Origin of the sequence: Ciceribacter sp. L1K22, from assembly GCF_017599385.1 — a bacterium.
Lineage (GTDB): Bacteria > Pseudomonadota > Alphaproteobacteria > Rhizobiales > Rhizobiaceae > Allorhizobium.
The window spans coordinates 1,877,621-1,934,554 of sequence record NZ_JAGFPK010000001.1; the positions used below are offsets into that span (position 1 = coordinate 1,877,621).

Sequence of the window (56,934 nt, forward strand, 5' to 3'; positions counted from 1 at the left end):
CACGGACTTCGTCTCCCAAGTCATCGCCACCTCCCAGAATCAATCCGGAAAGTGTCAGGCATGTCTATGAACACCTGTCAGCTATGTATCAGGGCCGAACATCGAGCCCGAGGATGACGGAGTGTGTGGTGGGCGTTGGTGCCCGAAGAGAGGTTACCGGATTTCAGCATTGCTTGGGGCACCGTCGTACCCCCTTCCGGTCGTCATCCTCGTCCTCGGGTTCAACCCGAGGATGACCCGAGGATCCAAAGCCAAGCCCGCGAGACGCACCAACAGGGGCCAAAGCAAAAGAGGGGTTTGGTGAGGGGTGTGCCACGGGAACTGTGCCCCTCTCCAGGAAAATCTGAAGTTTAGGCGGCTTGCGCTGACCTCAAGCCTTCGATTTCCCGTCCTCCCCCGCAAGAGGGGAGACGGGGCGGCTACCGCCGGTGGCCAGCCTCGTGCTTCGAGGCGCCGTCGGCGCGCCTCGGCATGAGGCTGGAGGGAGGTGTGGCCATCGCAACGTCGCCGCCCCTCATCCGGCTGCCGCCACCTTCTCCCCGCTGCGGGGAGAAGGCAGGTGGAGCGCCGGCCTTGCCACATCCTCCTTCTCTCCGTTTGCAGGGAGACTATCCCGGCAGGGGGGGGCAGCGGCCGACATCCCCCCGGAACTCTTCCCCACCCCCGGTGTTACCCTCCCGAACAATCCCCAACAGCAAAGGAGAACGACAATGGCGATCGAGAAATTCGGATCGGCGAAGTGGAGTGGCGGACTGAAGGACGGCAAGGGGGCGATTTCGACGGAGAGCGGGGCGCTGAAGGAGCATCCTTACGGCTTCAAGACCCGCTTCGAGGGCGTGGCCGGGTCCAATCCGGAGGAGCTGATCGGCGCGGCGCACGCGGCCTGCTTTACGATGGCGCTGTCGAAGGCGTTGGGCGATGCCGGATTTACGGCGGAAAGCCTGGAGACGAAGGCCAAGGTGACGCTGTCGCAGACCGATGGCGGCTTCGAGATCAGCGGCATCGCGCTGTCTTTGACCGGCTCGGTACCTGGCACCGACGAGGCGACGTTCAAGCGGATCGCCGAGGAGGCCAAGGTCGGCTGCCCGGTGTCCAAGGCGCTGAAGGCGGTGCCGATCACGCTGGAAACCACGTTCCGCTAAAGGCTCACCCCTTCGTGATGCGCGATTTCGTCGCGCATCACGCTCAAGGCCCTCCGGGTTAACGAAGTCTTTATTGAATCGTGAAAGTTAGAGGGAACCTGCAGGTGGTGCGGGCTCGCCGGAATGGCGAGGGGCTGGGAGACGACGGCCCGAACCGCCGCGTGGTGTCAAACGAGTCATGCCCGCTTCGGACAAGCGGGTACAGTATGGAGTAAGCTCATGACCCTGAAGCGCGTTTCCCTGGCGCTTGCCGCCGCAATGGCATCCACCTCCGCTTTTGCGGCAGATCTCACCTATTCCGATCCGGCGCCGGCCTATGAAGAGCCGGCCGCGGCATCCTCCGGCGGCTTCGCCGGCGCCTATGCCGGCGTGCATGCCGGCATGTCGGGCGAACAGATCAACCCGTTTTCCGGCGAGAAGGAATTCACCGGCGGTATCCATGGCGGCTACAATGCCGAAATGGGCGGCGCCATCGTCGGCGGCGAACTGGAATACACCCACCTGAGCGACACCGAAGTGGACGTTCCAGGCGGCGAGCTGAAGGAACGCCACCGCATGGCGCTGAAGGCCAAGGCCGGTATGCCCATGGGCGAAACCCTGATTTACGGCACCGCCGGCGCGACCATGACCAGCATTCGCGACACCACGACCGCCGAGGGTCCGGACGGCTGGAAGCCCGGCTACCTGCTCGGCGTCGGCGTCGAGCAGAACCTCAACGCCAACATCTCCGCCAAGGTCGAGTACAACTATGTGCGCACGCCTGATGTGCGCAGCTTCGACGGCGCCTCGACCTCGACCACCAATCTCAGCGACCACACGATCAAGGGCGGCCTGAACTACAAGTTCTGATCGCCCTACGATCGACACTACGGAACCGGCATCGGCGCGCGTCGATGCCGGTTTTTTGATTTTCTCCGGCGCGGTCGGTACCGGCCGGGCGGTCGCAGCCGTTGCATTCGCGGCCGCCGCACCTACATTCGGGCGATGATCACCGATTCCCACAGGAAGGCCGCCTGAATGGCCTGGGCCCTTGCCGCCGCTGTCCTCATCGTCCTGATCCTTGCGCTGCTCAGCCGCCGCGCCGCCGCGATCGTGATTGCCGTGGCGCTGGTCGTCGGCGGTGTGGTCTGGCTGGTGACCGACCGCCAGGACGAGGAGCGGGCGGCCGAGATGAGCGCGGTCACGGCCCGCGCCGACATCAATCCCGGCATCTGCGCCGACCCGGCCCGGCCGGTGCTTGTCGCCTTCACCAATGCCGCCGACCGGCCGGTCCTGAAGCTTTCCTTCGACCTGACGGCGAGGCTGCGGGGTCATTCGACGCTCGCCTACCGCGCCTTCCTGCGCTCCGACCGGATCATCGCACCGGGCGAAACCGTCACCACCTGCCAGGCGACGCTGACCCGCGGATTTACCGGCCCGACGCCCGAAAGCACCGATCTCGCGGACTACGAGTGGATGGCGGCGGTGACGCTGGTGGAGTTTGGCCGCTGAGGCTGCGGCCCTAATTCCACTTCGCCGCCCAGGCGCGGATTTCGGCTTTCGCCTTCTCCGGCCAGGTCTTGACCGGCGGGTTGACGCGGATCTTCTGACCCGACGGCTTCCAGGCCAGATAGACCGTGCGGGAGGGGATATCGGCGATCACGAGCGCCTCCTGGTCCATGCACATATGGCGCGAGCAGGCGGTTCCGACGAAATAATCGCCCTTGAACGCGCCCGATCCGACGCCCATCAGGATATCGTTGACGAGCCTCTGGTCGTCGCCGGCAAGCCGGGCGATCTCGCCCCCGATGTCCGCATAGTCGAACAGGTCGCCGGGATGCGTGGCGGTGCGGTCGCGAAGCTCGGCCCAGCCTTTCGCGGCATCCGGCTGAAAGGCGACGGCGTCGAGAGATTTGAGCCCGCCCTCGGCCGTCCAAGACCATCGCTCGCCGGGTTCGTTGGGCGTCGAGCGGGTCGAAAAGACCAGGCTGTCGCCGTCTTCCTCCATCGACACGCTGACGCAGCTGTCGATCGGGCCGTCGATGCGCGGCGCCGCACCGTCGGGGAAGGAGAGCACGAAGGGCGCGCCATCGCAGGCATTGCCGCCGGCGGATGCCGAGCCCAGCACCACCGGCACGCCGCCGACCAGGCGGACCTCATCGACGAAGAGATAGTAGTCCTTCAGCACCGACCGCCCGTCGATCTCCAGGCTCTCCTCGTCGCCCGCCTTCACGATCGCCACCGCGTGCCCGAACAGCGTCATCTGGAACTCGGTGGCGGCGGCAAGCGGGGCTGCGGCCACGATGGCGGCAAGGGCGAGGGCGGCGAGGGCGGGCAGGCGCGATGTCATCAGGTCAGGTCTCCTCCGGTGTGTCCGGTGCTTTTATGGCGGCGGCGCGGAGGGGTTGGCAAGGGTGGGGGTGGGCTTGCCTCAGGCAACGCCTTTCGACAACGCTCGTGCGGTGCCGGCGGGATCGACGGCGATGACCTTGAGATAGGCCCGCGCCGGGGCGTCGGGTTCGCTGCGGCCCTGTTCCCAGTCGCGCAGCGTGCCGAGCGGGATCCGGTAGCGGACGGAAAATTCCTCCTGCGTGAGGCGGAGCGCCCGGCGGATGACTTTCACCTGCGGCATTCTGCGAGCGGCGCGCAATTGCTCTTTCGTCATCGGCGGATTGTCCGGATCGGCGAGCGCGTTGGCCTCGGCTTCCTCGTCGGTCATGGCGCCGAGGTAGGCCCAGTCGGTTCCGGGGGACTTGGCGTTGTGCATTGTCATGCTCCGGGGTCCGTACGTGTCGCATTCACTCAGTCTTGATCGCAAAATGCTTTAACGGTCAGGCTTTTACAGCAATTCGGGATAAATATTCTTTCAATCCAACTTCCGTTAAAACATATCCAGATTTTCCATCGATATCTTTAAATTCAATTATTCCGAGTATCTCGAATTGAGCAATAATTTCTCTCACATATCGGTAGTCGAATCTGATATTTACGCAGGAAGATATCTCAAGTATGAGCGACTCTAAGTCGTTTTTGCTGTTTATCGGATGAAAAGATCGATATCTATGACCTAGTCTCTTGAGGATGTCCCCAAATTTCACCGAAATCGACATCGGTTTGTAGTCATATCCAGCGTAACGTTGCCCTGAAAAATCAATGGTGAAATCGTCCTCTAAGCCCGCAAGCCCCTCGGTTGGTATTTTGGGTGGGACCGAAGAAGACGTGATTTTCAATCTTTCATTTTCTTCCCGAAGTTTGTTTATCGTGAGGAGTATCTCTTCCGATGCTGCGTTGTCTCCTCGTATCCAGCCAGGTTGAGGGTATCTTTTTATTGCATGTGTAAGTGTGAGAATTACTTCCGATGCTAGCTGGTCACCATTTGTCCAGAATTTGGCGAGTCGTCCCGCGTTGAGCACTTTCTCGCGGAATTCCTGCAGCTTGGCCCTCAACGCAGGATCGTTGTCCAGCCTAGATACCGTTAGCTGAGATATATCCTTTATAACAAAGCTCAAGACTGGTTTTCCTGTCGATACAGCGTAATCGTATTCCTTTTCTGTATAGGAAATTCCATCCGGAGAAACGGACCCATACCGTCCCGCAAGAATTAATATGTAGTAGTCGGATTCATCAATTATAGTTTTTATAAAATCGAAAGTTTCTTCATCTGATGCTGGGAAAAACTCCATGCCGGAGGGAATGCAGTCCATTCCCAGCATTGCCATCATGACTCTTCGACGCTCATCTTCTAGATCAGAGAACGTGGAACTTAAGAATATCTGGTATCGCTTTTTTTGCACGATCTCGCCCAATGAAAAACTGCGGCGAATTCACTCGCCGCAGTTTATCTTAACTGATTTAGCGCGAGCGGAAACGCAAATTTCCACTTTACCCTGTAATGATCAGCTGCACCCGCTGGTCGCCCCGCAGGTATCGCACTTCTCGCAGGTGCCGTTGCGCACCATCGTGAAGTTCTGGCATTCCGAGCACATGTTGCCGGTATAGCCCTGAGCAATGGAGCGCATGCGGCGGTCGGCTTCGACCTTTTTGGCGTCCGACTTGGCGGCGGCGGCGTCGGCTGCGGCCTTGTCGGAGAACAGGTCCGGGCTTTCGGCGGCCTCGGCCAGTTCCTCGGCATATTCCTCGACGAGCGCGGCAGCGCGTTCCTCGTAGTCGCGCTTGAAGGAGACGACTTCGGAGGTGGCGACGGCCATGGCCGGTTCCATCTTTCGCGCGGTATTGCCGGCGATCGCGGTGACCGTGGCGCCGCCCGACGCCTTGGCGGGCGCGGCCGTTGCGGCACCCTTCGGTTCCGCGCCGGAGGCCGCCGTGTTATGGCCGGAGACCAGAACCGGCTTGTAGCCGCGGGTCAGGCCCTTGGACACGGCATCCGCCTTGCCTTCCTTCATGCCCTTGCCGAGCGCCGTATTGCCGAAGTCGGAGGTGTCGACATGGGCAAGGTCGTGGCGGCCGAGATAGGAGATCGCGAGTTCCCGGAAGACGTAATCGAGGATCGATGTCGCGTTCTTGATCGCGTCATTGCCCTGGACCATGCCGGCCGGCTCGAACTTGGTGAAGGTGAAGGCGTCGACATATTCCTCGAGCGGCACGCCATATTGCAGGCCGAGCGACACGGAGATGGCGAAGTTGTTGATCAGCGCGCGCAGCGCCGAGCCTTCCTTGTTCATGTCGAGGAAGATCTCGCCAAGCCGGCCGTCGTCGTATTCGCCGGTGCGCAGGAAGATGGTGTGGCCGCCGATCTTGGCCTTCTGGGTATAACCCTTGCGCCGGGTCGGCAGCTTTTCCTGTTCGCGCACCAGACGCTCGACGATCCGCTCGACGATCTTCTCGGTGACGATCACGGCCTGTGCCGCTGCCGGCGCCTGCAGCAATTCCTCCAGCGCATCGTCGTCCTCGTCGTCCTCGACCAGCGAGGCGTTGAGCGGCTGCGAGAGCTTGGAGCCGTCGCGGTAGAGCGCGTTGGCCTTCAGCGCCAGCTTCCACGAGAGCATGTAGGCCGCGCCGCAATCCTCGACGGTTGCCTCGTTCGGCATGTTGATCGTCTTGGAGATCGCACCCGAGATGAACGGCTGGGCGGCCGCCATCATGCGGATGTGGCTTTCGACCGAGAGGTACCGCTTGCCGATCTTGCCGCACGGATTGGCGCAGTCGAACACCGGCAGGTGCTCGGGCTTCAGGAAGGGTGCGCCTTCGAGTGTCATCGCGCCGCAGACGTGGATGTTGGCGGCCTCGATGTCCTTCTTCGAGAAGCCGAGGTGGTCGAGCAGGTTGAAGCTCATGTCTGACAGTTGCTCGTCGGAGACCTTGAGGGTGTCCTTCAGGAAGTCGGCGCCGAGCGTCCACTGGTTGAACACGAACTTGATGTCGAAGGCGGCCTTCAGCGCGCCGTTGACGGCGGCGATCTTCTCGTCGGTGAAGCCCTTGGCCTTCAGCGTGGTCGGGTTGATGCCGGGCGCCTGGTTGAGGTTGCCGTGGCCGACGGCATAGGCGTCGATCTCGGCGATCTGGGATTCCGAGTAGCCGAGGGTGCGCAGCGCTTCCGGAACGGCCGCGTTGATGATCTTGAAGTAGCCGCCGCCGGCAAGCTTCTTGAACTTGACGAGCGCGAAGTCGGGCTCGATGCCGGTCGTGTCGCAGTCCATCACGAGGCCGATCGTGCCCGTTGGGGCGATGACCGAGACCTGCGCATTGCGGTAGCCGTGCTTCTCGCCGAGCTCCAGCGCCTTGTCCCAGGCCTTGACGGCGTGGTCGACGAGGGCCGGATCGCTGCATTCGGCATGGACGAGCGGCACCGGATTGACCGACAGGCCCTCATAACCATCCGACAGGCCATGGGCGGCGCGGCGGTGGTTGCGGATGACGCGCAGCATGTTGTCGCGGTTCGGCTTGTAGCCCGGGAAGGGGCCGAGCTCGGAGGCGATCTCCGCCGAGGTCGCATAGGAGACGCCGGTCATGATGGCGGTCAGCGCGCCGCAGATGGCGCGGCCCTCGGCCGAGTCGTAAGGGATGCCCGAGGACATCAGGAGGCCGCCGATGTTCGCATAGCCGAGGCCGAGCGTGCGGTATTCATAGGAGAGCTCTGCGATCTGACGCGACGGGAACTGCGCCATCATGACCGAGATTTCGAGCACGACGGTCCACAGACGCACGGCATGTTCGTAGTCGGCGACGTTGATCTTCTTCGTCGCGGCGTCCTTGAACTGCAACAGGTTGAGCGAGGCGAGGTTGCAGGCCGTGTCGTCGAGGAACATGTATTCCGAGCACGGATTCGACGCGCGGATCGGACCGGCGGCCGGCGAGGTGTGCCAGTCGTTCATCGTCGTGTTGAAGTGGATGCCGGGATCGGCCGAGGCCCAGGCTGCGTAGGAAATCTTGTCCCAGAGATCGCGGGCCTTCAGCGTCTTCATCACGCGGCCGTCCTTGCGGGCGGTCAGGTTCCAGTCGCCATCGTTCTCGACGGCGCGCAGGAAGTCGTCCTTCAGCGAGACGGAGTTGTTGGAGTTCTGGCCCGAGACCGTGAGATAGGCTTCCGAATCCCAGTCGGTGTCGTAGGTCTTGAACTCGATGTCCTTGTAACCCTGCTGGGCGAACTGGATGACGCGCTTGACGTAGTTTTCCGGAACCTGGTCCTTCTTGGCGGCGCGGATCTCGCGCTTGAGCGCCGGGTTCTGGTTCGGGTCGAAGCAGGCGCCGTTGTCCGCCTCGCAGTTGACGCAGGCCTTCATGATCGCCTTCAGATGCTTGGCGACGATCTTCGAGCCGGTGACGAGAGCCGCGACCTTCTGCTCTTCCTTGACCTTCCAGTTGATGTATTCCTCGATATCCGGATGGTCAATATCGACCACGACCATCTTGGCCGCACGGCGCGTGGTGCCGCCCGACTTGATGGCGCCCGCCGCGCGGTCGCCGATCTTCAGGAAGGACATGAGGCCGGACGAGCGACCGCCGCCCGACAGCTTTTCGCCTTCGCCGCGCAGATAGGAGAAGTTGGAGCCGGTGCCGGAGCCGTACTTGAAGAGGCGCGCCTCACGCACCCACAGATCCATGATGCCGCCCTCGTTGACGAGGTCGTCCTCGACGGACTGGATGAAGCAGGCATGCGGCTGCGGATGCTCGTAGGCCGACTTCGACTTGACGAGCTTGCCGGTGAAGGGATCGACGTAGAAATGGCCCTGGCCGGGACCGTCGATGCCATAGGCCCAGTGCAGGCCGGTGTTGAACCACTGCGGGCTGTTCGGAGCGACGCGCTGCGTGGCGAGCATGTAGGCAAGCTCGTCCTTGAAGGCGAGGGCGTCTTCTTCCGAGGAGAAGTACTTGCCCTTCCAGCCCCAGTAGGTCCAGGTGCCGGCGAGACGGTCGAACACCTGGCGCGCATCGGTTTCGGAGCCAAAGCGTTCGCCTTCGGGGAGAGCCGCGAGCGCCTTTTCATCGGGGACGGAGCGCCACAGGAAGGACGGAACGTCGTTTTCCTCGACCTTCTTCAGGACGGCGGGAACGCCGGCCTTGCGGAAATACTTCTGCGCCAGAACGTCGGTCGCGACCTGGGAGAACTGGGCGGGCACATCGATATCCGCCAGCCGGAAGACGATCGAGCCGTCCGGGTTCTTGATCTCGCTCACCGCCTTGCGGAATTCGATCTCCGCGTAGGGCGACTGGCCGGTCTTCGTAAAACGACGTTCTATGCGCATCTGGCTCTTGTCCCTTGTGCAAGTTCCGCGCCCGTCAAAGGCGCATTATATCCCCGTCCGGCCTCGTTTGTAAAACGCAAGCCGGGCTCCGAACGCTCTAAATCAGGTGATTCATCCGCGAATGCGTCAACCTGTATCTTGTGGTGATTATGGCTGCAAGCCTACTATATATAGTGTTAACAAATTCTTGCTGCCAGTCCCCGGTGTGTTTCTTTGGCTGAAAACCGCACGCGAAACCGTTCGGAAAAGCGCCACATCATGAGGCCTATCCGCTTGGGACTTCATCGATTTCCTTGAAAAGAACCGGCCTCGTTACTGTCCGATTCTGTCGCCGCCGCAACAGGGCCATTAACTTGAAATGCACTGATTCCGTCAAGGGGTGGACCGTGACGAATTTATGAATACCACATCTAGTGGTGTTTCATTGTGGAAAACGGGGATTGGCGAAAATAGCAGCCGCGCACCCCTTGTCGCCCTGCTGTGCCGGGGGAGTGGGGGTTTCAGGCGTGTCCACCACGACGCGAGACCGCCATTTTCGTGTCCTGATTTGACACACAGGTTTTTCTCATCGGTGAAAAATGCGATTTTTGCTGCACTGCCGTATTTCGCGCTTCTCTTATACCGAAAATAAACGAGCTTCCTGCAACGATGCACCCATCACTGTGCGGAATGATCTCCGTTTCGGGCCGTCAGGGCCGCTTTCCATCAGGGAAAGTCCAGCCGAGAGATATTCAGCCATGAGTTTCGCCAATTTCTCGATCCTCAAGAAGGTGAGCCTGCTCGTCGTGACGATGGGTATCGCTGCCGGTGCCATCGCCGCCGTTGGCGCGAGCGGCCTGACGTCGTTGGGCGGCGCCTTGAAGGATACGGGCGCCCGCGAGGAGGTCGCCCGCGAGGCGATGGACCTGCGCGTCGACATCATCGCCATTTCCCGCATGACCTACCAGCTGGCGCTGGCGCCTGAAAAGGCTGCCGATTTCGCCGCCGAGACCGACAGGCGCGCCAAGGAAATGCTCGACCGCCTGCCGAAGATCGCCGCGACTGCGGGCGCCAACGAGGCCCGTATCCTCGACCAGGTGCGCACCACGCTCGACAGCTATTTCGCCTCGATCCGCTCGATGGTCGCCGTCGCCGGCTCCGAACAGGGCAAGGATCTCGCCGTCATGCGCGAGGAACTCGCCAAGGTGCTCGACGGCCAGAAGGCCGTGACCGCCATCGTCAAGGAATACAGCACCTATTCGAGCAACACGCTGGCCGAATCGCGCGCCTCGGCGCTTTCCGCCTCGACGACGACAATCGTGGTTCTCGGCGCAACCGCGTTGATCTGCATCATCGCCGGCGTGGCCTTGAGCCTCGTCATCGCCCGCAAGGGGATCGTCAACCCGATCCGTGGCCTGACGGCCATCATGTCCGAGATGGCCTCCGGCAAGTTCAAGGGCGAAATCCCGGATACCGAGCGCAAGGACGAGATCGGCGAGATGGCCCGCGCGCTCCAGGTCTTCCGCTCCAACGAGCTGCACATGCGCGAGATGGAAGCCCAGGAAGCCGCACTCACCGCCCAGAGCAAGGACCTGCAGGCCAATATCAGCGGCATCGTCGCCGCGGCCGCAGCCGGCGACTTCTCCAAGCGCATCACCAAGCAGTATGACGACGAGGACCTGAAGCGCTTCGCCGGCAGCGTCAACGAACTGGTGGAAGGCGTCGACCGCGGTGTCACCGAGGTCCGTCGCGTCATCGCTGCTCTGTCCGACGCCGATCTCAGCCAGGAAATGCGCGGCCAGTTCCAGGGCGCGTTTGCCGAACTGCAGGTCAACGTCAACAACACCATGGCGACGCTGCGCCAGACCATGTCGAACATCCTGGCCGGCTCGCACACGATCGCCGGCAACTCCTCGGAGCTTAGCCAGGCGGCCAACCAACTGGCGCGCCGCACCGAGCAGCAGGCGGCCTCGCTCGAGGAAACCGCGGCCGCGCTGGAGGAAATCACCACCACGGTCAAGACCTCGACCGAGCGCGCCCGCGAGGCAAGCTCGATGGTGCTGGAGACCAAGTCGAGCGCCGGCAAGTCGGGCGACATCGTCCGCAACGCCATCGACGCCATGGGCCGCATCGAGCAGTCCTCGCAGAAGATCAGCCAGATCATTTCCGTCATCGACGAAATTGCCTTCCAGACCAACCTCCTGGCGCTGAACGCCGGCGTGGAAGCAGCCCGTGCCGGCGAAGCGGGCAGGGGCTTTGCGGTCGTCGCCCAGGAAGTCCGCGAACTTGCCCAGCGCTCGGCCAATGCCGCGAAGGAAATCAAGACGCTGATCAATACCTCCGCCGACGAGGTGAAGGGTGGCGTTGCGCTGGTTCACTCGACCGGCGAGGCGCTGACCGAGATCGAAAGTCTGGTCAACCGCGTCAACGACCACGTCGCGAGCATCGCGCGTGCCGCGCAGGAACAGTCCGCCGCGCTCGCCGAGATCAACACCTCGGTCAACCACATGGACCAGATGACCCAGCAGAACGCCGCCATGGTGGAAGAAACCACGGCCGCCAGCCAGGTGCTCGCCAGCGAAAGCCAGCAGCTCCAGGGCCAGCTCGCCCGCTTCCGCCTGCAGTCGTCCGGCGGCCGCGTGGAGGCCCAGCGCGCCGCCTGAGGCACGGCAAACATCGGATGGAGAAGGCGTCGCTTTCGGGCGGCGCCTTTTTTGTTTGGGGTGGGTAGGGCGTTGCAGATCAGCGGAAACCCTGAGGAAAAATAAGGTGTTTCGATGTCGCGGCTGAAATAACCAAACTTGGTTTTATTGCCGCAACATCGAAGCTTTATTGTAGCAGAAACTTAAGATACTGTTCCGCAAGATGAGAGCTGCACCTTGCTTGCGGCCGACGCCGACGGTATTTGGGAGGTTCAGGTGACACGTCAGCATTCGGGCCAGTTGGGCGGAGCTATCCTTGTGATAGCATGCTCATTCCTAGTCGCTGCATCCATGTCTCGATACGCAAATGCGCTTCCACGTAATCCCGAACGGCCGTTCGACGAGGCCAACTGCGCGGAGGCACGTGCGCGGTATCAGGAAGCGCTGAGCGGAAGTCCGCTTGTGTCAGCCGAGCGAAATGCAACGCTGGTCGATGAGGCGCGCCGGTCCATGCAGAGATTGTGCGCAGACGGGCATTAAAGGTGTCAGCCACGTCTTAGGCCGGTGGCATATATTGAATGTGATCTTATCGAGGGGAAATGGAATGCCGAACATAACGGAAAGCACGGACGCATCAGCTTCCAGCGGGACAAACTACAGGCTGGGCGTCGGACAGACCGCACAGGGTCGGCTCAGCAGCAACTCGGATCACGACTGGTACCGCGTGACGTTGACCGCTGGTCAAACATATACGTTTGCCGTCGTCGGAACCGGCGGAAACGATCTTCCCGACCCGTTTCTCCGTCTGCGCAATTCATCTGGTTCGGTCGTCAGTTACGATGACGACGGTGGTCCCGGGTCCAACGCTACGATCACCTTTAGGGCCACAAGCTCCGGAACATATTTCATTGATGTCGGAAGCTATAACAATGCGTCGTCGGGGCAGTACGGGCTGTCTTTCACCGCCGGTAGCCTGGCGCATTACGATTACATGATGGGAGCGGGGAACCTGGCTCGGGGCGGCTACAGTTGGTCCTCAACCGCTGGCCGGGGCGTGAATGTCACCTATTCGTTCGATACGTCGAATTCCGACCAGACCGACGCAAGCGGCAATGCGACAGCGTTTATCGCCCTTTCTTCGGCGCAACGCTCCGCAGCACAACAGAGCCTCGCGATGTTTGCCGAAGTGAGCAATATCAGCTTCACCCAAGTGGCTGCCAACACGGGGACCATGCGGTTTTCCGCCTACAATTCCACTGCCGACGGCTCGGGCGCCTATGCTTATTTCCCCGGCAGCACCGCTGCGGGTAATACTGCAGGAGATGTCAACCTCAACAATGACAGTGTGTCGACGAGCAGCCTGCCTCGTGGCAGCTACTCGTTCTTCGCGTTGCTTCACGAGATTGGTCATGCCATGGGTCTTCAGCATCCTGGCGACTATAACGCAGCGCCCGGCGTCAGCATTACATATGGGACGCATGCGCAGTTCATAGAAGACTCGCACCAGTACACGGTGATGAGCTATTTTGACGAGAGCAGTACCACGGACAGCGTCAACAGCTATCCGGATACTCTGCTGATGTTCGACATTCTGGCAATTCAGCAACTCTACGGCGTGGACAGAAACACGCGCAGCGGCGATTCTATTTACGGTTTCAACTCCAATACTGGCTCGGTTTACAACTTCGCCAGCAATTCCACGCCGTTTTTCTGCATATGGGACGGCAAAGGCAACGATACGATCGATGCCTCTCTGTACTCGATGGCCCAGCGCATCAATCTCAACGCGGGTTCGTTTTCCGATATCGGCGGTTTCGACGGCAATGTCTCTATCGCGATCGGCGCTGTGATCGAAAATGCCAAAGGCGGTAAATCCAACGACGTTATTTATGGCAATAGTTCGTCAAATCGTCTTTGGGGCAATGCTGGAAATGATACCCTTAAAGGTAATTCCGGAAATGATCGCCTCTACGGTGGCAGTGGCAATGACAAGCTTTATGGGGGATCTGGTAAGGATACCCTTAGCGGCAGCAGTGGCAAGGATACCTTCTACTTCAATACGGCATTGAACTCGTCGACCAACGTCGACACAATCACCGACTTCTCCGTCGCAGACGACACGATTGCGCTGGAAAATTCCATCTTCACCAAGCTGACAAAAACAGGCACCCTTGCTTCCTCGGCCTTTGTTGCAAACAAGTCCGGTTTGGCGACCGATTCCAAAGACCGAATCATTTACGAAACGGATACCGGGAACCTCTACTACGACAGTAATGGCAATGCCTCAGGGGGGCGCATCCTATTCGCAAAACTCGATGACGGTTTGCACCTGACCCACAGCGACTTCCTGGTCGTGTGACGGGGAAAGGGGGGCGGCCTTGTGCCGCCCCATGTTTATCGCGCCAGCCGGTCGAGCGCCTCGAGGTCGATGCCCAGGGTGATGACGCCGATCGGGCGGCCGGAGGCGTCTGTGATGGGCATGGATGCATGGACCTGGCGGCGCTGGGTCGACTCGTCGAGTTCCAGCTTTTCGACCAGCACGAAATCCTCGTCCTGACCGTACGTTCGCGTGAACTTCGCCTCATCCCCCTGCCACAGATCGGTGGAGACCGTCGACTGGGCGACATTGAGGCCGTGCCGGTCCGTGACGATGATCTCGGTGATCAGGTGGGCGGATCCTTCCTGTCTGTTCTGCAGGATCCGAGACAGCGGCCGGGCGAGCATGGCTTCGATCGTGGGCGAGCCGCCAGCGGCGACATCGTTGCGCCAGGCACGGTCGAGCGCATCGATCTCGGCATCGGTAAGGTCGGCATTCTCGACGTTCTGCGCCGTGATCGCCGCGGCCAGAAGCGGGTCCGACAGCCACGGCCTGACGCTCTCGTGCATGAAGGTCTCGATCTGCACCAGTTGTTCGTGGGAGACGTCGACGCTGTCCTGGGTGCCGAACGAATGCGGCACCATGAGCGCGCCTGCCAGCAGGCACGGCAGGAGGACAGCGAGGCTGACGAGGATCAGCTTCGGTCGGCGCGGGGCTGAGGATAGGCGTCTCGGCATTGGCATCGATCGTACATGGTGATGCTCCGTCCGCTCCGACCCGTCGCGAGACATTCGCAACAGGGCCGGAACCGCCGGAGCCCCAGTTTTTAACCCGGTTGTTTTAGTATTTGATAAACGGGAAAGATACGATCCGCCAGACCGTGACGGGACCTTTTCGGACCTTACGTCAGCCCTTGTGACCCTTGGCGATCGGTTCCTGGTAGGTAAAGCCCATGTCCCAGGGGAAGTAGATCCAGGTGTCCTGCGAGACTTCGGTGACGAAAGTGTCGATGGTGGGCACGCCCTTCGGCTTGGCGTAGACGCAGGCGAAGTGCGCGTTCGGCAGCATGTCGCGGACTTCCTTGGCGGTCTTGCCGGTATCGGTGAGGTCGTCGACCACTAGCACGCCTTTGCCGCCATTCTCCAACAGTTCCGGCGTGATGCCCTTGAGCAGGTTCATTTCGCCCTGATTGAGATAGTCGTGGTACGAGGCGATGCAGACGGTCTCGATCAGCCGGATGTTGAGCTCGCGCGAGATGATCGCGGCCGGCACCAGACCGCCGCGCGTGATGCAGACGATGGCGCGGAACTCTTCCGTGAGGCCGGCGAGACGCCAGGCAAGCGCACGGGCGTCGCGGTGGAACTGGTCCCAGGAAACGGGAAAGGCTTTTTCGGGCAGTGACATCGGGTTGGCTCCGCGGGCAGCGTCTTCGGTTGACCTCTCCGGCATCCGGCCGGCCGGCGACGGCGGTTGCCCCGAAACCGGGACGGGCGGGTCGCTCAAAAAAAATGCCGTGCCCTGAACTGCCGTCATAGGGCACGGCTATTAACGGCAAAGCCGGCGCGCTGGCAAGAGCCGCCGCGCCGGCGTTGAAGGGAAGGGTGCCCGGGTCCGGGCCGGTCCGGAGTGGCCCGGATATGTCGTCCGCGTCAGTGCCCGCCACCTGTCGTGCGGGCACGTCGCGTTTGCGGATCAGAGCGCGTCCATGTTGATGCCGATGGTGATCGCGCCGATCGGCGCGCCGCTCTCGTCGCTGATCGTGACGGAGGCCTGCGACTGCAGCGCCTGGGTGGACTCGTCCTTCTCGACCGCGTCGACGAAGATCGCGTCCTTGCCCGCGCCGAAGCTCTTGTTGAACTTGTCCTCGTCGCCCTGCCAGTAATCGGAAGTGACGTCGCTCTGGCCGACGTTCAGCCCCTTGTTGTCCATGACGAAGAGCTCGGAGATCGTGCCCTCAGATGCCGCCTGCTTTTCCTGCAGCATCTTCGAGAGATCGTTGCCAAGAACCTCGCTGATCATCGGCCGGTCGGAGGTTTCGACCTCGGCTCGCCATTTCTTGTCGAGCGCGTCGATGTCGGCGGCGGAAAGGCCGGCATGCTTTTCGTTCTGAGCCTTGATCGCGGCGATGACGGCCGGATCGGAGAGCCAGGGGACGACGTTTTCCTGGACATAGGCGGTGACGGGGGCGACATGCGCCTCCTCGGCGCTGGCCAGGCCGCCGGTGGCGGCAAACGCACAGAGTGCGATCACGCTGGTGAGAACTTTCTTCATCAATGGGGTCTCCTCATGGGTTTGGTTGGGGCGCGGGACCATAAGATCCTCCGGATCCCGCATGGAGGTCATGTTGGCGAAAGGCCGTCAGGCAACGCGCCGGACAGGCTGGGTTGTTTCCATGTCGAGCTCGAAGCGACCGGCGGCTTCCTGCAGCAGGCGGCTCTGGTTCAGGAGGTCGTGGCAGGCGGCAGAGGTCTCCTCGACCATGGCCGCATTGCGCTGGGTCGCCTGATCCATCTCGTTGATGGCATGGTTGATCTCGCGAAGGCCGGACGACTGTTCGCGATAGGACGAGGCGATCGCGACGATGGTCTCGGCGATATTGCCGATGCGGCCTTCGATCTTGAGCAGGGCCTCGCCGGTTTCGTTGACGAGGTTGACACCGCCTTCGACCTCGGCGCTGGAAGCGGCGACCAGGTGCTTGATCTCCTTCGCCGCGGTGGCCGAGCGCTGGGCGAGTTCCCGCACTTCCTGGGCAACGACGGCAAAACCCTTGCCGGCTTCTCCGGCGCGGGCTGCTTCCACGCCGGCATTCAGCGCGAGCAGGTTGGTCTGGAAGGCGATCTCGTCGATGACACCGATAATCTGGCCGATCTGCGAGGAGGAATTCTGGATGCGGTCCATGGCGCCGATCGCGCGGCGGACCACCTCGGCGGATTCGCCGGCCTCCGATTTCGCCTCGTTGACCATCCGGCCGGCGCGCTCGGCATCCTGCGAGGATGTCTGTACGGTCTTGGTGACCTCGTCGAGCGCGGCGGCGGTTTCCTCAAGCGAGGCGGCCTGCTGCTCGGTGCGCTTGGCCAGTTGCTGTGCCTGGTCGGCGAGCTCGCCCACACCGCTTTCGACGGCCACCGATGCGGCCTTGATCGAGGAGATGGCATCCGAGACGCTCCCGACCATGTTGTTGAAATCGACGCGCAGCTGTTCGAAGTCGGGGCCGAGTTCCTGGAGGCGGGTGGCGAGCTGTCCGCCGGACAGAAGCGACAGAGCTTCGCCGACGCGGTCGATGATGCGCCGCTGGGTCGCCGCGGCTTCCTCACTCATGGCCGCGTTGCGGGCGCGTTCCTGGTCAAGCGTCGCCTGTTGCTGTTCGGCGCGGCTGCGCTGCTCGGCGGTCTCGATCGCGTCGAGCCGGAAGCGCTCCAGCGCCCTTGCGAGGAAGCCGACCTCGTCTCCCTTTTGCTGGAACATGACAGGCGTCTGCATGTCACCCTCCTGCAGTGCCACGATACGGCCGCTGAGAAGGCCGAGCGGACTTCCGACGAGGGCGCGCATGGCAACGAGGAAAGCAACGACGGCCACCGCGATGACGGCCGCCTGGATGGCGAGCGCGATCAGCGCATTGTTACGGGCCGTCGCGAGAACCCGGTCGGCCGACCATGTCGTGACCACGTAACCGGGTATCGCGCCACTCTTGTCGACCGGCAGCGGTGTCACGAAAGAAACCAGGCCGGCCTGCATGGAGGTTAGGTCGCTGGTCTGTTGCGCTGGCGCCGTCTTGGCAAGCGCGGCGATATCCTCGGCGGAGGGCAGGGTGTCCAGCCCCTCGCGCCGCCAGCTGTCGATAACCTTCTGTTCGGCGTTCACGGCGGTGAAGTGCACGAGGTCGAGGGACGGATCGTCACGATAGAGCTTGTAGGTATCGGCGACCGCATCGGCCTTGCCCCACTTCACGCCGCCGGCCGAAAGGTCCGCGAACTGGGTGGAATCCTTGCCCCAGCTCGCTTCCGCGAGGGTGAGCATCGTGCCTTTCTGGCTGATGAAGCTGTAGGTGGAAAGACCGATGACGCCCACGGTGTTGATCGCGACGATCAGCGCGGCGAGCTTGACTGTCAGGGACAGGGAATTCAGCAATCGGAACATATGTCGAGCGACCTCCAGGCGCTACGGGCAGGCGATGCGACGGCGCTCCAAAGCCACTCCTCGAGGCGTCGCGGTCTTTACCGCGCATCCGTCGTCCAGTGCGATTTTTAGTATTAGAACATTAAAAGATTCGTAAATAGGAATGTTGCGATATCTTTGTTGCATCATTCTCGGCCGTGTCACCGTTTCCAGCCTGCCGCAGACATCAAAAAGCCCGCGCCGGAGAGCGCGGGCGATAGAGACGGTAAGGGGGGCGGAGACGCCTTTGCGACCGCGCCTGCTAGCGCGACAGCAGCGTCAGCGCCGTCATCGAATCGAGCACCGTGCGGGTGACGCCGCCGAACAGCATTTCCCACCAGCGCTTGTGGCCGTAGGCGCCCATCACGAGAAGATCGATCGAGCTGTCGGACAGACGGTTCTCGATCGCCGCGGCGGGCGGCAGGCTGTTGTCGGTTTCGGCCCTGACGACCGTGACGTTGACGCCATGGCGCGCCAGTGTCGCGGCAATCTCGGCGCCGGCCATCTCGGACGACTGGGTGCTCGTCTCCGGCGGATCAACGCTGAAGATCTCCACCGTGTCGGCGGCCTTGAGGAAGGGGAGCGCGTCGAAGGTGGCGCGGGCCGCTTCACGCGAGCCGTTCCAGGCGATCATCACCCGCTTGATCGGCTTCGGCTGCTTCAGGATATAGGGCACGAGCAGAACCGGCCGGCCGCTTTCGAACAGGAAGCTCTCGAGTTCCGTCCGGCTCTCGGTGAGCAGGCTGGATTCCCCCTGGGCGGCGATCACCAGGTCGGAGGTGCGGGCGCTGTCGATCAGCGCCGCCGAGCTATAGCCGGCCGACGACAGGAAGCTGCGCCATTCATGCGAGGCGCCGTTGCGGCCAGCGATGTCGCGGAAAAGCTTCTCCACATTCATCGTCTCCGTATGCGCCATATCCTGCAGGGCCTGAACTGTGGTCGGGTCGGGAATCTCCATGGGAGCGACGATCGGCACGGCAGCGATCGTCTCGGCATGCAGGCCGACGATGTGCGACTGGTATTGTTCAGCGAGCGCGATGGAAAACTCCACGACCTGCGCTGCATTTTTCGGCGTGTCGAGTACGGCAAGAATTGTTTTATAGGCCATAATAAATCTCCCTTTGCGGCAAACGCGTCCCGCACGTGATTTTAAACAGGTTGGCGACGACCGGCGCCTTGACTTCGGTCAAATCGATATCCTGTCAGACCTATAATGCCCGGCCGGGCGGCTTGGTTCGGCTCAGACGGGTTCCCCGATCCCCGCTTTGGTCGCTGCGATCTCCGCGATCATCGCCAGGATGTCCTTTTCGGCGGCGTCGATACGTTCGGACTGCCGGGCGCGGATCACGAGTTCCGTGGAGAAGCGGTCGCCGTCGAACTTGGGATAGGAGCCAATGCTGGTCTCCGGATTGTTCTTCTGGATTGCGCCGAGCGCCGTGCCGATATCGCCTTCGCCGAAGGGGCAGGTGACCGAGCGGGAGAGAACCTTGGCGCCACCCGCAAGCGTCGGCACGACGTTCTGCACCATGGCCTGGAACACCTGCGGCACGCCGGCCATCACGTGGACATTGCCGATGATGAAGCCGGGCGCGGTCGACACCGGATTGGCGATATGGCGCGCGCCCTCGGGCATGCGGGCCATGCGCTGGCGGGCTTCGGTGAATTCCATGCCGCGTCGCTCGTACATGGCGGCGAGCAGTGCCATGGCGTCCGGATCGTGGACACAGGGCACGCCGAAAGCGCGCGATACGGCATCCGCCGTGATGTCGTCATGGGTGGGGCCGATGCCGCCCGAGGTGAAGACGTAGTGGTAGCGGTGCCGCAGCGCATCGAGCGCCTCGACGATGGCGTCCTCCTCATCGGAGACGATCCGCACCTCCTTGAGGTCGATGCCGGCCAGCGTGAGCACATCCGCCAGATGGCCGATATTCTTGTCCTTGGTTCGGCCCGACAGAAGTTCGTCGCCGATCGCGAGCATCGCGGCCGTCTTGATGGTGGTTTCGCCCATGATTGTGATCTCCGTATCGACCCCTAAGTAGCGCATCCGCGTGCGAAAGCAATCGCGTCGCCCGCAGCACGAGCTCCCGCCGCCTCTCGGGGAACCGGATAGTCTGCGTGCCGTTGACAGTGTGTCACCGTCACCGGGATTTCTGGAAGAGCCGGGTTTTGCTAGGTGACGTCATCGAATTCCAATCCGCACGGGAGAACTGGCATGACGAAGGTACTGGTCCTTTACTACTCGGCCTATGGCCATATCGAAACCATGGCGAACGCCGTTGCCGAGGGCGCCAAGTCTGCAGGCGCCGACGTCGTGATCAAGCGCGTTCCGGAACTGGTGCCGGAAGAGGTGGCCAAGGCCTCCTACTACAAGATGGACCAGGCCGCCCCGATCGCCGATCCGAACGAACTCGACCAGTACGACGCGATCATCGTCGGCGCCGGTACGCGTTACGGCACGGTCGCCTCGCAGATGCGCAATTTCTGGGATCAGACCGGCGGCCTCTGGGCCCAGGGCAAGCTGGTCGGCAAGATCGGCTCGATGTTCACCTCGACCGCAACCCAGCACGGCGGCCAGGAAACCACGATCATGGGCTTCATCCCCACCTTCCTGCACCACGGCATGGCCGTTGTCGGTCTTCCCTATGCCTTCCAGGGCCAGATGGGTGTCGAGCAGGTCAAGGGCGGCTCGCCCTACGGCGCCTCGACGATCACCGACGGCGACGGCTCGCGTCAGCCCTCCGAGATCGAACTGGAAGCAGCCCGCTACCAGGGCGCCCACGTCGCAAAGCTCGCTTCGAAGCTGTCCGCCTGACACGCCAGTCTCCGGGCGAACAGCAAGGCGCGGGGGAAACCTCGCGCCTTTTTTGGCATTGCTAAAATACTATATGTCAGAATGAGAGTGCGTTAGGTTTTGCTGGCTAGGTTCGCTTTCCGTAAAGGAGGCAATCCCATGTACGATCATGACCGTCGTCGCCACGTCCGCATGCGCGCCCTGAAGGCAGCGAGCCTGATTCTCGACAACAAGCAGTCGACCTTCGACTGCGTCATCCGCAACCTCTCGGAGGCCGGGGCCAGGATCGCGCTGGAAACGACGATAAACCTGCCGGACCGCTTCTTCGTGCAGTTGAGCGACGGCACCCGCCGCCACTGTGAAGTCCGCTGGCGCCTGGCAAAGGAACTCGGGGTCTCGTTCGACGCTCCTGAAGGCCAGGCCGCCTGACAGCCGTTGCAACCGCCCCATACCGTACCGCCACCCTCCCAAGGCGGCTTGACCTCGCGCGGCATCTGGTTGAAACAGATGCCGCGCGGACGTGGCGAAACTGGTAGACGCAAGAGACTTAAAATCTCTCGGCCTTAGGCTATACGGGTTCGATCCCCGTCGTCCGCACCAAGCTAGGTGTGCTTCGTCATGTGCATTGAAACTTTCTGATTCTTATCCACAGCAAGAAAGAACAAAAAGTGAACAAAGTCATTGTTCGCCGAGAATTTCTGTGTCAGAATGTCAAAAAATGACACAGCGGAGATTCGCGATCGTGACGGCTCAGGACGGAAAGGTAGAATTTGCGCGCTTGAGGGAGCAGGCCGGACTGACCCTTGAGGAGGCCGCAAGGGTGACAAAGGTCTCCCTTCGTTCCGCTTACCGCCACGAGAACGGGGAATGTTCCCCGACCCCTCTCGCACTGGATATGTTACGGCTCATGGCTGAAAGTCATCGCCCTCCCGAAAAGACAGTACGCTTCCGCTTCATCGACCTGTTCGCCGGTATAGGTGGCCTTCGAGTAGGTTTCCAGAATATCGGCGGAAAGTGCGTCTTTACCAGCGAGTGGGACAAATATGCGGTCGAGACATACCGCAAGAACTTTCCTTCAGACCCGGATCATGTTTTTGCCGGTGATATCCGCGAGTTTACAAGGTCACCGGAAGCGTTGTCCCGGATACCCTCCCATGATGTACTGTTGGCCGGCTTTCCCTGCCAGCCCTTCTCCATCGCCGGGGTATCCAAGAAAAACGCTCTGGGACGCCCGCACGGTTTCATGGACGCAACCCAGGGAACGCTGTTCTTCGATGTCGCGCAGATTATCCAGCATCATCGTCCCAAGGCTTTCCTGCTGGAAAACGTGAAAAACCTGCGCAGCCATGACGGTGGTAACACATTCCGGACAATCATGAACGTGCTGCAAAACGACCTTGGATACAAGGTCGAGACCCGCATCATCAGCGCTCGCCCTTGGGTGCCCCAGGGAAGGGAACGGATATTTATTGCGGGGTTCCGGGACCACCAAGTGGATTTCTCCTTCGACGATGTTGTGATGCCGGAGGGGGATGGGCCCACACTTGGAAGTGTGCTGCAGGCCGAGGTTGACGACAAGTATACGCTGACGCCCAAGCTCTGGAACTACCTGCAGGATTACAAGAAGAAGCACGAGTCGAAGGGTAACGGGTTCGGCTTCGGTCTCTGTGGTCCGCACGACGTCGCCCGCACACTTTCTGCCCGTTATTACAAGGACGGTTCGGAGATTCTGGTATACCAAGGCGAGGGAAAGCGTCCACGCCGCCTTACGCCCAAGGAATGCGCGCGCCTTATGGGGTTCGAGCGGGGCAACCGCGTATGGGAAATTCCGGTATCGGACACGCAGGCGTACAAGCAGTTCGGCAATGCGGTCGTCGTACCTGTTGTCGAAGCAGTAGCGGAAGCCATGAGTCCGTGGCTGCCGGGAGCCGAACAATCTGCCGAGGTAGTTACCTTCCCGTCTGATGCAGTGGAAGGTCCGAAGGTCGCCCATGGCTGACATTGTCTCCGGCGAGGTTCGCAGCAGGATGATGTCCGGCATCCGGGGCAAGGATACGAGGCCTGAAATGCTTATCCGGCGGGCCTTGCACGCGGGCGGCTTTCGTTACCGGCTTCACGAAAAGCGGTTGTCGGGCAAGCCTGATCTGGTCTTCCCTAGACTGCGCGCCGTCTTGTTCGTTCATGGCTGCTTCTGGCACGGTCACGATTGCCACCTGTTTCGTTTACCTTCGACGAGGACTGACTTCTGGCGGGACAAGATCGCCGGAAATGTTGAACGCGACCGGCGCTCTACAGAGGCGCTTCGTGACACAGGGTGGCGGGTCGGCACGGTGTGGGAGTGCGCCCTGAAGGGCAAAACCCGTCTGCCGCTGGCAAGCATTGTTGACAGCCTTGCGCTCTGGCTGCGATCAGATCAGGTTTTCCTCGATATCCGGGGAGCAGCCGTGTGATCTCCAAGGGGTTCCTGTCAGACTATTTCGAGGGCGTGGCCGTTAAGCGGCTCAGCGTTGTCGAGACAACGCCATCCGTCTCCAACCAGCACGAGTTCAACGCATCGAAGTCACTGCGCCGTCTGTTCGGCGACGATGACCGGAAAGGGATTCCAACGCGTTTCGTCTGGCTCGGTGGCGAACAGGAGGGCGTTACTGCCGAGAGCAGCATCACCTGGTACGACGCCCGCCGCAGGCATCCTACCCGCACCGAGTACCGCCTGTATTACCCCGCCAACGAGGTTACCGCCCTTATGGAGGCTGGCGACAGCTTTTTCCTTGCGCTGCGCAGGGACGGAACCGCTATGGCTATAATCACGCCGGCCGGAACCACCGTACAAAGCCAGCTCCAGTGGCTTTTCGGCCTCGAAGGCGAGCCGGAACTTGAATTTGCAGCGCGGGAGATAACCCGTGATGTGGATGCCGAGCTGGACTTCACTGTCCGCTATATTCTCGACGAACTTGGCATCGAGCCTGAGGAACCGGAGGCTGACAGGCTTGATGACCTGATAGAGCGGTTCGGCATGCGGTTTCCGACCACGCGGGAATTCTCGGAACTGGCGCGAACGTCACTGACGGAGGTCTCTGTTCATGATGATGCGGATGCGGTGCTTCTTGCCTGGCAGGAGCGTGAAGAGGCCATGTTCCGCAGGCTTGAGAGGCGTATCGTATCCGAGCGGCTGCAAAGCGGCTTTCTTGCGGAAGGAGGCGCCGATATTGACGGATTTCTGGCATTCTCCCTCAGCGTCCAGAATCGCAGAAAGGCTAGGGCGGGGCAGTCTCTGGAGAACCATCTTGAGGCTCTCTTCACCGGTCATGGAATTCGCTATGCGAGGGGCGCAGTGACAGAAAGCCGCAACCGGCCGGATTTCCTGTTTCCCGGCAGTGCTCAGTATCACGATCCCTCTTTTCCTTCCGATCGCCTCACCATGCTTGGTGCAAAGTCGACGCTGAAGGATCGCTGGCGGCAGGTCCTTGCGGAAGCAATGCGTATAAAGCAGAAACACCTGCTGACTCTGGAGCCGGCGATTTCCGGCAATCAGACAGACCAGATGCGCTCAGCAAACCTGCAGCTGGTTCTGCCCCGGCGCCTTCACGAAAGCTACCGTGACAACCAGCGCGACTGGTTGATGACGGTTTCGGATTTCATCGGCTTAGTTAAGGAACGCCAATAACCAGAAGCTGAAATCCCTCTCTTCACTCCTTGGCGATCGAGAACTTCTGTTCGAAGCTCGTCGAGCGTTTGCCGACGGTGTCGTTGACGGTGTAGCGGACCTTGTAGTCGCCGGCTGGGGCGCCTGTGACGTCGAGGGTGAGGTGGGTGTAGATTTCCTGGTTGCGGAAACGGCCGGTGAAGGAGAAGCTGCCGAACTTCTTCTGGGCGGCGAGCGTGTCGCCCTTGTAGTCGATCAGTTCGAGATCGACGTTGAAGGCCGAGGTGTAGCGCTTGTCCGGCAGCGTTTCCCAGGTGAGGCCGATCAGTTCCAGATAGGTGATCAGCGGCTCGCCCGGCTTGAAGACGGTGTCGGGCCGCGGCGTGTAGGAGCCGTAGGCGGCCGGCTTGTCGGTGGCGAATTCGGCAAGGCTGACGGTGAGCGGAAGTGTGGCGGCGAAGTCGCCGAAGGCTTCCTGCATTTTTGCATGCGCCGCTCGCGCGTCGCCGCCGGCTGCGAGAGCTTCGGCCTGCATCGCCGCATCCATGAGCGGCCCGGCTGCCGCTGTCTGCACCCCGAGACAGAGGCCGAGCACAGCGGTGGGCAGCAGGCGGTGCAGGCGGTGGAAGCTTATGGCGAGCACGGGCGATTCTCCTCTTTGGCCGCAGTGTTCGGGCAACCGCGACGGCCGTCAAGGGAGAGCCGTCACGTCCGCCAGAAGGTGGGCAGCAAAAGTACCAGGACCGAGAGAACCTCGAGGCGTCCGAGCAGCATCATCAGCGACAGGATGTAGAGCGAGCCCTCGTTCATCGTCGCGAAATTGCCCGACGGGCCGATCAGGTCGCTGACGCCGGGGCCGACATTGGACAGTGCGGTGAGTACCGCCGAGGTCGATGTCGCGAAATCGTGGCCGAAGGTCGACAGCGCCATCGAGCCCACGAACCAGATGAAGATGTAGGAGGTGAAGAACAGGAAGACGGTTCGCTGCACCTCGACGTCGACTGTCTGCGTGCCGTAGCGCACCGAATAGATGGCGGAGGGATAGATCAGCCGCTTGAGCCCGTTGTGGATGATGCCGAACATGATCACGAAGCGGTAGGCCTTGATGCCGCCCGCCGTCGAGCCGGAACAGCCGCCGGCGAAGGTGGCGAAGAAGGCGGCTGTGACGGCGAACGGCCCCCAGCCGAGATAGTCGTCGCTGGAAAACCCTGTCGTCGAGAGGATCGAGGCGAAGTTGAAGACGCCGTGCGTCAGCGCCCTGTGGAACGGCACGTCATTGGCGAGATGGTTGTAGATCGAGGCCGAGACGGCAAAAAACAGGAGATAGCCGAGAAAGACGACGATCTGCGGATCGCGCAGCGCATCGAGGCGGCCGCGCACGATGAACACGATCAGGATCGAGAACGGCAGGCTGCAGACCGTCATGAAGAAAGACGAAACCCACAGGATAGCATCGCTGCGGAAATAGGCGAACGATGCGTCGTGGGTGGAGAAGCCGGCCGTCGCGATGGTCGTGAAGGCATGGTTGATGGCGTCGAACCGGGTCATGCCGGCGAAATCATAGGCGATGGCGCAGGCAATCGTGATGCCGACATAGACCCCGATGAAGGCGCGGGTGAAGGTGGCAAGCCGCGCGAACGGCTTGTCGCCGGTGTCGGAGGATTCCATCTTGAAGAACGACATGCCGCCGACCCGGAGGAACGGCAGGACGAACAGGCCGAGCGCGACGATACCGATACCGCCAAGCCAGCAGAGCAGCGAGCGCCACATCAGGAGACCGGGCGGCATATGGTCGAGGCCGGAGAGCACGGTCGAGCCGGTTGTCGTGATACCCGAGACCGATTCGAACAGTGCCTGCGCGAAACTGAGCTGCGGCCCGGAAAACATCATCGGGATGGCGCCGACGACGGAGAAGGTGGCCCAGAGCACGTTGACGAGCAGGAAGCCCATGCGCTTGGTGAAAACCGGCGGCGGGCCGCGCGTCGCCATGGCCGCCGTCAGCGACAGCGCCCCGACCATGAAGGCGCAGGCCGCGAACACCTTCCAGTCGCTGTGGCCGTAATAGAGATCGACCATCGCCGGAATCAGCATGGCGGTCGAGAGATAAAGGCCGCAGAGGGCGGCGATGTAGATGGCGGAGCGGAGCTGCGTGGCGTTCAAAGGAAGGGGCGTCCCGATCGAGGTTCCGCGGAAAAGCGCTTGGTCTCCGCCTCATGACTATGCCATAGCGGGAGCCAAGATAAAATTCAACGGATTGACAGACCATGCGCGACAAGGTCGATGAGGCGGTCGGGGCCCTGCGCGGCCTGTTTCCCGAGACGCCCCTGCAACTCAACGAATATCTGAGCGGCCGCTACGGCGCCTCGATCTATCTGAAGCGCGAGGACCTGACGCCGGTGCGCTCCTACAAGCTGCGCGGCGCCTTCAACTTCTTCCGCAAGGTGATCGCCGCCGGCGGCTCCGACAAGACCTTCGTCTGCGCCTCGGCCGGCAATCACGCCCAGGGCTTTGCCTTCGTCTGCCGCCATTTCGGGGTGCCGGGCGTGGTGTTCATGCCGGTGACGACGCCGCAGCAGAAGATCGACAAGACCCGCACCTTCGGCGGCGAATTCATCACCATCCGCCTGTTCGGCGACATCTTCGACCAGTGCTATGCCGCTGCCCGCGAACATGTCGAGACGATCGGCGGCTACATGGTGCCGCCCTTCGACCACGAGGACATCGTCGAGGGACAGGCGACGGTCGCGGCTGAAATCGAGGCGCAATTGCCTGATGATGTCACGCCCGATCTTGTGGTGATGCCCGTCGGCGGCGGTGGGTTGTCGGCGGGGATGACGCGTTACTTCTCCGAATCGCTGCCGTCGGAAACCTTCGTCTTCGCAGAGCCGTCAGGCGCCCCCAGCCTGAAGCGGAGCCTGGAGGCGGGCGAGATCGTGACGCTGCCCAAGGTCGACAATTTCGTCGACGGCGCGGCGGTCGCCCGGATCGGCGATCTGAACTTCTCGCTTTTGAAGCGGTTTCCTGCCGATCAGGTCATGCTCCTGCCAGAAAACGCGATCTGCGTGACGATCACCGAGATGCTCAATGTCGAAGGCGTGGTGCTGGAGCCGGCCGGCGCGCTGTCGATCGCGGCTTTGGAGGCGATGGGCCGCGAGAGGCTGGAGGGCAAGACGGTGGTCGCCGTCGTCTCGGGTGGCAACTTCGACTTCGAACGTCTCCCGGACGTCAAGGAACGGGCGATGCGCCACGCGGGGCTGAAGAAATACTTCATCCTGCGCCTGCCGCAGCGTCCCGGCGCGCTGCGCGACTTCCTCAACCTGCTCGGTCCCGACGACGATATCGCCCGCTTCGAATACCTGAAGAAGACCGCCCGCAATTTTGGCTCGATCCTGATCGGCATCGAGACGCGCGAGCGGGGAAACTTCACCGATTTGCTCGGCCGCTTCGATGCCGCCGGCCTTGGCTACGAGGACATCACCGAAAACGAAATCCTCGCCAACCTGATCATCTGACGGCGTCCGGTCCGAGGCCCGCGTCCGCCATCCACTGGCGGGCGTTCTCGATCCTGTTGGTCCAGACATAGCCGGGGAAATGCTTTGGCACCCGCGCCCAGTCCTCCGGCGTGTCGATCCCGGCCGAGCCCGGATCGCCGGCGCCGTAGGGGCCAAGCAGGATGACCTCAGATCCTGCGGCCGCCATGCGGGCGTGGAAGCGCTCCGGCCAACCCCAGAGGAGCGGTGCGAAGTTGATCGGCACCGGCACCAGCCGGCCGCGACAGGCGTCCGGCACGTGACCGCTCCAGCCGAGCGCCAGATAGCCGAGCAGGCAGTCCTTGGCCGATGTCCTTGTATAGCCGGGAACGCCCGGCATGGCCGATGTCACCGCGTCGGTCGGCTCGTCGCCGCCGTAGACTCCGAACACGGTCTGTCGCGCGGCGGTATCGGCATTCAGCATGGCGACCAGAGCCGTTCCTTCCTCCGTCCGGCGGCTCTTGAAATTGATCAGGAATTTTTTGTCCGGAAAAGCCGCGAACACCTGCCCGAGGTCCGGCATCATGCCGACACCCTTGCCGCGGAGCGGGAAGGTCTTGCCGCCGTCGGCGGAATAGCCATGGCCGATGTCGGCGCGCGCGAGTTCGGAGAACGGCGTCTCTTCCGTGACGCCCGAAAGGTCGGTGCGGCAGTCGAGCGTCCAGTCGTGGAAGACCGCGAACTTTTCGTCGGGCGTCAGATGCACGTCGAGTTCGACCACGTCGGCTCCGGCCTCGAAAGCCGCTGCCATGGAGGGCAGGGTGTTTTCCAGGTAGGCGTGCGTCGGCGGATAGATGCGTTCGGCGGTGCAGGTGTCGTTGTCGAGGTCGGAGCGATCGAAGATCTGGTGCACGCCGCGATACGCGATCAGGCGGGGTTGGTAATAGTCGGGGAAGCTGCTGAACAGGCTTGTATTGCCGATCCAGAGCGCCAGGATGCCGATGGCCGCCACAAGCATGATACGTCGAATCATCAAATCTCCCTCGGTGGTTGGCTTACGCTTGTCGGCGAATCCGGCCTTTCCGTGTCCAGACGAAACGGGCTTTAGCCGCGTCGCGTCCTGTGGTAGTCGGGGATATGGCTTCGTTTCTCTCGCGCATCTTTTCCGCCTTCGGCGGCTCCAAGTCCGAAACACCCTCCGCCGGTCCCTCGGCGGAGCCGCAGGTCTATGAAGGCTTCACCATCGTCGCCACCCCGATGAAGGAAGGTGGCCAGTACCGGCTCGCCGGCCGCATCGAGAAGACGGTGGACGGCGAGGTTCTGCAGCGGACGTTCATCCGCGCCGACGTGTTCTCGAATACCGATGATGCGTTCGACTGCACCTTCCGCAAGGCGCGGCAGATCATCGATCAGAACGGTGCGTCGCTGTTCGCCGACGGCGAGAAAAGCCGCCCGGTCTGAAGACGCCTGCTGCACTGCCGCATCGGTACGCACTCCGCACCGCCCGACCGAAGACGCGCCGCGGAACAACGGAGACGCGAGGCGAAAGCTAAGTTCTCGCGATCACTCAATTTTAAATGATTTCCGCTTAGCTGGCCGGAATTGCTTTTCCGGGATGTTGCAGTGCGATTTCATTCAAGGCCTTTTTTCAGGGTAACCGCCCTGGCCGGCTGCCTTTGTTTCTCTGTCCTGGCGGGGGCGCCTGCCCACGCCGCCGGGGATGTCGCCGCCTCCGCCCGCAATCTCGACCTCGCATGGCTGATGACCGCCGCCGGCCTCGTGATGCTCATGCAGGTGGGTTTTCTGTTGCTCGAGGCGGGCATGGTTCGCTCGAAGAACTCCATCAACGTGGCGCAGAAGAACCTCCTGGATTTTGTGTTCGGCGTGGTCGCCTTCGCCGCCATAGGCTTCATGCTGGCCTTCGGCACCTCGGGCTGGCTACCGGTCGGGATCGACCGGGATTTCTTCTTCCTTCGCGCACTCGACACCTGGGAAGCCGGTTTTTTCGTCTTCCAGGTGATGTTCTGCGGCACGGCGGCAACCATCGTGTCGGGGGCGGTCGCCGAACGGATGAAACTGTCGACCTATGTCCTCGGATCGCTGGTCCTTTCCGGCTTTATCTATCCGGTCTTCGTGCACTGGGTCTGGGGCGCGGCGCTGGGAGCCAATGACGGTGCCTTCCTCGGCAATCTCGGCTTTGTCGATTTCGCCGGCTCGACCGTCGTGCATGCGACCGGGGGTTGGATTTCGCTCGCCGCCTGCATGGTGATCGGAGCCCGCCGCGGCCGTTTCGGCGAGGACGGGCGGCCGCGCCGCATGGCCGGTCACAGCCCCGTGCTGTCGACCACCGGCGGTCTCTTGCTCTTCATCGGCTGGATCGGCTTCAATGGCGGCTCGACAACGGTTGCCTCGCCCGATATCGCGCCGATCATCCTCAACACGGTGCTTGCCGGCGGTATCGGCACCTGCGTCGGCTATGTCATGGGCTATTATCAGGATCGCCTCGTGCTGCCGGAAAAGTCGCTCAGCGGCATGCTGGGCGGCCTCGTGGCGGTGACGGCGGGCTGCCACATCCTGACGCCCGGCGGCGCCTTGCTGATCGGCGCGCTGGGTGGCGCGGTCGCCATCTGGGGCATCAATTTCATCGAACGGGTAATGCGCATCGACGATGCTGTCGGCGCGATCGGCGTCCACGCCTTTGCCGGCGTCGTCGGCACGCTCGGTCTCGCCCTGCTTGCCCCTGTCGATCTCTTGCCGGCCGGCGGTCGTCTGTCGCAACTCTACATCCAGGCCTTCGGCGCCGGGTTGAATTTCTACTGGGCCTTCGGCCTCGGCTATGCCTTCTTCTGGCTTCTCAACCGGTTCTCCACGGTTCGCGTGTCCGAAGCCGCCGAGGATGTCGGCCTCAACGTCGCCGAACATGGCACGCGGCTTGGTGTCGGCCATGTCGAGGACGCGCTGTCCGGCCTCGTCGACGGCACCGCCGACCTCAACCATCGCCTGCCTGTGGAGGCCGGTGACGAGGCGGAGAAGCTGACCGCGCTCTTCAACCGGTTGATGGACAATATCCAGGAAACAGAGCGCAGCCGCGAAGAGGTCAAGAGCCTGCGCCGCGATCACGAGGAGGCCGAGCGCGTCGCGACGCTCGCCAACGCGACCTTTGAGGCGATCGTCATGCACGAGAACGGCATCATCGTCGACGGCAACCAGAAGCTTGCCGAACTGCTCGGTAGGCCGCTCGACGACCTGGTCGGCACGTCGATCCTCGACTTCCTGCCGGGGCAGGACCGCCAGATGGTGGAGCGGGCGTTGTCGACCGAAAGCGAAACCAATCACGAGATCACGGTGGTCACCGCCACGGGAGAGCGTGTTCCGGTGGAGGCGAGGGGTCGCAACATCACCTTTCGGGGACGCAAGATGCGGATCGGCGCGCTGGTCGACCTGCGTGAACGGAAAGAGGCCGAGCGTCGTATCCGGCATCTCGCCCAGCACGATCCACTGACCGGGCTCGCCAACCGGGCGCTGTTTACCGAGAAGCTGCAGGAAAGCGTTGCCCGCGCCACTAGCGGCTGGGGCTGTGCCGTCGTCCTGATCGATCTCGACCGCTTCAAGGATATCAACGACATCTATGGCCATCCGGCCGGGGATGCGGTGATCCGCGAATGTGCCGTCCGGCTCTGTGCCGCCCTCGGCAGTCACGATCTCGCCGCGCGGCTTGGCGGCGACGAGTTCGCGGTGATCCTCGCCAACGCCTCATTCGAGGCGCAGCTCGACGATTTCGGGCGACGGCTGATCACGGCCTTTCGCGAGCCGATCGACATCGGCAACGGCAACATGATCCGCTGTGGCGCGAGCATCGGCGCTGCGCTCTGCCCGGAACATGCCGGAAACGTCGAGGACATGATCGGCCGGGCCGACATGGCGCTTTACCATGCCAAGAATTCCGGCCGGAACACCTGGCGGATCTTCCGCCCCGGCATGACCGAACTGGTGGAAAAGCGCCGGGCGCTCGAGGGCGACCTCGACCGGGCGCTGGAGGAGGGCGAGTTTTCGCTGCATCTTCAGCCGCGCGTCGATGCCCGTTGCGGCGAGATCGACGGATACGAGGCCTTGCTGCGCTGGTGCCGCCCAGACGGCGGTTGGGTCAGTCCCGTGGATTTCATTCCGGTCGCCGAGGCCTCCGGCAAGATTATCGCCATCGGCGAATGGGTGATCGCCGAGGCCTGCCGCGTGGTGCTTACCTTGCCGCCTGAGACGCGGCTGTCGCTGAATGTCAGCCCGATACAGTTCCGGCACGCCGAGTTTTTACATCACCTAACGGAAACAGTTGACCGTTACGGCATCCAGCCGAGCCGCTTCGAACTGGAGATCACCGAAAGCGTGCTCATCGATGACGACCGCCGCGCCCTGCAGATCCTGAAGGACCTGAAGCGCGCCGGGTTCAACATCGCGCTGGACGATTTCGGTACAGGCTATTCCTCGCTCAGCTATCTGAACCGCTATCCATTCGATGCGATCAAGATCGACCGCAGCTTCGTCGCCAATCTCGGTATCGAGGCGAGCGCCGAAGCGATCGTTCGCACGATCATCGATCTCGGCGGTGGTCTCGGCATGAAGGTCGTGGCGGAGGGCGTCGAGACGATGGAGCAGGCGCTCTTCCTCGCCCGCCACGGCTGCGACGAGTTGCAGGGCTTCCTGCTCGGCCGGCCCGTGCCATCGGCAGAAGCGCCCCATAAGATCGAGCGGGCGGTCGCAACGGCGCTGCGATCGGCCTCTGTCACGGCTGCGCCCCCAGCAGCCGCCATGTCCGGCAGCTAGTCTGCCTCTTGTATTATACGCATGTATAAGGTGCATGCTCTTCAAGGCGCCGGGGCGATTCGCCGGGCGTGAACAGGCAGGACGAATGCGAGATGAGTGAGTTTTTGAACCTGGGGCTGCTGCTGGTCGAGGCGGTCGTCTATTTCTCGCTGATGACCGTGCTTCTGCATTTCCGCCACCGGATCGGCCTCGGCGTGTTCCTGACGGCGCTCGGTGTCATGCATTTCGTCGAGACCTATCTCGCCGCCGTCTTTTATGTCTCACTGCCGTTCGGGGTGGTGTCGCCGGGGTCCTCGGTCTTCTTCGCCGGCAAGGTGATGCTGATCCTGATGCTCTACATCAAGGAGGATGCCGCCGCTGTTCGCCAGCCGATCTACGGCCTGTTCCTCGGCAACCTCGTGACCCTGCTCGTGGCGCAGATCGTGCTGCTGCACGATCCGGTCATCCTCTCGCCCGACCAGATCGTTGACATGCCGTTTCTCCGCAACATGGGACTGCTGATGCTCTGGGGAACGGCGCTGCTCTATATCGATTCCATCGGCATCATCCTGCTTTACGAGCGGCTGGGCCGCTGGGCACCCCGCTGGATGGTGTTGCGCTTCGCCGTCGCCGGCATCGCCATCCTCACCTTCGACCAGATCGGATTCTATGCGCTGCTGCATTATCTTTACGACGCGCCCGGCGAGGTGTTCTGGGGTGGTTGGAAGGCAAAAATGCTGGCGGGCTTCTTCTATGCGCTGCTGTTCGGCCTCTATCAGGCGGCCTTTCGCGACCATGGCGTGGTCTTCTCGCGCCGTCCGATCGGCGATGTCTTCAACGATCTGACCTTTCGCGAGCGCTACGAGGATCTCCTGGCTCGCACCGGTCGCGACACGCTGACCGGCGTCTACGACCGCGGGCGGATGGAGATCGAGGTGCCGCGGCTCATCCGCGATGGTCTGCGCGAAGGGACCCAGGCGAGCGTTGCGATTGTCGACGTCGATCACTTCAAGTCCGTCAACGACCGGTTCGGCCACCAGAGCGGCGATGCGGTTCTAAAGGATATCGCCGCCCGGCTGGCGGCGTCGCTCAGGCCGGACGACCATCTGTTCCGCTATGGCGGCGAGGAATTCGTGATCCTGATGACCCGCACGGATCATGCCGAGGCGTTGGCCGTTGTGGAGCGGCTCAGGCAGGAAATGGCCACCGGTGTCGCCAACGAGGCGGGCGAACCGATGACCATCAGCATAGGCCTCGCGACGGCACCGGACGACGGCCACAGCTTCAATGCGCTGCTGAGCACCGCCGACCAGCGGCTCTACGAGGCCAAGAGCGCGGGACGCAACCGGGCGGTGGGGCGGTCGTCCCGCGACATCTGACGAAGCCTGCCTCAGGCAGCGCGGGCAAGATCCCGGGCGCGGGCGAGCGCGCCATTGACGGCATTCTCGGCCGCGTCTGGGCCGAAGGCGACGCCCTCGATCCGGATGGTCTCCACATCGGTGATGCCGATGAAGTGCAGCACCGAACGCAGATAGGGCTCGGCGAAGTCGAGCGAGGCCGCCGGGCCGGACGAATAGACGCCGCCGGATGCCAGCACGATATAGGCCTTCTTGCCCTTCACGAGGCCTTCAGGACCGTTTTCCGTATAGCGGAAGGTGCGCCCGGCGCGGGCCGCATGGTCGATCCAGGACTTGAGGATCGACGAAATGCCGAAGTTCACGAAACCGCTGGAGAGGATCAGCGTATCGGCGGCGAGCAGTTCGTCGACGACCGCGTCGGAGATCGCGATCGCCTCGCTCTGCTCGGCGGTGCGCTGTTCGGCCGGAAGCCGGATGGCGGAGGAGAAATCCGCGCCGATATGCGGCAGCGGGTTCTGCGCGAGGTCGCGCTCGACAATGGCGGCGCCGGTCGCGGCCTTGAGATTTTCGGCAAGTTCCACCGCGATCTTGCTGGAGATGGAATCGTCACCGCGGGTGCTGCCGCGAACGAGAAGAATGGAGGACATGGGACACCTATCGATGAATTGCATGGAGCGGATCGTCTGGGAGGACGTCTCTGCTCCAGAAATAGGACTGGCAATTCATCGATGAAACTGGGATAATATCGATCACATCAATCCAGAAAATGGATGGAATGCCATGCTTCCCAATCCCACGCTCGATCAGTTGCAGGTGTTCGTCGCCGTCGCCGAGGCCGGAAGCTTTTCCGCCGCCGCCCGGCGCCTGAACCGCGCCCAGTCGGTCGTCTCCTACACGATCGCAAACCTCGAGGCGCAACTGCAACTCGCCCTTTTCGACCGCAGCGCCCGCAACCCGGTGCTGACGGCGGCCGGCCGCGGCATTCTTGAGGATGCGCGGCGGATGATGGCAGACCTCGACACCCTGCGCGCCCGTGCCTCCTCTCTGACCCAGGGGCTGGAGGCGGAGGTGCATCTTGGTGTCAGCGTGCTGGTGCCGGAGCATGTGACCGTCGACGTTCTGCGCCGGTTTCAGGAGACCTTCCCCAATGTCGCATTGCGGCTGACGACGGGGTCGCCGTTCAGGGTCATCGACATGGTGCACAAGGGCCAACTGAGCCTCGGCATCGGCGGCCAGAGCCCGCGCGATCTGGAGGACGTCGCAAGCGAACGGATCGGCCTGTCCTTCATGGCCGCGATGGCCGCCCCGGACCATGCCCTGGCGAAAGCGGGCCGCCGCCTGCTTCTGGCGGATGTGCGCGAGGAAACGCAGATCGTCGTCGCCGACGACACCGGCGTCACCGGGAACAACGATTTCAACGTGTTTTCGCGTCGCGCCTGGCGGGTGAGCGACATGGGCACCAAGCGGCAGCTCTTGATCGCCGGTCTCGGCTGGGGCGGCATGCCGTTGTCGGTCGTCGCACATGACATCACCGAAGGCCGGCTGGTCCAGCTCGACGTCGAGCCCTACGAGCCGATTGACATGCCGGTCGAGGCGCAATGGCCGAGGGCATTGCCGCCCGGACCGGCGGGACGCTGGCTGCTGGAGCAGTACCGGCAGTCGCTGTCGCACTGCCCGACATCGCTCGGCACCGCGTTGCAGAAAATGGCTCCGGCCGACACCGCGCCGCAAGACGCGGCAGCGGTGTTGCTGGCAGGCGAGTAGGCGGCCTTCAGAGGATCAGGCGGAACTTCGCGAAGCCGTCCGCGCCGTTGCCGGCGTCCTCGATCTTGACGCTTTTCACCTCGCCCGCATATTGCCGCGCCTTCGGGCCGGTTTCGAACACGACCGTCGTGCCGGGCATCGGCGCGAACGACCAGTTGCCGTCGGCGGTCGGGTTGATCGTGTCCTGCGCGATGATGTAGCGCACGATCACGTCGCGGTTGGTGTCGGGCGCCACGAAGATCACCTTGTCGGACGCGATCTCCGGAAACTTGCCGCCGCCACCCGCACGGTAGTTGTTGGTCGCCACGACGAATTGCTGTTCCGGATTGATCGGCTGACCGGCGAAGGTCAGGTTGACGATCCGATGGGACTCCGCGTTGACCACGCGGCCATCCTTGTCGAACCGGGCCGGCTTCGACAGGTCGATCTGGTAGGTGACGCCGTCGATCACGTCGAAATTGTAGGACGGGAAGTCCGGATTGAGGAGCGGCGCATCCTTGGCGCCCGGTTCGATCTGGTTGAACATTCCGGCCGACATTTCGAGCCAGTTCCGCACCTGCTCGCCGGTGATCAGCACGGCCTGAACCGTGTTCGGGTAGAGGTAAAGGTCGGCGACGTTCTTGATCGCCACGTCTCCGGCGGCGACATCGGTATAGTAGTCAGGACCGCCGCGTCCGCCGGCCTTGAACGGGGCCGCGGCCGACAGGACCGGGAAATCCTTGTACTCTCCGTCCTTCAGCATGTCGCGGATGTACCAGGTCTGGGCGTTCGACACGATCTGTACCGACGGATCGTCGGCGACCAGCGCGAAATAGGAATAGAGCGGTGCCGCCGTCTTGCCGACCGGGGTGCGCACATAGTCGAGTGTCGCCCGGTGCTCGTCCGCGACCGCGGCGACAACGTCCTCCTTGTCGCCGACATCGGCGACCACCTTGCGGTTCTCGTCGCGATGATAGATCGGACGGGCCTCGCAGGTGAAGTCGATGATCTTCCAGCTGTCGCCGTTCTTCTCGACGAGCAGGTCGATCAGTCCGAGATGCGAACCCCAGAAACCCGCCATGACGGCGGGCTTGCCGAGCAGCGTTCCCTTGACGGTGTCGACGCCCTCGATGTCGGCGAAGTCCTTGGTGCCGGGGAAGACGAGATGCTGGTGACCGGTGAAGACGGCATCGATGCCTTCGACGCCAGCGAGGTAGAGCGAAGCGTTTTCCATCCGGTCGGACTGGCCCTTGCCCTCGATGCCGGAGTGGGAGAGGGCGATGATGATGTCGGCGCCGTCCTGCTTCATGACCGGAACCCAGGCCTTGGCCGTCTCGACGATGTCGCGGGTCTGCGCCTTGCCCTCAAGCTTCTCCGCGTCCCAGACCATGATCTGCGGCGGAACGAAGCCGATGACGCCGACCTTGATGTCATGCATCTGGTCAGCGCCGTCGCGGATCGTCTTGTTGACGATCACATAGGGCGGGAAATGCAGTTCGTCCTTGGTCGGATCGCCGTTCAGTTCGCCCTTCGTCAGGTTAGCGCAAACGATCGGGAAATTGGCCCCCCGCAGCGTGTTGAACATGAAGTCGAGCCCGTAGTTGAACTCGTGATTGCCGACGGTGCCGCAGTCGTAGCCGAGCACGTTCATCGCCTTCATGATCGGGTGGAGGTCGCCTTCCTTCATGCCCTTCTGATAGGCCATGTAGTCGCCCATCGGATTGCCTTGGAGAAGGTCGCCGTTGTCGACGAGCATCGTATTGGTGGCCTCGGCGCGGATCGCCGCGATGATCGAAGCCGTCCGGGCAAGGCCCATCGTGTCGCTCGGCTTGTCGGCGTAATAGTCGTAGGGCATCACGTTCACGTGGATGTCCGTCGTCTCCATGAGCCTGAGATGCGCCTGGTTGGCCGCCGCGCGGACGGAAAACGGATGCAGGACGATGAGCGCCGAAGTCGCCGCAAGCCCGCCGATGAAGCTCCTGCGGGAGATCGGGGTGATGAGAGGGGTCATGAGCGCGCTCCTTCGTTGGCGAGTCCGCCGCGGACTTTAGAGTCCATTTCGCAGGAGTGCATTTGGAAAATGACGGCTGTATGAACACGGCGACGTAAAATCCTGCATTGCTGCGCGGATTTTTGCTGTCATCGCCAGCAAGCGGTCATTTTACCACGTGCAGGACCACCGGCTTGTGGAAATGCTTGAAATACGAGGCGATCTGCGCCGCCGTATTGCTGCTCTCCTCCACCTGCAGGCCCATCTTGCCAGCCCGGTACCAACGAACGGTGGCTTCGATCAGCCCCAGTTCGTGGGTCCTGATCTTGACGACCGCGCCTGATCGGGCGTCGAGCCAGCCGAACACCTCGATCGCCATGCCGAGCCTCGAGATGTCGATGACCCGGACGTCGGCCGTTTGATGCAGGAAGGTGAGGGTGCCGCGAAAGCTGCAACGGATGCGGTCAGCACGGCGGCCATCCATGTATTTTTTAGCATGCATTTGATTTCGCCTTTTTAATACAAACTTAAATGTACGCCATGGTTGCGCCCGGAAAATTGACGGAAGATGGCGATAATCAGTAAAATTGCATGCAACTGACTAAAAAGGGGTTTTCATGCGCTATTTTTAGAAGAAAAAAGTGCGGAAGAGCCTGAGAAATAAGGGGTGTGGGCTAATTGGTGTTATGCACAACAAAGTTGTGTCGCATGCGTCGGGTTGTATTTGAGGTGGGGCTAAAACAGAAAAAGGGCGGCCAAGGCCGCCCTGATCACGTCGATTGAAATGAGGATGGCTCAGCGGCTGAGCACCGGGCGAACCTCTCGATGGAAATTGCGGAAATAGGCCGTCATCTTTGCCAGCGTATTGCTGTTCTCGCGCAGTTGGACGCCGAGCCTGCCATTGCGGCACCAGCGCACCGTGCCTTCGATCAGCCCGAAGCGGTCGTTGTTGATCTGCACCGTGCTTCCGTGCGCTGCGTGGAGCCTGCCGTAGAATTCGAGCGACAGGCCGGCCCGCGAAATGTCGAGAACCCTGGCATCGACTTCCTGGTTCAGGTGGCGGACGGTGCTGTCGATCCTCACCCGGCTGCGCGGCGTCTTGCGTCCGTCGATCTTCAACATGGGCTGCATGAATGGTCTCCCCGTGGTTTTACCCTCGGGAACGGTAACAGATGTGTCTTTCATCCCGTTGAATCCGATCGGTAGAATTGTCGAGATCGGCCAGGACGCCGGACATCTGTCGTAGGCCTGGACCATGGAATGCGCTCAGCGCTCCCGCCAAGCCTTCGGAGCCGCCACGTTCCTGCTGGTGGCAAGGTCCAGTTCCAGTCTGGTTTTCTCAACACCCGCGATCGCGCCGACGGTGAAGGCACCCCATGCCCTCAACACGAGTTTCGCTTCTCCGTTGACCACCGGTATCCGGTAATAATCGGGGCTGAATGTGTCGTGCAGGAAGAACTCAACGGAACCCTTCAAGAGGTCAGGATCGCTGGTCGCTCGCACGGTGATGGTGACTGTCTGCCACTCGGGGTCGAATTCGGATTGTTTGACCTCGGCTCCGATAACCAGCCCCTCGTTCTTCTCCAGACCACCGAAGCGACCTTTCTGGGGATCGTTGTTCACGGTCGCAGGGGGCAGTTCCTCATCCACGCGCCGCACGCCGACTTGCGCCTCTCCTGAACCGCTTTCCAGCGCTTTGCGGATTTGCGCCAACTCCTCGAAGATTTGCCGCAGCTTCTGCTCCAACTGGTTGTCGAGCTCGATCGCAACAACTTTAGTGCTGTCGATCTTTTCGCTGTTCTCGTCGATTTTCTGGGCGAGATTGGCGGTGAAGCCGTCCTTTCCGACACTCAGACTGGCGATCTTCGGCGCGATGAGCGCGACGATGGCAATCGACAGAAAGGTTGCGATCTTCAAATGATCCGCGCCACCCCAGCCGATCGCTTCGGCGATCGCGAGTATGGCGCACATCAGCGCGATCAGCATGCCACCATGCTCGAGGGCGGTTTTCGTTCTCAAATTCTGTAGCATGTGATGGTCCTCCTCATCCTTTCTGTCAGTAAAGGAGTGAGTAAGGAAAAATGCAATCTGAAATAGATTTCCGCCAAGGATACCTAAAGCCCCACATTCGGTCGGTCGATGACTTCCCGCAGCGCGAAGCTGGAATTGATCTTGACCACATGGGGAAGCGCCGAGAGCCAGTCGCGGTGGATGCGCTCATAGTCCTCCAGATCCTTGGCGGCGACGCGCAGGATGTAGTCGTATTCCCCCGACATCAGGTAGCAGACCAGAACATTGGGGCAGCGCTTTACCGCCGCCTCGAACTCCGTGAGCGTCTTGGCGAACTGGCCGGAGAGCGAGATGTGCACGATCACCATCATCTTGTAGTCGAGCGCCTTGTGCGACAGGCGGGCATGGTAGCCGCTGATGATGCCTTCCTTTTCGAGGATGTCGTGCCGCCGCGAGCACGCCGAGGCGCTGAGGCCCACCTTCTCCGCGAGTTCCGCATTGGTCATGCGGGCGTTTTGCTGAAGCGCCTTCAGAATGGCAAGATCGATGGTGTCGAGCTGCATGGTTCGAAGAATTCCCCTTGTTTTATCATTTAACGCAATTTTCTTCGAAAAGCAGCCGCTTGGCAATTCCAATACGCAAGGACATTCGGCGGATTTTCTGTTTGCATTTCCTCCTCGGAAAAATTCGGCGAAAGCCGCCAGACAAGAGAGGAACGCTCAATGCGTGTCGGGTGCCCGAAGGAAATCAAGAACCATGAATATCGTGTCGGCCTGACGCCCGGTGCGGTCCGTGAATATGTGGCCCATGGCCACGAGGTCCTGATCGAAACCGGAGCCGGGGCAGGCATTGGCGCCGATGACGGCGCCTACAGGGCGGCCGGCGCGAAGATCGCCGCCACCGCCAAGGACGTCTTCGAAAAGTCCGACATGATCGTCAAGGTCAAGGAGCCGCAGCCCTCCGAATGGGCGCAACTGCGCGACGGCCAGATCCTCTATACCTATCTTCACCTCGCTCCGGATCCGGAACAGACCAAGGGCCTGATTGCCTCCGGCGTGACCGCGGTGGCCTATGAGACCGTGACCGACGACCGCGGCGGCCTGCCGCTGCTGGCCCCGATGTCGGAAGTCGCTGGACGTCTGGCCATTCAGGCGGGCGCGACCGCGCTCCAGAAGGCCCATGGCGGCCGCGGCATTCTGCTCGGCGGCGTTCCGGGCGTGCTGCCGGCCAAGGTCACCGTCATCGGCGGTGGCGTCGTCGGTCTCCACGCCGCCAAGATGGCTGCCGGCCTCGGCGCCGATGTGACCATTCTCGATCGGTCGCTGCCGCGCCTGCGCCAGCTCGACGACATCTTCCACGGCCGCGTTCACACCGTGTATTCCACGATCGACGCTCTCGAACAGGAAGTCTTCTCGGCTGATCTCGTCATCGGAGCGGTGCTCATCCCCGGCGCCGCCGCGCCGAAGCTCGTCACCCGCGAAATGCTCTCGGGCATGAAGAAGGGTGCCGTCATCGTCGACGTCGCCATCGACCAGGGCGGCTGCTTCGAGACCTCGCACGCCACCACGCATTCCGAGCCGACCTACGAGGTCGACGGCATCGTGCACTACTGCGTCGCCAACATGCCCGGCGCCGTTCCGGTGACCTCGGCCCATGCGCTCAACAATGCGACGCTGGTCCATGGCCTGGCACTTGCCGATCGCGGCCTGCGCGCCATCGCCGAGGACCGTCATCTGCGCAACGGTCTCAATGTCCACAAGGGCCGCGTTACCAACAAGCCGGTCGCCGAGGCCCTGGGCTACGAGGCCTTCGCGCCTGAGTCCGTGCTGAACGTCGCCTGAGCGGCGATAAGACCGAAGAGGTTCCGCCCGTCGTGTGAGTGCGTAGGGGTGGAAAACGAGAGAGGGCCGGTCGCCCATCCGACCGGCCCTCTTCTTTTGTCGCGTCGCATCATATGCCGGCCGGAGCTCTCTCGATCCGGCACTGATAGCAGTTGTTGCGGGCCGAGCGGACGTGGACGTAGGCGATGTCGTCCCGCGCCATGAGTTCCGTCGCCCGCTGCGTGATGCGCTCGGTCGGCGTCACTGCACCGGTGCCGTAGACGATACGGTCGTCGCGGTCGTAGCCGCGCACGATATAGTCGGAGCTCTCCAGCATGGGCGGCAGGATTTCGCTTGCCTCGTAGCGGTGGCAGTCACCTGCATGCAGGAAGATCGGACCCGTTTCGGCATAGGGTTGCGGGGCGGGGAAAGGCCGATGCGCGAGGACCAGATAGTCCTCGCCGGCCGCCACGAAACCCAGGCAATGGCGGCAGGGGATGCCGTCGCCATCGGAGACGCGGCGTTCGGGCAGCATGCCATAGGCATCGGGTCCGCCCGCGCGATAGACGGCGACCGTTTCGGTCGGCAGGGCCTGGAAGAGAATGTCGGACATGGAAACCTCCTGTTGATGCGGCGACCATGGCGGCACAGGTCGCCACCATCCACCCGATTCTTGCCCACGGAACGGGAATTCATGCCAAATTTCGTCGAGGAGGAGCGCTTGTGGACCCCGCGGCCTTGCCCTACAGAATCGGCATTTGGCCTGCCTTTTTCGGGGGAAAGAGATGAATAGGACCCTTCTGCTTCTCGCCACGCTTGCGAGCCTCATCGGCGCACCGAGAATGGCGACCGCCCAGGAGATCAATCTGGATGATTTCAACGAGGCGGAGACTCAGGAGGCGATCGATTTCGTCGTCGGCAACGCCATGTTCGTCCTCATCCACGAAGCCGGACACATGCTGATCTCGGAACTCGGCCTGCCGGTTCTTGGACGCGAGGAAGACGCCGTCGATGCGCTGTCCTCGATCCTGATGCTGGAACTGCGAGACGAGAATTTCGACCGGATGATCACCGATTCCGCCGATGGCTGGTTCTTGTCCAGCGATCGCGCCGAGGAGGCCGGAGAGGAACTGGCCTTCTGGGACAGCCATGGACTCGATCGCCAGCGCGCCTACCAGATGATCTGCATGATGGTTGGGCATGACGCCGAGGGGTTCAAGGAATTCGCCGATTCCATGGATTTTCCCGATGATCGCCGCGAGGAATGCACCTACGAATATGCCGCCGCCGCGACCAGCTGGCTCGGTCTTCTCTCGCCACACATGACCGAGGGCACCGACGGCGCCAAGTTCAAGGTCAGCTACGAGACGCCAAAGGACGAGAGCCTTGTTCTCTATGCGGAACTGCTGAAGCAGTCAGGCGTGCTCGAAATGCTTCAGTCAATGATCGGCGACAGCTTCAAGCTCAACGACGGCATCCGCGTCACCGGCAAGGCCTGCGGCCAGCCGAACGCCTTCTGGCATCCGGCCGAGCGCGAGATCACCTACTGCTACGAACTTGCCCAGTACCATATGGGCCTGATCGCCCAGTGGCTTGTGGATCAGCGCGAGCAATAAGCTCAGAGCCCTGGCGTGTCGCGGCGGATCGCCGTCAGAAGCTCGGCGTCCGTCATCGGATCGATGATCGCGTCATAGGTCTCGACCGGAGAAAAACCGTAGCGCTGGTAGAGTTGCAGCGCGCGGGGGTGATCGAGCGAATTGGTCGTCACCGTCAGCTTCGTCGGATTGTCCTGCCAGGCCGCATAGAGCGCCTGCAGGAGGAACCATTTTCCGAGCCCAAGACCGAGTGCGTGTTCCATCAGGCCGAAATAGGAGAGCTCGACCGACTCGTCGTCCTGCTTGGCGAACTCGTAGAAGCCGGCCGGCGCGCCGTTGACGTAGAGCACCGAGATCGAGACCTTGGGGTCGTGGATCACCGCCTTCAGTTCGTCGTCGGTCATCCTCAGCCGCTCGAACCAGTGCCACCGGGCGCCGACCTGCCGCTGCAGGTAGCGATAGAAGGGAAGCGGAATATCCACCGCCCGCATGATCGCGGTCTGGATGTTGACGGGCACCGGCAGGCTGGCCTTCGGCGGCGCCGTCATCTCGAGCCGGGTGACTTTCGCGGTCAGCGGCCCGGAGGCGGTTTGCGCCAATGTCTCGGCGGGTCCGGTGGCGACCGGCGTTTCCTTCTTGCCGCCCCATTCCGACCAGGAGCCGTCATAGAGCGAATTATCGGTGTGGCCGAGGCTTTCCAGCGCCAGCGTGATGACGGCGGCGGTAACGCCAGAGCCGCAGCTCGTGACAACGGGTTTCGTCAGGTCGATGCCGGCTTTCGTGAAGATCGAGCGGAGCTCGGCAAGGTCCTTCAGATGGCCATCTTCGGAGAGCGAGACCGCAGGAACGCTGCGCGCGCCCGGCATGTGGCCGGACCGCATGCCTTCGCGCGGCTCCGGTACCTCGCCGGTGAAGCGTCCTTCCGGACGGGCATCGGCAATCTGCTGATCGCCAGCATCGACGATCTGGGTCATTTCGCCGAAGGAGGTGACGCGGCGGCGGTCGAACCGCGGCGTGAACACCGCAGGCGCCGGTTCCGGCAGGTCCGTCTCCAGCGGACGCCCTTCAGCCTTCCAGCCGTCAAGGCCGCCGTCGAGCAGGTAGACATTGCGCGCGCCCATGACCCGCAACATCCACCAGACGCGCGGCGCCGAAAAGAACCCGGGCCCGTCATAGACGACGATCGTGTCGGTCGCGGAAATGCCGAGCTTGCCGATCTCGGCGGCGAAGAAGTCGGGCGAGGGCAGGGAATGGGGCAGGCCGGTGGTGGTGTCGGCGATCACGTCCTGGTCGAAAAACACGGCGCCCGGAATGTGGCCGGCGGCATAGTCGAGCGCGCCGTTTCGGTGTTGCGCCGGCAGGTACCACGAGGCATCGACGATCCGGAATTCCGGGGCGCCCAGCTGTTTCTCCACCCAGTCGGCGGATACGACGAAACGGCTCTTTTCCCCGGACATGCTCTTCTCCCGTCAATGCTTCAGGCCAAAACCTCCGGACTGCCGAAACGGATGCGGAAGCGGCGGTTTTCCTTGCCCTTTTTCTCGATCTTCGCGATGTGAATCGCGCCGACCTCCTGGGTCTCGGAAACATGTGTGCCACCGCAAGGCTGACTGTCAACGGCGGAGTTCTCGCCGATGCAGACAAGACTGACCCGGCCGAGACCGACCGGGGGACGCACGTTCTTCGACTTGACGATGCCGGGATTGGCGGCAAGCTCCTCGTCCGTGATCCACTGCAGGTAGATCGGATGATTTTCGCCGACGAGCCGCATGAGGTCAGCGGTCACCTGCTCCTTGTCGATCGTCTCCGACATGTCGAAATCGACCCGGCTTTCCTCCTCGCCGACGGCAGCACCGGTAATCGGGAAGGGGCAGACGACGGAGAGCAGGTGGCAGGCGGTGTGCATGCGCATCAGCCGGTAGCGGCGCGGCCAGTCGACATGCAGCACCAGCTTTTCGCCGACAGAGGGCAATGCTTCGCCCTCCAGCGGCCGGTGCAGGATGATCGACTTGTTCTCGCCGTGGCGTGTCTCGCCGAGCGCGATCCGGCTGCCGTCGGCGCGCTCGAAAAAGCCGGTATCGCCGGGCTGTCCGCCGGACGCCGCGTAAAAGCAGGTCTGGTCGAGTTCCACCGAGCCATCCTCGTGGACCGCCGTTACCACGCCCTCCGCCGTCGCAAGATAAAAATCGTCACGGAAAAGCGCGAGCGTGGGTGCGGTCATCTATGGTCTCAGGCGGTTTCGAACGGAATGTTGAAATCGCTGCGCGACGTCAGCCAGCCCGGGACCGGAAGGCTCTTCGACTTCAGGAAGTCGGGATTGAAGAGCTTCGACTGGTAGCGGTTGCCGTAGTCGCACAGGATCGTCACGATCGTATGGCCCGGTCCGAGGTCGCGCGCAAGGCGAATGGCGCCGGCGATGTTGATGCCCGACGAGCCGCCGAGGCAGAGACCCTCGGTCTCGATCAGGTCGAAAACGATGGGCAGAGCTTCGGCATCCGGGATCTGGTAGGCGTAGTCGGGCGTGAAGCCCTCGAGGTTGGCGGTGATGCGGCCCTGGCCGATGCCTTCGGTGATCGACGACCCCGAGGATTTGAGCTCGCCGTTCTTGTAATATTCGTAAAGCGCGGCGCCATCGGGATCGGCAATGCCGATCTTGACCTCCGGCTTGAGACGGCGAAGCCCCATGCCGACGCCGGCGAGCGTTCCGCCCGAACCGACCGCGCAGATGAAGCCGTCGACGGCGCCGCCGGTCTGCTCGAAGATTTCCTTCGACGTCGTCTCGATATGGGCGTCGCGGTTGACGGTGTTGTCGAACTGGTTGGCCCAGATCGCGCCGTTCGGCTCTGTCTTGGCGAGCTGCGCCGCCAGGCGGCCGGAGAGCTTCACATAATTATTCGGGTTCTTGTAGGGAACGGCCGGCACCTCGACCAGCTCGGCCCCGAGCAGCTTCAGCGCATCCTTCTTTTCCTGGCTCTGGGTTTCCGGAATCACGATCACGGTTCGGTAGCCGAGCGCCCGGGCGACCAGCGTCAGGCCGATGCCGGTATTGCCGGCGGTGCCTTCCACGATCACGCCGCCGGGACGAAGCAGGCCCTTGCGCTCCGCGTCGCGGATGATGAACAGCGCCGCGCGGTCCTTCACGGACTGGCCGGGGTTCAGGAACTCGGCCTTGCCGAGGATGGTGCAGCCGGTCGCCTGCGAGGCGCCCTTGAGCCGGATCAGCGGCGTGTTGCCGATCGCCTCGATGACCGAAGGATGAAATGCCATGGGACTTGAGCCTTGTCTTTTCGGAAAAGAGTAGGGACCGACTTTTGGTCCCGCAAGCCGCCATTGGCAAGGAATCGGTTTTCGCTCAACGGCTTGGCGGCGAAAAAACATGCTGTCGGTCAAGAATGGCCGGTTGTGCCGTCGGCGCGTGTCAGCCGGCCTTCGGCAGCGCGTTATAGGCCGCCATCGCAGCGTCGCGAGCCTTGCCGTGGTCGACGATCGGCTTCGGATAGGTCTTGCCGAGGGTGACGCCAGCCTCCTTCAGCACGAGCAGCGGCGCCTCGAACGGCTTGTGGATGAACTTGTCGGGCATGGCCTTCAGTTCCGGCACGAAGCGACGGACATAGGTGCCGTCGGGATCGAACTTCTCGCCCTGCAGGATCGGGTTGAAGATGCGGAAGAAGGGCGCGGCGTCGGCGCCAGATCCTGCCACCCATTGCCAGCTCGCCGCGTTGGAGGCCGGATCGGCATCCGCCAGCGTGTCGCGGAACCAGGCCTCGCCGCGGCGCCAGTCGATTCTGAGATCCTTGATCAGGAAGGAGGCGACGATCATGCGGACGCGATTGTGCATCGTCCCGTGGCGCCACAGTTCCCTCATGCCGGCATCGACGATCGGATAGCCGGTCAGGCCCTTTGTCCAGGCCTCGAAAGCGGTCTCATCGTCGGTCCAGCCGAACTGGTCGAAGCGCTCGTTCCAGTTTTTTGTCGCGAGCTCCGGGAAATGGAACAGCAGGTGATAGGAGAAATCCCTCCAGGCGAGCTCCTTGCGGAACTTGACGACGCTGTCGGTGATCCCGGACTTGAGCCCCCGCGTGGCATGCCAGATGCGGGCAGGGGAGATTTCGCCCATCGCCAGATGCGGCGACAGCATGGACGTGACGTCCCTACCCGGAAAGTCGCGTCCGTCCTTGTAGGCGGCGAGTTTCTCGTCGATGAAATCGGCAAGCCGCCGCTGTGCCGCCGCTTCGCCGGGTTCCCAGACCTCGGTGAAAGTCGAAGCCCAATCCGGTTTGGTGGGAAGAAGCCGCCAGTCGTCGAGCGTTTCCCCGTCGGGCCAGGACGTCGGCGCCGCGATTCTTCCCGGGGCGGCAACCGGCTCGGCCGGCTCGCCCTGCTGCTCGAGCGCCCGCCAAAACGGCGAATACACGCGGTAGGGACCGCCGGCCCCTGTCTTCAGCTTCGACGGTTCGTGCATCAGCTGGCCGGAAAAGCTCTCGGCTTCAAAGCCGTTCTCGCGCAGCCACGCCTTCAGGGCCTTGTCGATGCCACTGCCGACCGGATCGTAGCGCCGGTTCCAGTAGACGCCGTCGGCGTCCGTTTCGGTCAAAAGCGTCTTGATCACATCGAGCGAATGACCGGATCGCAGGACAAGGCGGCTTCCGGCCTTGTCGAGGGCTTTCGAGAGCGCCGTCAGCGAATGATGCAGCCACCACGCCTGCGCCGCGCCGAGCGGACCGGCGCCGGACTCCGGCTCGCGGATATAGACCGGCACCACGGGCCGGCCACTCTCCACAGCGCTTGCCAGCGCCAGGTTGTCGTCGAGCCTCAGGTCTTTGCGGAACAGGAGGATGACGGGCTTAACCATGGGCGGGACTCTTCATTGGCGGATGATATGGTGTTTACGTTTGACGCGGCAAACCAGATCACCCTCCGCCGGCGCATTCACGTTCGAACCACAGTCGACGCCGGTTTTCCCCTGAAACTTCACGAACTTGGTTAATGCCTTGCGGCATCGGGCGTTCGGCGTGGATTTATCCGACGGGTTTACGCGATCGTTAAAATGCGACCGGTTTCCTTAACGGATTGGAGAACCGGCGGGCCGAGATTGATCGTGCAACGTGAGGATTTGGTTATGACAACCAGGTTGAAGGCACTCGTCGTTGCGGTGATCTATTCATGTTTCGTCTGGTGGGCGGTCGTCCAGCTGGCGGACTGGATCATGGTACCGGGTGCCGGTTCCGATGGCGCGCCAGCGTCGCCATCGACGGAGCGGAATGACTCCGCTCCCGGACAATGACATCGCGGGTTGCGCCCGGACAGGCGCGTCGGTTTTTGCCGCGCCTGTCCGGTTGCCCGCTTCGAAGGAGGGCTGCCGAGATCATAATCGCGGTAAGAGCCGTTCTCTCATCTCGTCGATGATGTCGAGCGCATCCTCGATCTCCACGAGCTTGCCCGTCTTCGGGTTTACATAGACGGAAAGCTCGATACAGGCGACGTGGAAGAGCTCTTCGACCGTGCGCCGTTCCGTACGCCGGCGAACCGGATTGCGGTCATCCGTCAGACCCCAGCCGGCATAGAACGGCTGGCCGAAGGTCACGACCCGCTTGCCGCGCATCAGGGCTTCGAAACCCGATGTCGAGGACAGGGTGTAGACAGCGGAACAGCCGTCCAGGAGGTCCACGATCGGTATGTCCTCCGCGATCACTTCGAGATTTCGCAGCCGCGATCGGCCGGCGACCGTCCGTGTCTCCAAGGCCCCTTCGAAAGGTTGCGTCACGTAGACCTGGCGCTCCGGATTTTCAGCACAGGCGACCTTCACCATCTGCTCTCCGTCGCGCGGCGCCGCCGCCGCGAACTCGATCAGAACGTCCCTTGCCGGTTGACCGATAACAACCACATGCCCGGGCTTGGCGTTGAATGGGGTTGCATCACCCGGCATCCGCTTGTTGTAGCGGGTGAAGCGGCCGGAGACGATCCTGTCGATGAGACGTCTTGCCCGCGCTGTCTGCCGTTCGGTCAGAGCGTAATGCGGATCGTTCAGCATGCGTTCCAGCCGTGAGGCTTGCCGAGAATCGAAGGCAAAACCGAGATCGTCGATCTGAAATCCCAGAGCGCGTCGCTCATCGAGTGTCGCCCGTTTGTCCGTGGCGGGCGCGAAGGAGGCAAAGGCCGCCACGTCGATGAAGAAAAGCGGTTTGTCGTAGAGATATGCGGTCTCGATGCAATCCCAGAACGCGCCCTGATGCAGGCGCTGCGAGAAGACCGCGACGGCATCGCAGGAGGGCGAGGGCCAATAGCCCACATAGGGCGTTCTCATCGCGGTCTTGATGTTCTCCGCAAAGCCGCCGTCCACGTCCCGACGTGCGGCATTACTCATCACACGCGCCTTGTCGGGGAGTGCCTCGAAAGCCTCCCTGGCATTGAACCGGACCGGGGCGCCGTTGGCGCGGTCGGTGAGTATCTGCTTTAGGGTGATCGCGAGGTGATGCGTCCGCGGCTTCGGTTTGGCCGTGGATGGCGTTCGCGTCTGGGCCGCCGGCGCATCGGCACACTGTCCACCCGATCGACGGCGGTCGACAAGCCGCAGGAGGTGGCGCATCAGCCCGTGAAGTCGCACCATCCCGACGGTCGGCGAAGGCATCTCAGCCTTATCTAGCTGTCCACACGACGGGTCAGGCGTGGCCGGTGGACGCTCGACTTCATCCTGGTATCCGGTGAGACCGAGATAGTCGTACCAGAGCAGTGCCATCGGATGCTTCAGCGACAGCCACGGTTTCCCGGTGAAGGTATAGTGGATGATCGCTGGCCCGGCCACAGCGGCGGCTACGTCATCAGCATCCATGCTGTTGAAGACGCCCAGCGAAGCCTTTCTCCATTTCGGATCGAACAGTGAACCGTGCACGTTCCATGTCACCGGCAGGTAGGTGATGCGGTCGTGGAAGAGTTCGCCGATGATCTGCTGGTCACCGAGCGTGATGCGGTATCTGTTGACGGCGAGATAATCCCGGATCAGCCGCGACACGTCCAGACGGCGCATCATCTCGATGTCCGCGAGCATGACGCCGGCATTGATGTGGAGGCCGCTTGAGGGAATGCCGAACCGCTGCTTGAGGTCCAGCGACAGCGAATCCTCGACGCCCCCGAACAGGCTGCCTTTGAGGGGCATGTCGAACAGGATGTCGATCGAGCGCCGGACAATCAGGTCGCTGTCGAGATAAAGCGCTTTGGCGACGTCGGCCGGGAGAAGTTCGTGCATGAAAAGACGGTAGAAGGTCGCGAGCGTCAGGCCCTCCGTGCTCCTGATGTCGCTGAAGATCTGCGCGTCGACGACACGCGGCTCCAGCCGGTAGGAGGTGATTGACCCGAGAGCCTCGAAACGCTGGCGATCGACCGCCGACATCTGCTCGTTGAGTAGAAGGAAGACCCGCAGCGGCTGCGACCCGGCATAATGCCGCAGCACGGAGGCAAGCGTCGCCGCCGTATAGGGCAGGAAGGCGGTATCCGCCGCCAGCACGATGTTGATGATTTGAGACGAGAATTCGGCGACCTGGCCGAGACCGGTTCCGGTCGGTTGCGGGCTGTCCATCGTGACCTGTGGCGGAAAGCTGCTGGGCTTCCGCAAATGGCGGGTAGCATGGGAGAGTTCAATCGCGGCAACCGGCGCCCACAATCAATGGCACTCTCGCATAATCTATAGGGCCCAAAGGCGCTACCGCCGCCCCGCCCGCTTCACGGCCGGATAGCGCTTGCGCCACCACACCGCGAGCCGCCGCCGCCAGCGGCGCACCGTGGCGAGGTCCTGCGACAGGACCAGCAGGCCGACGGGGATCATCCAGAAGCCGAGGATCGGCAGGAATCCGAGAAAGCCGCCGATGATCAACAGCACGCCGATGACGATCCGACCGATGCGGGAGCGGGGGAAAGGCATCTCGAAGCGACCGAGCACAAGCCGGCCGGTGTCGCTGTCGATGCGGTAATTTCTCTGATTGGCCATGCTTTTGTCTCGGCGATGTCGTGAGCCAGCATGTGGGACTGCAGCAGCCTCCCGGCAAGCCGGTCGCATTTTTTTTGAAAAATCGCTTGGCAAATCGGAAAAGCGTTTGTATTACCCCGCTCACACCGCGCCAAGCGGTATTCCCTGGTAGCTCAGCGGTAGAGCATTCGACTGTTAATCGACAGGTCGCCGGTTCGAATCCGGCCCGGGGAGCCAGATTTGAAGCTAAGCGCCTGCTTTCGTTGATTAATCCGAAAGCAGGCGCGGCTTTCCCCGCAAATCTTCCCCACTTTTGAAGCGTCGTTTCGTTCGGATAAGTTTTTTGTCGTCCCGCCGGCAAGTCTTCCATGGGCTCCGCATGCCGATTGGCCGGCGGGACGATTCGCCATAAGGCGAAAGAGTGGGAGCGCGCCGCGAGTGTGGGTGCGGGGTGTGTCGCGCTCGCCGTGGTGAAACTGGAGGCCCGCCCCGGACTCGAACCGGGAACCTGAAGGCTAGAAATCCTCTGCGCTATCCGGTTGCGCCAGCGGGCCGATTTGATCAGTCGGCGACGGGCGCCACTGCCATTTCCTCGACTTCGCGGACTGCCGCCAACGCCTCGTGTGCCATGAAGTGTGCGTCGTCGAACACCGCCTCAATCGCTTCGGAGTAAGTACGGCTGGAAACCAGCGCCTTATCGAAAAGATCCAGTGCTATTTCCAGGCGACGGCGCGCGGTGTGGGTGTGATCTGCGATCGTTTCGTTTACCATGATGTGGCTCCTCTGTTGCATCTGACCAAGTACGTTTGTACTGTGTCCAAAGAATGTCGCTTTTTTGTTACAGTGTCAACGTCCATTTGTACGGAGTACCAAAAATGGTGCCGGTTCAGTTAAAGATGGCTAGGGCCGCACTCGGCCTTGGTGTTCGCGAACTCGCGGAATTGTCAGGAATTACAGCGAACACGATATCTCGGATCGAGAACGGGAACGACGCCAAGGTCTCGACGATCGAGGCGCTGCGGAAATGTCTTGAAACAGCCGGCGTCATTTTCATCGACGGGGATGGGTACGGCCCCGGCGTCAGGCTCCGGGAAACCAAGCCAGGCGCTTGACCACTTTAGTCCCTCGTCGTAGTTTTTATGTGCGGATTAACCAGCCGCAATGTCACCACAAGAGGAGACTGCCCATCTCATTGCCGAGCGCGTGAGGTGAAACTCTTGTTTGGTGAGAAAATTGAAGATCGATCTTCCCCCGTCCGCCCATTGTGAAACTATGGGCGCCTTGGTTTGTGAATTCAAAGCATCAGTTGAATTTGCGTCGAGATCAAAGTCGACGAAGCGGGAGTATTTACGCTACCTCGACCTCATCCTCGATGCGTTCGGTGACTGGACGTTCGCGCGTTTGCAGGATCCAACCAACCGCGCCGAGTTCAAGGCGTGGCGCGACACCATGTCGTCAACGCCGCGCAAGGCCGACTACGCGTGGACGACGCTTGCGCGCGTGCTGTCGTTCGCCAAGGACCGCGGACGCATCACCGTCAACGTGTGTGAGCGCGGCGGCAGGCTTTATCGCCCAGATCGTAGCGAGTTGGTCTGGAAAGATCAGGATTTGCGCTCTTTCCACTTGGTCGCTAGCCCAAAGCTCCGACTGGCAATGCAGCTTGCATTCTGGACGGGCCAGAGGCAGGGAGATTTATTGAAGATCCGATGGAGTGATTACGACGGGCGTGTGCTGCGTTTTCGCCAGAAGAAGACAGGGGCGCGCGTAGTGGTCCCGGCGTCGGCAAAGCTGAAACAGGTCCTAGACTCTGAACCGCGTGTAGCCACGACGATCCTGACTGGTGTTCGCGGCAACACGTGGACAAGCGACGGCTTTCGCACCGAATGGCGCAAGGCGTGCAAGAAGGCCGGCATAGAGGGTCTGACGTTCCACGACCTGCGAGGCACGGCTGTCACGCGTCTGGCGCTGTCAGGTTGCAGTACGTCGCAGATCGCGGCAATCACGGGGCATAGCCTCAAGGACGTGGAGTCGATCCTAGATGCGCATTACCTTGGCGGCAAGATCGAACTCGCGAAGCAGGCGGTCGCGAGATTTGAGGCGACAACCGGCTGGCCAGAGACATGAGCTGGCAAAAACAATTGAGTTCTCACTCGACAACCTCTCCGCGTTTTGATTGAGTAACACTACCAGACAAGGGGATGGGGCATGACTAAACGAGTAGCATCAGCCGCGGCGATCGTCGCGGTGTTGACGGGTTGCCAGGGGGTCCAGCATTCGACGCCAAGTGGCCGGCCGGAGGTTACAATTGCGGCGCCCGCGAAAGAGGTGAAGACAGCCTTCGTTGGCACGCTCACGAACTTTGGTTACGAATTAAAGAGAGACTCCGATTTTCAGGTGGTCGTTGAGCGCCAGATCGACAACATGATGGCCAATGTACTCCTATCGAGCAACTATGACCCTACGGTCGAGGCCCGGATAACGGCGACGTTTCTGGAGCTTGGGCAAGCCACCCGCGTTACGACGGATATGGGGGTCGTTCGGAACGGCGGCTCCGCATTCGAGGCCGTCACAAACGTGAACAACTCCGGCGATTCTCTTGGTGTTCAGTCGTTGCTGATGGACATCAAATCAGGCTTCGAGTCGGGGAAGAGTACAAGCGAGGTTATTGCTTTCGCTTCCCAGAGAAGCATTGGCCAAAGGGCTGCTGAGCAACTTCCAAAGAAGTAACCCTGGCTCCGGATTGAGCAGCAGGTTGCCATCCAGCCGCCACCCCGCCATGATGCCGCGGGACGGGAGGATCCAATGTGCAATCTGTACAACATCTCGACAACTCACGAGATGATGCGGCAACTGGCGCGGGCCGTGATCGACTTGACGAACCGTGCCAACCCTTCTGAAGACATCTATCCGGACCGTATGGCGCCGATAGTTCGTAACTCGCCGGATGGCCGCGAGCTCGTTTACACCCGATGGGGAATGCCGAGCTCGAAAAAAGCGCTATTTGATGCCGCGACCAAGCGGGCCGACAAGCTCCGGGCGAAAGGCAAGGACGTCGATTTCGACGCGCTCCTGAAGATGGAGCCGGACGGCGGAACCACAAACATCCGCAATACCTCTAGCCAGCACTGGCGCCGTTGGTTCGGCATAGAGAACCGTTGCGTCGTTCCGTTTACGCGGTTCGCCGAGCCGGATCCTGCCAGCAAGCGGGAAGGGGGCCGCACGCCGAATGCGTGGTTTGCGATCGACGAGGGTCAGCCGCTGGCATTCTTTGCCGGTCTTTGGGTGCCGCAGTGGGAGAGTGTGCGGAAGGTCAAGGAGGGACTGATCAAGGCCGACCTTTACGCCTTCCTAACCTGCGAGCCGAACGCAGTCGTCAAGCCGATCCACCCGAAGGCCATGCCCGTGATTCTCACCAGCGAGGAGGAGATCGAGACCTGGCTCACGGCGCCGTGGCCGGAAGCGCAGCGGCTGCAACGGCCACTGCCCGATTACAGGCTCATCTTGTTGCCGGCCGAGGTTGAATGAGACGCAGCACGATTTTTTGGCTAACGCTCGCGTTGATGGCGCTTATGGCGGCGACGGCGATAAGCGGGATGATCATGTCTGTGGTTGGCATTTGGCGATGGTTTGTCACGTGACTGAAAGGGCTCGCTACTCCTCTGACCTCCCACACCAAGGACCATTTCCCGGCGGCGTAGCGATCCATGGCGCCGGCTTGCCGGTGAGCTTCTGCACAGCATCCAGCGTCGCGTGGTTTGCCACACTGATCGCTTGGTAGTGATCACAGCCAGGCGCAACATGCCGCATGTTGCCAGTGAGCGCGGAACAGAACGACCCCGCCGCCGCGACAATCTCGTCGACAGCAGCGGTGTTGAGCTTGGCGGGACGTTTCCGGCGGACCATGATAGTGACTCCTGAATGGGACCATATTCCTATAGGAATATTGTCCGCGCCGAGAGTCAAGAGGGCGTAATGTTGCTTGTCCCTTCTTGGTCGAGCCATATGGATGTTGACGTCGAAGCTGTGGCGGTGAACCACTTGTTAAGGTCTTCGGCCCACACCTCAAGCCCTTCCATCTTCCCGAAGAGATTGATCGGGTGCGAAGCGTCCGCAAGCATGGCCGACGTGATATCCGAACGGGTTCGGCCCACGCCGTAAAGGTTGTTCGCCGGCCAATAGGCCCGCATGTTCCCATCGCGAAGATTAAACCAGGACTCGCCATCGAAGGGAACGCCGCTGCGGTTCGTGCCGAGTGGAAGCGTGTTGATATTGCTGTTGAAGCCGCCTGCCTGGTCGAAATAAATTTGCGCAGAACATGCAAGCCCGCCTTCATCCCAGGCAAGCGTTCCACCGTCCAGGTCAGGACCGGCTATCGCCACCGCACCGCGCGACGTTTCCAAGTCTTCAGACGCGCCATATTTGAACGGGCGCCTTTCCGCATAAGTGCCGCCGGAGATAACCAGATCACGCGCGGCACCGACATGTAGGGCGATCGGCCCGACTGGCGACAACACGCAACGATCAAGATTGATCGCTCGCATAGGCGTTCCGCTGATTTCCACCGATGCCTTGAAACTGTCTTGCCAGCCGGCGAGCTCGTCGGCGTCGTTCTGCAAACCCATATGGTGAGCGAGGTCGACTATGTAGCAATCTTGAAAACGGGTATGCGATGATCCGCCCTGGTTAGGAATCGTGACAAGTTTCGACTTGTCGATATCGATGCTTGTCGTAGAGGACAGGCCATTGAAGCGCAGGAACTTGCCGTTGCGCCCGTTTGGAGTGGTGCTCTCCGTGTAGAGCGTGCTGGTGTAGGTGTATTCGGTCGGACCTGTGAATGTGTCGGTCTCTGTCAGCCAGATTGAACCGCCGGCAGGGTCGAACCGATGCGACGGAAACCACCGGATATAGACTTGCGTCGAGGTCTTATCGACAACCGGAAGGCAATCACCGGAGCGAATGAGAAGGCCGCTTTGAATGTCGCAGTTTGTCCACAAGCCCTGCTCATTCGTTGGCGTCGCCGTCGCGAAACCATCGGCCGGAGGCAGGAAGTTGAAAACGCCGCGCTCTCTCCAGTATCCGACAACGCGCAGCTCGTTTGCACGGGCCTCCCATCCGTTGGTGTAGTAAAGACCGAAATCGTTATCGGCCGGCTCGCGTGCGGTCGTGTAATCGACGTAGCCGCCAAGCCCGTAGGTTTCCCCGTCACCAGGGCAGGAATTGATGATCTTGATGTTATCGAGGTGCCAGCGCTGCCAACCATCCTCGACACGAGCAAAAAACCTCAGATTGCGCAATGTCGCCGGAGTCGTCCCGCTTGCGTCCTTGTTGGTCCCATCGAACAATTCGAACGTCGTAAACGGAGAGGCCGCAACCGGGTTTTCGTCGCTGGCGTCAATATCCCGCGTATATCCTACCGTTTCGCCGTTAGAGACGAAATCGACCTGGATGATGATCGGATCATCACCCATCGCAATGAAGACCGCGCCGCTTTGGGAAAGTACCAGTTCGTCAAACTCGCTGTTGGTCGCGCCGTTCCGCGTGTTCGGCGTCGTCCCCAAGCCTTCGAACTTCACGCCGCGCCGGATAAGCCAGCTTTGCGCGAAGTAGAAACCGGGCCGGAAAGTGACGTGCGGGAAATAGACCTGCGCAAAGGCACTCAGATCCTCAAGCGCGTCAGTGACATCGACAACAGCTGCCGACGTGGATGGCACGACGCCAAACCAGTTTGCACGAAGCGGCCCGTCAAACTGGCGAACCCACGCACCTGAACTGGTCGCGGTATCATCCGCTTTTAGATAAACGCCGCCTTGGACGTCAGCGGTCACCTCAGCCGAATAATC

At 61.8% G+C, this 56,934-nt stretch carries 51 protein-coding genes and 3 tRNA genes (1 of these 54 running past the window's edge); 24 read left to right on the forward strand and 30 right to left on the reverse strand.

Annotation, left to right across the window (positions count from 1 at the left end; all coding sequences use genetic code 11):
* The first annotated feature begins 710 nt into the window (after window positions 1-710).
* The 3 genes from J5J09_RS09445 (at window position 711) to J5J09_RS09455 (ending at window position 2,633) form a co-directional block, all read left to right on the forward strand.
* A complete protein-coding gene (locus J5J09_RS09445; RefSeq protein WP_208549514.1) occupies window positions 711-1,142 on the forward strand; it encodes an OsmC family protein in 432 nt (143 codons plus the stop codon).
* 219 nt (window positions 1,143-1,361) lie between these two features.
* Entirely contained in the window at window positions 1,362-1,991 is a 630-nt protein-coding gene (locus tag J5J09_RS09450; protein ID WP_208549518.1) for an outer membrane beta-barrel protein, read from the forward strand.
* 168 nt (window positions 1,992-2,159) lie between these two features.
* The gene (locus J5J09_RS09455; RefSeq protein WP_208549520.1) at window positions 2,160-2,633 is read left to right on the forward strand and encodes a hypothetical protein; all 474 of its coding nucleotides are present in this window, start codon (window positions 2,160-2,162) and stop codon (window positions 2,631-2,633) included.
* 10 nt (window positions 2,634-2,643) lie between these two features.
* Here the strand turns inward: J5J09_RS09455 and J5J09_RS09460 are convergent, their stop codons facing one another.
* The 4 genes from J5J09_RS09460 to J5J09_RS09475 form a co-directional block, all read right to left on the reverse strand.
* Complete coding sequence (locus J5J09_RS09460; protein WP_208549522.1) at window positions 2,644-3,471, reverse strand: hypothetical protein; 828 nt, start codon at window positions 3,469-3,471, stop codon at window positions 2,644-2,646.
* Between the two features lie 81 nt (window positions 3,472-3,552).
* On the reverse strand, window positions 3,553-3,840 hold the full coding sequence (locus tag J5J09_RS09465; protein WP_208553441.1) for a transcriptional regulator: 288 nt from the start codon (window positions 3,838-3,840) through the stop codon (window positions 3,553-3,555).
* Between the two features lie 112 nt (window positions 3,841-3,952).
* Window positions 3,953-4,915 (reverse strand): DUF4062 domain-containing protein, encoded by a 963-nt coding sequence (locus tag J5J09_RS09470; protein WP_348646480.1) that lies wholly within the window; start codon window positions 4,913-4,915, stop codon window positions 3,953-3,955.
* A gap of 102 nt (window positions 4,916-5,017) precedes the next feature.
* Window positions 5,018-8,824: a vitamin B12-dependent ribonucleotide reductase gene (locus J5J09_RS09475; RefSeq protein WP_208549529.1), complete on the reverse strand. Its 3,807-nt coding sequence runs from the start codon at window positions 8,822-8,824 to the stop codon at window positions 5,018-5,020.
* Window positions 8,825-9,561: 737 nt separating this feature from the next.
* Between J5J09_RS09475 and J5J09_RS09480 the strand changes: the two genes are divergently transcribed.
* Together J5J09_RS09480 and J5J09_RS09485 are read left to right on the forward strand one after the other, a co-directional pair.
* On the forward strand, window positions 9,562-11,466 hold the full coding sequence (locus tag J5J09_RS09480) for a methyl-accepting chemotaxis protein (protein WP_208549530.1): 1,905 nt from the start codon (window positions 9,562-9,564) through the stop codon (window positions 11,464-11,466).
* A 583-nt stretch (window positions 11,467-12,049) separates the two neighbouring features.
* Entirely contained in the window at window positions 12,050-13,804 is a 1,755-nt protein-coding gene (locus tag J5J09_RS09485) for a M10 family metallopeptidase C-terminal domain-containing protein (protein ID WP_208549531.1), read from the forward strand.
* Between the two features lie 35 nt (window positions 13,805-13,839).
* Here the strand turns inward: J5J09_RS09485 and J5J09_RS09490 are convergent, their stop codons facing one another.
* The 6 genes from J5J09_RS09490 to J5J09_RS09515 form a co-directional block, all read right to left on the reverse strand.
* On the reverse strand, window positions 13,840-14,499 hold the full coding sequence (locus J5J09_RS09490) for a PDC sensor domain-containing protein (protein WP_208549532.1): 660 nt from the start codon (window positions 14,497-14,499) through the stop codon (window positions 13,840-13,842).
* Between the two features lie 169 nt (window positions 14,500-14,668).
* Window positions 14,669-15,166, reverse strand: coding sequence for a xanthine phosphoribosyltransferase (gpt, locus tag J5J09_RS09495; protein WP_208549533.1), 498 nt, complete (start codon window positions 15,164-15,166; stop codon window positions 14,669-14,671).
* 288 nt (window positions 15,167-15,454) lie between these two features.
* Entirely contained in the window at window positions 15,455-16,033 is a 579-nt protein-coding gene (locus J5J09_RS09500; RefSeq protein ID WP_208549534.1) for a hypothetical protein, read from the reverse strand.
* Window positions 16,034-16,120: 87 nt separating this feature from the next.
* Window positions 16,121-17,899, reverse strand: coding sequence for a methyl-accepting chemotaxis protein (locus J5J09_RS09505; RefSeq protein WP_208549536.1), 1,779 nt, complete (start codon window positions 17,897-17,899; stop codon window positions 16,121-16,123).
* Between the two features lie 280 nt (window positions 17,900-18,179).
* The gene (locus J5J09_RS09510; protein ID WP_208549537.1) at window positions 18,180-19,025 is read right to left on the reverse strand and encodes a universal stress protein; all 846 of its coding nucleotides are present in this window, start codon (window positions 19,023-19,025) and stop codon (window positions 18,180-18,182) included.
* A gap of 132 nt (window positions 19,026-19,157) precedes the next feature.
* A complete protein-coding gene (locus J5J09_RS09515; RefSeq protein ID WP_208549538.1) occupies window positions 19,158-19,925 on the reverse strand; it encodes a competence/damage-inducible protein A in 768 nt (255 codons plus the stop codon).
* 204 nt (window positions 19,926-20,129) lie between these two features.
* On the opposite strand from J5J09_RS09515, the gene wrbA reads away from it, so the two are divergent.
* From wrbA to J5J09_RS23010, 6 genes are all read left to right on the forward strand, one after another.
* Window positions 20,130-20,729 (forward strand): NAD(P)H:quinone oxidoreductase type IV, encoded by a 600-nt coding sequence (wrbA, locus tag J5J09_RS09520; RefSeq protein WP_208549540.1) that lies wholly within the window; start codon window positions 20,130-20,132, stop codon window positions 20,727-20,729.
* A gap of 138 nt (window positions 20,730-20,867) precedes the next feature.
* Entirely contained in the window at window positions 20,868-21,137 is a 270-nt protein-coding gene (locus tag J5J09_RS09525) for a PilZ domain-containing protein (RefSeq protein WP_208549541.1), read from the forward strand.
* Window positions 21,138-21,222: 85 nt separating this feature from the next.
* Window positions 21,223-21,308: transfer RNA gene (locus J5J09_RS09530), tRNA-Leu, on the forward strand.
* 142 nt (window positions 21,309-21,450) lie between these two features.
* Window positions 21,451-22,707, forward strand: a complete 1,257-nt coding sequence (gene dcm, locus J5J09_RS09535) for a DNA (cytosine-5-)-methyltransferase (protein WP_348646432.1) — start codon at window positions 21,451-21,453, stop codon at window positions 22,705-22,707.
* Complete coding sequence (locus J5J09_RS09540; RefSeq protein WP_208549543.1) at window positions 22,700-23,158, forward strand: very short patch repair endonuclease; 459 nt, start codon at window positions 22,700-22,702, stop codon at window positions 23,156-23,158. Before dcm ends, J5J09_RS09540 begins: the two co-directional genes overlap by 8 nt.
* On the forward strand, window positions 23,155-24,372 hold the full coding sequence (locus J5J09_RS23010) for a type II restriction endonuclease (RefSeq protein ID WP_208549546.1): 1,218 nt from the start codon (window positions 23,155-23,157) through the stop codon (window positions 24,370-24,372). The genes J5J09_RS09540 and J5J09_RS23010 overlap by 4 nt, the downstream gene beginning before the upstream one ends.
* Before the next feature lie 22 nt (window positions 24,373-24,394).
* Here J5J09_RS23010 and J5J09_RS09550 read toward each other — a convergent pair whose 3' ends face one another.
* Together J5J09_RS09550 and J5J09_RS09555 are read right to left on the reverse strand one after the other, a co-directional pair.
* Window positions 24,395-24,994: a hypothetical protein gene (locus tag J5J09_RS09550; RefSeq protein WP_208549547.1), complete on the reverse strand. Its 600-nt coding sequence runs from the start codon at window positions 24,992-24,994 to the stop codon at window positions 24,395-24,397.
* Between the two features lie 62 nt (window positions 24,995-25,056).
* The gene (locus J5J09_RS09555) at window positions 25,057-26,511 is read right to left on the reverse strand and encodes a TrkH family potassium uptake protein (RefSeq protein WP_208549548.1); all 1,455 of its coding nucleotides are present in this window, start codon (window positions 26,509-26,511) and stop codon (window positions 25,057-25,059) included.
* 104 nt (window positions 26,512-26,615) lie between these two features.
* Between J5J09_RS09555 and ilvA the strand changes: the two genes are divergently transcribed.
* Window positions 26,616-27,863 (forward strand): threonine ammonia-lyase, encoded by a 1,248-nt coding sequence (gene ilvA, locus J5J09_RS09560; protein WP_208549549.1) that lies wholly within the window; start codon window positions 26,616-26,618, stop codon window positions 27,861-27,863.
* Here the strand turns inward: ilvA and J5J09_RS09565 are convergent.
* Window positions 27,856-28,854, reverse strand: a complete 999-nt coding sequence (locus J5J09_RS09565) for a glycerophosphodiester phosphodiesterase family protein (protein WP_210387950.1) — start codon at window positions 28,852-28,854, stop codon at window positions 27,856-27,858. The genes ilvA and J5J09_RS09565 overlap by 8 nt on opposite strands.
* Before the next feature lie 104 nt (window positions 28,855-28,958).
* Here J5J09_RS09565 and J5J09_RS09570 point away from each other — a divergent pair, with 104 nt between their 5' ends.
* From J5J09_RS09570 to J5J09_RS09580, 3 genes are all read left to right on the forward strand, one after another.
* Entirely contained in the window at window positions 28,959-29,282 is a 324-nt protein-coding gene (locus J5J09_RS09570; RefSeq protein ID WP_208549551.1) for an HlyU family transcriptional regulator, read from the forward strand.
* 162 nt (window positions 29,283-29,444) lie between these two features.
* Window positions 29,445-32,639, forward strand: a complete 3,195-nt coding sequence (gene amt / locus J5J09_RS09575) for an ammonium transporter (RefSeq protein ID WP_348646433.1) — start codon at window positions 29,445-29,447, stop codon at window positions 32,637-32,639.
* Window positions 32,640-32,731: 92 nt separating this feature from the next.
* Window positions 32,732-33,997, forward strand: coding sequence for a GGDEF domain-containing protein (locus tag J5J09_RS09580; protein WP_208549556.1), 1,266 nt, complete (start codon window positions 32,732-32,734; stop codon window positions 33,995-33,997).
* An 11-nt stretch (window positions 33,998-34,008) separates the two neighbouring features.
* Here the strand turns inward: J5J09_RS09580 and J5J09_RS09585 are convergent, their stop codons facing one another.
* Entirely contained in the window at window positions 34,009-34,623 is a 615-nt protein-coding gene (locus J5J09_RS09585) for an FMN-dependent NADH-azoreductase (RefSeq protein WP_208549558.1), read from the reverse strand.
* A 133-nt stretch (window positions 34,624-34,756) separates the two neighbouring features.
* Between J5J09_RS09585 and J5J09_RS09590 the strand changes: the two genes are divergently transcribed.
* Window positions 34,757-35,740, forward strand: coding sequence for a LysR family transcriptional regulator (locus J5J09_RS09590; RefSeq protein WP_208549559.1), 984 nt, complete (start codon window positions 34,757-34,759; stop codon window positions 35,738-35,740).
* A gap of 7 nt (window positions 35,741-35,747) precedes the next feature.
* On the opposite strand, the gene J5J09_RS09595 is transcribed toward J5J09_RS09590, so the two are convergent.
* From J5J09_RS09595 to J5J09_RS09615, 5 genes are all read right to left on the reverse strand, one after another.
* Window positions 35,748-37,730: a bifunctional 2',3'-cyclic-nucleotide 2'-phosphodiesterase/3'-nucleotidase gene (locus J5J09_RS09595; RefSeq protein WP_208549562.1), complete on the reverse strand. Its 1,983-nt coding sequence runs from the start codon at window positions 37,728-37,730 to the stop codon at window positions 35,748-35,750.
* A 145-nt stretch (window positions 37,731-37,875) separates the two neighbouring features.
* A complete protein-coding gene (locus J5J09_RS09600) occupies window positions 37,876-38,211 on the reverse strand; it encodes a PilZ domain-containing protein (protein ID WP_208549565.1) in 336 nt (111 codons plus the stop codon).
* 293 nt (window positions 38,212-38,504) lie between these two features.
* Window positions 38,505-38,840: a PilZ domain-containing protein gene (locus J5J09_RS09605; protein ID WP_208549566.1), complete on the reverse strand. Its 336-nt coding sequence runs from the start codon at window positions 38,838-38,840 to the stop codon at window positions 38,505-38,507.
* Window positions 38,841-38,975: 135 nt separating this feature from the next.
* Complete coding sequence (locus J5J09_RS09610) at window positions 38,976-39,695, reverse strand: pYEATS domain-containing protein (protein WP_208549567.1); 720 nt, start codon at window positions 39,693-39,695, stop codon at window positions 38,976-38,978.
* A gap of 128 nt (window positions 39,696-39,823) precedes the next feature.
* Entirely contained in the window at window positions 39,824-40,282 is a 459-nt protein-coding gene (locus J5J09_RS09615; protein ID WP_208549569.1) for an Lrp/AsnC family transcriptional regulator, read from the reverse strand.
* A 159-nt stretch (window positions 40,283-40,441) separates the two neighbouring features.
* Between J5J09_RS09615 and ald the strand changes: the two genes are divergently transcribed.
* Window positions 40,442-41,560 (forward strand): alanine dehydrogenase, encoded by a 1,119-nt coding sequence (ald, locus tag J5J09_RS09620; RefSeq protein ID WP_208549571.1) that lies wholly within the window; start codon window positions 40,442-40,444, stop codon window positions 41,558-41,560.
* A 109-nt stretch (window positions 41,561-41,669) separates the two neighbouring features.
* On the opposite strand, the gene J5J09_RS09625 is transcribed toward ald, so the two are convergent.
* Complete coding sequence (locus J5J09_RS09625) at window positions 41,670-42,152, reverse strand: DUF1203 domain-containing protein (RefSeq protein WP_208549573.1); 483 nt, start codon at window positions 42,150-42,152, stop codon at window positions 41,670-41,672.
* A 172-nt stretch (window positions 42,153-42,324) separates the two neighbouring features.
* Between J5J09_RS09625 and J5J09_RS09630 the strand changes: the two genes are divergently transcribed.
* Window positions 42,325-43,155, forward strand: coding sequence for a DUF4344 domain-containing metallopeptidase (locus J5J09_RS09630; RefSeq protein WP_208549575.1), 831 nt, complete (start codon window positions 42,325-42,327; stop codon window positions 43,153-43,155).
* Window positions 43,156-43,157: 2 nt separating this feature from the next.
* On the opposite strand, the gene sseA is transcribed toward J5J09_RS09630, so the two are convergent.
* The 4 genes from sseA to J5J09_RS09650 all read right to left on the reverse strand — a co-directional run bounded on the left by sseA (window position 43,158) and on the right by J5J09_RS09650 (window position 47,986).
* Window positions 43,158-44,591 (reverse strand): 3-mercaptopyruvate sulfurtransferase, encoded by a 1,434-nt coding sequence (gene sseA, locus J5J09_RS09635; RefSeq protein ID WP_208549577.1) that lies wholly within the window; start codon window positions 44,589-44,591, stop codon window positions 43,158-43,160.
* Window positions 44,592-44,611: 20 nt separating this feature from the next.
* On the reverse strand, window positions 44,612-45,355 hold the full coding sequence (locus tag J5J09_RS09640; protein ID WP_208549579.1) for an alanyl-tRNA editing protein: 744 nt from the start codon (window positions 45,353-45,355) through the stop codon (window positions 44,612-44,614).
* A gap of 8 nt (window positions 45,356-45,363) precedes the next feature.
* Window positions 45,364-46,401, reverse strand: coding sequence for a cysteine synthase A (locus J5J09_RS09645; protein ID WP_208549581.1), 1,038 nt, complete (start codon window positions 46,399-46,401; stop codon window positions 45,364-45,366).
* A gap of 151 nt (window positions 46,402-46,552) precedes the next feature.
* Window positions 46,553-47,986, reverse strand: coding sequence for a deoxyribodipyrimidine photo-lyase (locus J5J09_RS09650; protein WP_208549582.1), 1,434 nt, complete (start codon window positions 47,984-47,986; stop codon window positions 46,553-46,555).
* 267 nt (window positions 47,987-48,253) lie between these two features.
* Here J5J09_RS09650 and J5J09_RS09655 point away from each other — a divergent pair, with 267 nt between their 5' ends.
* Entirely contained in the window at window positions 48,254-48,418 is a 165-nt protein-coding gene (locus tag J5J09_RS09655; protein WP_208549584.1) for a hypothetical protein, read from the forward strand.
* A gap of 81 nt (window positions 48,419-48,499) precedes the next feature.
* On the opposite strand, the gene J5J09_RS09660 is transcribed toward J5J09_RS09655, so the two are convergent.
* On the reverse strand, window positions 48,500-50,707 hold the full coding sequence (locus J5J09_RS09660; protein ID WP_208549585.1) for a glycosyltransferase: 2,208 nt from the start codon (window positions 50,705-50,707) through the stop codon (window positions 48,500-48,502).
* Between the two features lie 123 nt (window positions 50,708-50,830).
* A complete protein-coding gene (locus J5J09_RS09665; RefSeq protein ID WP_208549588.1) occupies window positions 50,831-51,115 on the reverse strand; it encodes a hypothetical protein in 285 nt (94 codons plus the stop codon).
* 141 nt (window positions 51,116-51,256) lie between these two features.
* Here J5J09_RS09665 and J5J09_RS09670 point away from each other — a divergent pair.
* Window positions 51,257-51,331, forward strand: a tRNA-Asn gene (locus J5J09_RS09670).
* Window positions 51,332-51,571: 240 nt separating this feature from the next.
* On the opposite strand, the gene J5J09_RS09675 is transcribed toward J5J09_RS09670, so the two are convergent.
* Window positions 51,572-51,648, reverse strand: a tRNA-Arg gene (locus J5J09_RS09675).
* 7 nt (window positions 51,649-51,655) lie between these two features.
* Window positions 51,656-51,865: a hypothetical protein gene (locus tag J5J09_RS09680; protein ID WP_208549592.1), complete on the reverse strand. Its 210-nt coding sequence runs from the start codon at window positions 51,863-51,865 to the stop codon at window positions 51,656-51,658.
* 125 nt (window positions 51,866-51,990) lie between these two features.
* Between J5J09_RS09680 and J5J09_RS09685 the strand changes: the two genes are divergently transcribed.
* The 4 genes from J5J09_RS09685 to J5J09_RS09700 all read left to right on the forward strand — a co-directional run bounded on the left by J5J09_RS09685 (window position 51,991) and on the right by J5J09_RS09700 (window position 54,619).
* Complete coding sequence (locus J5J09_RS09685) at window positions 51,991-52,206, forward strand: helix-turn-helix transcriptional regulator (protein ID WP_246745817.1); 216 nt, start codon at window positions 51,991-51,993, stop codon at window positions 52,204-52,206.
* Between the two features lie 121 nt (window positions 52,207-52,327).
* On the forward strand, window positions 52,328-53,218 hold the full coding sequence (locus J5J09_RS09690) for a tyrosine-type recombinase/integrase (protein WP_246745818.1): 891 nt from the start codon (window positions 52,328-52,330) through the stop codon (window positions 53,216-53,218).
* Between the two features lie 81 nt (window positions 53,219-53,299).
* The gene (locus J5J09_RS09695; protein ID WP_208549598.1) at window positions 53,300-53,821 is read left to right on the forward strand and encodes a hypothetical protein; all 522 of its coding nucleotides are present in this window, start codon (window positions 53,300-53,302) and stop codon (window positions 53,819-53,821) included.
* A 75-nt stretch (window positions 53,822-53,896) separates the two neighbouring features.
* The gene (locus J5J09_RS09700; protein WP_208549601.1) at window positions 53,897-54,619 is read left to right on the forward strand and encodes an SOS response-associated peptidase family protein; all 723 of its coding nucleotides are present in this window, start codon (window positions 53,897-53,899) and stop codon (window positions 54,617-54,619) included.
* A gap of 126 nt (window positions 54,620-54,745) precedes the next feature.
* On the opposite strand, the gene J5J09_RS09705 is transcribed toward J5J09_RS09700, so the two are convergent.
* Both J5J09_RS09705 and J5J09_RS09710 read right to left on the reverse strand, forming a co-directional pair.
* The gene (locus J5J09_RS09705; protein ID WP_208549604.1) at window positions 54,746-54,997 is read right to left on the reverse strand and encodes a hypothetical protein; all 252 of its coding nucleotides are present in this window, start codon (window positions 54,995-54,997) and stop codon (window positions 54,746-54,748) included.
* A gap of 56 nt (window positions 54,998-55,053) precedes the next feature.
* On the reverse strand, window positions 55,054-56,934 hold the 3' portion of the coding sequence (locus J5J09_RS09710) for a hypothetical protein (RefSeq protein WP_208549605.1). 780 nt of this gene lie beyond the right edge of the window; only the last 1,881 of its 2,661 coding nucleotides appear in the window; its start codon lies beyond the right edge, outside the window; its stop codon occupies window positions 55,054-55,056.

Coding starts and splice junctions, on each gene's coding strand:
- J5J09_RS09445 (WP_208549514.1), top strand. CDS start 711: ATGGCGATCGAGAAATTCGGATCGGCGAAGTGGAGTGGCGGACTGAAG.
- J5J09_RS09450 (WP_208549518.1), top strand. CDS start 1,362: ATGACCCTGAAGCGCGTTTCCCTGGCGCTTGCCGCCGCAATGGCATCC.
- J5J09_RS09455 (WP_208549520.1), top strand. CDS start 2,160: ATGGCCTGGGCCCTTGCCGCCGCTGTCCTCATCGTCCTGATCCTTGCG.
- J5J09_RS09460 (WP_208549522.1), bottom strand. CDS start 3,471: ATGACATCGCGCCTGCCCGCCCTCGCCGCCCTCGCCCTTGCCGCCATC.
- J5J09_RS09465 (WP_208553441.1), bottom strand. CDS start 3,840: ATGACCGACGAGGAAGCCGAGGCCAACGCGCTCGCCGATCCGGACAAT.
- J5J09_RS09475 (WP_208549529.1), bottom strand. CDS start 8,824: ATGCGCATAGAACGTCGTTTTACGAAGACCGGCCAGTCGCCCTACGCG.
- J5J09_RS09480 (WP_208549530.1), top strand. CDS start 9,562: ATGAGTTTCGCCAATTTCTCGATCCTCAAGAAGGTGAGCCTGCTCGTC.
- J5J09_RS09485 (WP_208549531.1), top strand. CDS start 12,050: ATGCCGAACATAACGGAAAGCACGGACGCATCAGCTTCCAGCGGGACA.
- J5J09_RS09490 (WP_208549532.1), bottom strand. CDS start 14,499: ATGCCGAGACGCCTATCCTCAGCCCCGCGCCGACCGAAGCTGATCCTC.
- gpt (WP_208549533.1), bottom strand. CDS start 15,166: ATGTCACTGCCCGAAAAAGCCTTTCCCGTTTCCTGGGACCAGTTCCAC.
- J5J09_RS09500 (WP_208549534.1), bottom strand. CDS start 16,033: ATGAAGAAAGTTCTCACCAGCGTGATCGCACTCTGTGCGTTTGCCGCC.
- J5J09_RS09505 (WP_208549536.1), bottom strand. CDS start 17,899: ATGTTCCGATTGCTGAATTCCCTGTCCCTGACAGTCAAGCTCGCCGCG.
- J5J09_RS09510 (WP_208549537.1), bottom strand. CDS start 19,025: ATGGCCTATAAAACAATTCTTGCCGTACTCGACACGCCGAAAAATGCA.
- J5J09_RS09515 (WP_208549538.1), bottom strand. CDS start 19,925: ATGGGCGAAACCACCATCAAGACGGCCGCGATGCTCGCGATCGGCGAC.
- wrbA (WP_208549540.1), top strand. CDS start 20,130: ATGACGAAGGTACTGGTCCTTTACTACTCGGCCTATGGCCATATCGAA.
- J5J09_RS09525 (WP_208549541.1), top strand. CDS start 20,868: ATGTACGATCATGACCGTCGTCGCCACGTCCGCATGCGCGCCCTGAAG.
- J5J09_RS09540 (WP_208549543.1), top strand. CDS start 22,700: ATGGCTGACATTGTCTCCGGCGAGGTTCGCAGCAGGATGATGTCCGGC.
- ilvA (WP_208549549.1), top strand. CDS start 26,616: ATGCGCGACAAGGTCGATGAGGCGGTCGGGGCCCTGCGCGGCCTGTTT.
- J5J09_RS09565 (WP_210387950.1), bottom strand. CDS start 28,854: ATGATTCGACGTATCATGCTTGTGGCGGCCATCGGCATCCTGGCGCTC.
- J5J09_RS09570 (WP_208549551.1), top strand. CDS start 28,959: ATGGCTTCGTTTCTCTCGCGCATCTTTTCCGCCTTCGGCGGCTCCAAG.
- J5J09_RS09580 (WP_208549556.1), top strand. CDS start 32,732: ATGAGTGAGTTTTTGAACCTGGGGCTGCTGCTGGTCGAGGCGGTCGTC.
- J5J09_RS09585 (WP_208549558.1), bottom strand. CDS start 34,623: ATGTCCTCCATTCTTCTCGTTCGCGGCAGCACCCGCGGTGACGATTCC.
- J5J09_RS09590 (WP_208549559.1), top strand. CDS start 34,757: ATGCTTCCCAATCCCACGCTCGATCAGTTGCAGGTGTTCGTCGCCGTC.
- J5J09_RS09595 (WP_208549562.1), bottom strand. CDS start 37,730: ATGACCCCTCTCATCACCCCGATCTCCCGCAGGAGCTTCATCGGCGGG.
- J5J09_RS09600 (WP_208549565.1), bottom strand. CDS start 38,211: ATGCATGCTAAAAAATACATGGATGGCCGCCGTGCTGACCGCATCCGT.
- J5J09_RS09605 (WP_208549566.1), bottom strand. CDS start 38,840: ATGCAGCCCATGTTGAAGATCGACGGACGCAAGACGCCGCGCAGCCGG.
- J5J09_RS09610 (WP_208549567.1), bottom strand. CDS start 39,695: ATGCTGATCGCGCTGATGTGCGCCATACTCGCGATCGCCGAAGCGATC.
- J5J09_RS09615 (WP_208549569.1), bottom strand. CDS start 40,282: ATGCAGCTCGACACCATCGATCTTGCCATTCTGAAGGCGCTTCAGCAA.
- ald (WP_208549571.1), top strand. CDS start 40,442: ATGCGTGTCGGGTGCCCGAAGGAAATCAAGAACCATGAATATCGTGTC.
- J5J09_RS09625 (WP_208549573.1), bottom strand. CDS start 42,152: ATGTCCGACATTCTCTTCCAGGCCCTGCCGACCGAAACGGTCGCCGTC.
- J5J09_RS09630 (WP_208549575.1), top strand. CDS start 42,325: ATGAATAGGACCCTTCTGCTTCTCGCCACGCTTGCGAGCCTCATCGGC.
- sseA (WP_208549577.1), bottom strand. CDS start 44,591: ATGTCCGGGGAAAAGAGCCGTTTCGTCGTATCCGCCGACTGGGTGGAG.
- J5J09_RS09640 (WP_208549579.1), bottom strand. CDS start 45,355: ATGACCGCACCCACGCTCGCGCTTTTCCGTGACGATTTTTATCTTGCG.
- J5J09_RS09645 (WP_208549581.1), bottom strand. CDS start 46,401: ATGGCATTTCATCCTTCGGTCATCGAGGCGATCGGCAACACGCCGCTG.
- J5J09_RS09650 (WP_208549582.1), bottom strand. CDS start 47,986: ATGGTTAAGCCCGTCATCCTCCTGTTCCGCAAAGACCTGAGGCTCGAC.
- J5J09_RS09655 (WP_208549584.1), top strand. CDS start 48,254: ATGACAACCAGGTTGAAGGCACTCGTCGTTGCGGTGATCTATTCATGT.
- J5J09_RS09660 (WP_208549585.1), bottom strand. CDS start 50,707: ATGGACAGCCCGCAACCGACCGGAACCGGTCTCGGCCAGGTCGCCGAA.
- J5J09_RS09665 (WP_208549588.1), bottom strand. CDS start 51,115: ATGGCCAATCAGAGAAATTACCGCATCGACAGCGACACCGGCCGGCTT.
- J5J09_RS09680 (WP_208549592.1), bottom strand. CDS start 51,865: ATGGTAAACGAAACGATCGCAGATCACACCCACACCGCGCGCCGTCGC.
- J5J09_RS09685 (WP_246745817.1), top strand. CDS start 51,991: ATGGCTAGGGCCGCACTCGGCCTTGGTGTTCGCGAACTCGCGGAATTG.
- J5J09_RS09695 (WP_208549598.1), top strand. CDS start 53,300: ATGACTAAACGAGTAGCATCAGCCGCGGCGATCGTCGCGGTGTTGACG.
- J5J09_RS09700 (WP_208549601.1), top strand. CDS start 53,897: ATGTGCAATCTGTACAACATCTCGACAACTCACGAGATGATGCGGCAA.
- J5J09_RS09705 (WP_208549604.1), bottom strand. CDS start 54,997: ATGGTCCGCCGGAAACGTCCCGCCAAGCTCAACACCGCTGCTGTCGAC.